The sequence below is a fragment of the Mesorhizobium sp. Pch-S genome (assembly GCF_004136315.1).
Taxonomy (GTDB): Bacteria; Pseudomonadota; Alphaproteobacteria; order Rhizobiales; family Rhizobiaceae; genus Mesorhizobium.
On the sequence record NZ_CP029562.1, the window covers coordinates 3,161,702 to 3,216,109 of the forward strand.

Sequence of the window (54,408 nt, forward strand, 5' to 3'; positions counted from 1 at the left end):
TCGATACGTCGTCGACGCGGCGGCACGAGGGAACCGGTCTTGGACTGGCGATCACGTCCCGGCTCGTGGAGCTGATGGACGGCGAAATCGGGGTTGAAAGCGCTGAAGGCAAAGGCTCGACCTTCTGGTTCACGGTAACATTGGCGAGCGCCGAGCAGGCCGAGAAACAACGCGTGTTGCCGATTGACGTGACTGGGGCGCGGGTGCTCGTTGTCGACGACAATGCGGTGAACCGTTCGATCCTGAGCGAGCAGATGGCATCGTGGTCGTTCGATTCCTGCGCGGCGGCGAGCGGACCGGAGGGGCTGAAGGTTCTGGCGGCTGCCGCAGCCTACGGCGTGCCGGTCGATTGCGTGGTGCTCGACTATCAGATGCCCGAGATGACCGGCGCAGAAGTTGCACGCGCGATCCGCAACACCGCGGGCCTTTCCAGCACACCCATTATCATGCTGACTTCGGTCGACCAGACGCTGTCCAACGCCAGCTATCGCGACCTCGGCATCGCCGCGCATCTCATCAAGCCGGCTCGCTCATCGATATTGCTGGAGGCATTGGTTTCGACGATCCAGAAACACAAGGGCGGATTGACCCCGCACCCGATGACGACCGATGTTCTCAAAACACAGGCCTCGGTCCCGCATTCGGGCACTGCCGAGACCTTGGCACAGGCCGCGCCGGTTGTGCCGCTGGTCGCGGCCGGCGCCGGCGCGCTCGACATTCTCGTTGCCGAAGACAATGAGGTGAACCAACTGGTCTTCACCCAGATCCTGGCCGATACCGGCTACAGTTTCGAGATCGTCGGCAATGGCCGGCTGGCGCTGGAGGCATCGGGCCGGCTGAAGCCACGGATGATCCTGATGGATGTCTCCATGCCGCAGATGAACGGCCTCGAGGCGACAGGCGAAATCCGCAAACGCGAAGCGCAGGACGGAACACATATCCCGATCGTTGGCGTGACCGCCCACGCGCTGAAGGGTGACCGGGAGCGTTGCCTCGAAGCCGGCATGGATGATTACCTGCCCAAACCGATCAGCCCGAAAGCCTTGCTTGAGAAGCTCGATCGCTGGCTTGGTGGCAAAAGCGCGGCCTATCGCAACGCCGGATAGAAAGCCGGCGTCACGATCACATCCAGTTTTGGAAATTTGCCAGAAAAGTTGTTTGCCGGCTCTCGTGAGTGCTCGAGCCCCGCAACCCGCTGATTAACAGCCAGAATCCAAGCTTTGCCCAAAGGCGACTCGGCGGCGCTTTGCCAGCCTGCGCAAGGCGCGTTACCGGGGTGACACGAAACTGTCATGTGACTGTAATAAACGGGCGCTATGGCCTCATCCGGCGCCGCAGGAAAGGCGTCTAGAGACCACCTTCCTAACAGGAGCAGGCCCAATGAAAAAAGCCATTCTTACCGCGTCGGCTGCTGCCTTCGCGCTCGCTGCATCGGCTGGCTATGCCGCCGCGCGCGACCAGATTCAGGTTGCCGGTTCGTCGACCGTGCTTCCTTACGCCAAGATTGTTGCCGAGCAGTTCGGCGAAACCTTCTCGAAGTTCAAGACCCCGGTGGTCGAGTCCGGCGGCTCGGGCGCTGGCATCAAGGAATTCTGCAAGGGCGTCGGCGAAAACACCATCGACATCGCCAACTCCTCGCGTCCGATCAAGAAGGACGAAGTGAAGTCCTGCCAGGACGCCGGCGTGAAGGACATCCAGGAAGTCAAGATCGGCTATGACGGCATCGTGTTCGCGACCGACGTCAAGGGTCCCGATTGGGCGCTGACCCCGGAAGACGTCTACAAGGCGCTCGCCGCCAAGGTCGTGGTCGACGGCAAGCTGGTCGAAAATCCGAACACCAAGTGGAACCAGGTCAATCCGAAGCTCCCGGACTGGGACATCGCTGCCTACATCCCGGGCGAAAAGCACGGCACCCGTGAAGTCTTCGAAGAGAAGCTGCTGATCGCCGGCTGCAAGAAGCTCGGCGGCGTCGAAGCCGGCAAGGCCGGTGGCCTCGACGACAAGGCCGCGGAAGCCGCCTGCAAGGCCGTGCGCAAGGATGGCAAGGCTGTCGACATCGACGGCGACTACACCGAGACGCTCGCTCGCATCGACAGCAACAAGACCGGCGTTGGCGTGTTCGGCCTCGCTTTCTACGAAAACAACGCCGACAAGCTGAAGGTTGCCACCGTTTCGGGCATCACCCCGTCGACCGAGACCATCGCCAAGGGCGAGTATCCGGTGTCGCGTCCGCTGTTCTTCTACGTGAAGAAGGCGCATCTCGGCGTCGTTCCGGGTCTGAAGGAATATGTCGACTTCTTCCTCGCCGACCAGATGGTTGGTCCGGAAGGCCCGCTCGCCGAATACGGCCTGGTTGCTGCTCCTGAGGCAGAACGCAAGGCCCAGCGCGAAGCCTTCGACGCCGGCAAGTCGCTGTAATCCTCCCAGGTGTCCGGGGTGCAGGTCTTGCCTGCGCCCCGGTCGCCGCTGCCGGTCGCTGACCGGTGGCCCATGTGACCTTTCAGAGGCCGCTCCATGTCATCCATGCTCGTGCTGGCAATCGTCCTTGTCATCGGCATCGTTGCCTTCGTCGTCGCAAGACAACGGGCTCTTTCGCAGGACAACGGCAAGGTCAAACCGCATTCCAGGGCTCAATACCACGGCTGGTGGGCGTTTTTGCTGGGTGTTCTGCCGGCGATCCTTTTCCTTGCCGTCTGGAGCATCGGCTCCTCCGTTTATCTCAACAGCCGCCTGCATGCGCAGATGCCGGCTGAGACCGGTGTCGCCAGCGAGCCGCTGGCGGTCAGCCTTACGAAGAGCCTTGCAAACGGCCTGCGCAAGCTCGATGGGCAGCAGGTGGCGGCGTTGCCGACGACGTTCGCCGAATTGCAGCCGCTTCTCGCTGCAAAGGGCGTTGCGCTCGCGACCGACACGCAAGACTACATGATCCCGATCGCGGCGGAGGCGAACCGGACCACCGACTGGCTCGGCCTGCTCGGCGCCATTGCTACGATCGGCCTGGCGCTGGCAGGTGTCTTCTACGGAATTTCGCAGGTGCAGCTCCGCGCCCGTGCCCGCAACAACGTCGAAAGACTGATGCTGTGGGGTCTGCTCGGCGCCTCGACCATCGCCATCCTGACGACGATCGGCATCGTCTTGTCGATGCTGTTCCAGACGCTGAATTTCTTCAATCGCGTGCCGCCGCTGCAATTCTTCTTCGGCACTGTCTGGGATCCGCGTTTTGCCGCGGCAGGCGCTGGCGCTTCCGAAGGCCAGTTCGGCCTGATCCCGCTCTTGGCCGGCACGCTCTACATCGCCCTCGTCGCACTGCTCGTCGCGGTGCCGGTCGGTCTGATGTCGGCGGTCTACATGTCAGAATATGCGGCGCCGAAAGTGCGCGCCGCGGTCAAGCCCGCACTTGAACTGCTCGCAGGCATCCCGACCATCGTCTACGGCATCTTTGCGCTCGTCACGCTTGGGCCCTTCCTGCGCGACCTCAGCGCGGCTCTTGCCGGCGGCGCCTCCTTCATCCAGGCACAGTCGATCCTGACCGCCGGCCTGGTCATGGGTGTGATGCTGATCCCGGTGGTGTCCTCGCTGTCGGACGACATCATCACGGCGGTGCCGCGTGCCATGCGTGACGGTTCGCTCGGCCTCGGCGCGACCCGTTCGGAGACGATCAAGCGCGTGATCCTGCCGGCAGCCTTGCCCGGCATTGTCGGTGCCATCCTGCTCACCGCCTCGCGTGCCATCGGCGAAACCATGATCGTGGTGCTGGCTGCGGGCGTGGCCGCCAACCTCACCCTCAACCCGTTCGAGGCGATGACCACCATCACCGTCAAGATCGTCAACCAGCTGACAGGCGACCTTGAATTCAACTCACCGCAGACGCTGGTCGCGTTTGCACTCGGCATCACGCTTTTCGCGCTGACGCTGGTGATGAACATTGTTGCACTGTACATCGTGCGCAAATACCGGGAGCAGTACGAATGACCGACGTCACCCTGGATACGGTCGCCACCGCCACGCCTCCCGCGCGTCGCGACATCGGTCTCAAGCGCCGCTATGCCGCCGAACGCCGTTTCCGCCTCTACGGCGTGCTGGCGATCTGCATCGGCCTGGCCTTCCTCGTCGTCATGCTTCTGTCGATCCTGACCAAGGGCTATACGTCCTTCTGGCAGACGACGGTGTCGCTGCCGATCACCTTCGACGAGAAAGTGATCGACCCGGACAACAAGCGGGCAACGGACCCGGACGTCCTGCTGACGGCCAATTATCCGGTGCTGGCACAGAAGGCACTCGCCGAAAAACTCGGCATCGACGCGAAAAACAAGCCGATGATGACGAAGCTGAAGGGCTTTCTCTCCGAAGGTTCTCGCGTGCAGCTGCGTGACGTGGTCGTTTCCGATCCCAAGGTGATCGGTACGACACGGACCGTCGATATCCTGGCGGCCGCCAATCTCGATTCCGCCTTCAAGGGCCAGATCGACCTAACCGTGCCGGAAGAGCGCCGCAAGGTGTCCGACCAGCAGGTCGAGTGGATGAACAAACTCAAGGCCGAAGGCGCGATGGCCGAGCATTTCAACACCGGCCTGTTCACCTTCGGTGCCTCGAGCCGTCCCGAGACTTCGGGCCTCGGTGTCGCCATCATCGGTTCGTTCTACATGATGGTGATCGTGCTCCTGCTCGCATTGCCGATCGGCGTGGCCGCCTCGATCTATCTCGAGGAGTTCGCCAAGAAAGGCCGGTTCACCGACCTGATCGAGGTGAACATCAACAATCTTGCAGCGGTGCCCTCGATCGTGTTCGGTCTGCTTGGCCTGGCCGTGTTCGTCAATTTCCTCGGCATGCCGCGCTCAGCTGCTTTCGTCGGTGGCCTTGTGCTGACGTTGATGACGTTGCCCACGATCATCATCGCAACGCGTGCAGCGCTCGCGGCCGTACCGCCTTCGATCCGCTCGGCCGCTCTCGGTCTTGGCGCTTCGAAGATGCAGATGGTGTTCCAGCACATCCTGCCGCTGGCAGCTCCCGGCATCCTGACCGGGACGATCATCGGCCTGGCGCGCGCACTTGGTGAAACGGCGCCGCTGCTCCTGATCGGCATGGTGGCATTTGTCGCGAACTATCCCACAACCCCATTCGATCCCGCGACGGCGCTGCCGGTGCAGATCTACATGTGGGCCAACGAAGCTGAACGCGCGTTCGTGGAACGCATGTCCGGCGCAATCATCATCCTCCTGGTCTTCCTGATGGCCATGAACATCACAGCGATCGTGCTCAGGCGCCGCTTCGAACGGCGCTGGTAGAAAGGGAGCCTGATATGAATATCATGACGGAAAAGACCCTCGAACAGGCAGTGAGCAGCCAGATGAGCGCCCAGACGAACGAAATCATCAAGATGCGCGGCGACAAGGTGACCGTGCACTACGGTGAGAAACAGGCACTCTTCGACGTCAATCTCGACATCCGCCAGAACCAGGTGACGGCGCTGATCGGCCCCTCGGGCTGCGGCAAGTCGACCTTCCTGCGCTGCCTCAACCGCATGAACGACACGATCGATGCGGCCAAGGTCGGCGGCAAGATCACCCTCGACAGCGAAGACATATACGATCCGAAAATCGACGTGGTGGAACTGCGTGCCCGTGTCGGCATGGTGTTCCAGAAACCCAATCCCTTCCCGAAGTCGATCTACGAGAACGTCGCCTACGGACCGCGCATCCATGGCCTTGCCAAGAACAAGGCGGAGATGGACCGCATCGTGGAATCCAGCCTGCAGAAGGCGGCGATCTGGAACGAAGTGAAGGATCGCCTCGGCGAGCCAGGCACCGGCCTCTCCGGCGGCCAGCAGCAGCGCCTGTGCATCGCACGCGCCATCGCGGTGTCGCCTGAAGTCATCCTGATGGACGAACCGTGCTCTGCGCTCGATCCGATCGCGACCGCCAAGGTCGAGGAGCTGATCGACGAACTGCGCCAGAACTACACCATCGTCATCGTCACCCATTCGATGCAGCAGGCGGCCCGCGTCTCGCAGCGTACGGCGATGTTCCACCTCGGCTATCTGGTCGAGGAGGGAGCTACCGACAAGATGTTCACCAACCCCGACGACAAGCGCACGCAGGACTACATCACCGGCCGCTTCGGCTGAGTGAGCGATTGCTGCCGAGGAAAAAGAGGACATATACATGGGCGAACATACCGTCGCATCGTTCGACGAAGAGCTCGGACAGATCAGCAGGCTCATCAGCGACATGGGTGAACTGGCGAGCTCAATGGTCGAAAGCTCCACCAAGGCGCTGCTGAAGTCAGACAATGGACTTGCCCAACGGGTCGTCTCGGATGACGCGATCATGGACGCGCGCCAGCGCGAGCTGGACAGCAAGGCGATCACGCTGATCGCCAAGCGACAGCCGATGGCGCAGGACCTGCGCGCCGTGGTCGGCGCCATTCGCATGGCCGGAGACCTGGAGCGCATCGGTGACCTGGCCAAGAACATCGCCAAACGTGTTGGCGCGGTCGGGCAGGGCGCCACGCCGCGCGACCTTTCGCATTCGATCGACGCCATGGCCCATCTGGTCCTCAACCAGGTTGATGGCGTGGTGGAGAAATACGCGGACAAGGATGCAGAAGGGCTTGCCCAACTGAGGGCTGACGACGAGCGGATCGATGTCAAATACACGTCCGTCTTCCGCGAGCTCCTCACCTACATGATGGAAGATCCACGCAACATCACGGCCTGCACGCATCTGCTGTTCTGCGCCAAGAACCTCGAGCGTATCGGCGACCATGTCACCAACATCGCTGAAAACGCTTTCTACGTGCTGACTGGCGAACAGTTGCCGCCCAACCGTCCAAAGCTCGACGAGACGGCTGCTGCCGTTCCGGCGGCCTGATCACAGGGCGGACGGCAAGATGATCGCGCCGCGCGTCATGGTGGTAGAAGACGAGGAGCCGTTGGGCGTCCTCCTTCGCTACAATCTCGAATCCGAGGGCTATCAGGTCGAAGTGGTCGCCAGGGGTGACGAAGCCGAAATCCGGCTTCAGGAAAACGTACCGGATCTCCTCGTGCTCGACTGGATGGTGCCGGCGGTATCCGGCATCGAACTGTGCCGGCGGCTCCGGATGCGACCGGAGACCGAGCGCCTGCCTGTCATCATGCTGACGGCGCGCGGCGAGGAAAGCGACCGTGTGCGCGGCCTTTCCACCGGTGCCGACGACTATCTGGTCAAGCCGTTCTCGATGCCTGAGTTCATGGCGCGCGTGAAGGCGCTGCTGCGCCGGGCGAAGCCGGAAGTGCTGTCTTCCGTGCTCAAGGTCGGCGACATCGTGCTCGATCGCGAGTCGCATCGCGTGTACCGCAAGAAGAGCGAGATCCGGCTCGGGCCGACGGAGTTCCGGCTACTGGAATTCATGATGCGGCACCCCGGACGGGTCTTCTCGCGCAGCCAGCTGCTCGACAATGTCTGGGGCGAGACGATCTATATCGACGAGCGTACGGTCGATGTGCATGTCGGTCGCTTGCGCAAGGCGGTCAACAACGGCCGCATGCCGGATGTCATCCGCACGATACGTGGCTCGGGCTACGCCATCCGCGAGGATTGATCAGGGGGCGCCGTTCATCGGCACTCCGCCCTGGCTGCCGGATCAGGCTTCCAGAAGCTGAGGGGCGGGAGCCATCGGACCGCCAAGCGCGAAAATCTCCTGATCGATGAAGGTCAGCGCGCGCATGGCGCAGCCCTCGCGGATCAGCATCTGTTCCTTCGGTTCCGTATCGAAGACAATCGAATTCGAATGCTGTCCGCCGGCGGTTTGGGCAATGGCGTGCCGCAGCGCCGGCTCGATCAGGTCGAAGGCCGTTGCGCCAATGCCGACAAACGTCACCGGGGCAGGGTCGATGACGGCGAACAGCGACCCGAGGCTGTAGCCGAGGGCTGTGCCGGCACGTTCATAGGCCTCGCGCTCGGGGCCGGCGCCGGCACGTGCTTTTTCAGCCAGTCTCCGCATTTCGTCGTCGGGAATGTCAGCGGCCGGTTCGGTGTTTTCGTCCAGCCCGTGGGCACTGCGCCAGATCGCGTAATTGCCGGCATAGGCCTCGACGCAGCCATGGCGGCCACAGCGGCATCGTGCACCATTCGGCCGATGGATCATGTGTCCGAATTCGCCGCCCGACGACTGGGTGCCGATGAACAATTCGCCATTGAGCACGATGCCCATGCCGATGCCGTGTGAAAGCAGAACGGCGATGAAATCGTCACGGTAGCGGTCCGTGCCACGCCAACGCAGCGCGACCGCCATCATGTTGCAGTCGTTTTCGACGATGACGGGAATGCCGAAGGCCTTCTCCAGGATATCGGCGAAGGGAATGTCGCCATGCGGGGTGATCGGCGTCCACAGCATGGTGCGGGCGTGTGAATCCGCCGTTCCCTGCACGGCGAAGGCGATGCGCAGGACCCGATGTCTCGCCAGGCTCTGGTCGTGAAGCCTTCGCCGGACCATCTCGATGCATTCGTCGACCAGCGCTTCCCGTGGCAGGGACAGCGTATCCAGACGGCGTGTTTCCTCGGCCAGGACCTTGCCCGAATAGTCGATGGCTGCGGCCGTCAAAAGGTTGAGCGACAGAACGACCGTCAATACCGCTGCTGCGCCGGGGTCGAGCTGCAACCCCACCTGCGGACGCCCGCGTTTCGATGCCGTCGGTTCACTGCGGCCCTCGCGCAGAATACCCTCCGCGATGAGATCGGACGAAATCGCCGAAATGGTCGAATGGCTGAGGCCGGTGATGGTGGTGATTTCCGTGCGGGAGGGCTCGCCGGAGCGGCGCACGGCAGCAATCACCATTGCGCGGTTCCTGCGGCGCAAATCATCGTGACGGATCCCGACAGTCATGTCCTTGCCGTTCCTCCCCCGCCGGCCTCGTGGACACCGAGACCGTTGCGCCTGGGCCGCCAATGGCGTTCCAGAAGCGCTGTTCGTGCATAGGTCGATGCATGAGCGAATGCAAAACCCGTTTCGCTCCTGCCGTCGCGACAGCGCGCTCCTCCACAGATAGTGGCAGAACATGCCCTCGTCGTCACTATTATTTCGTGATCCGAAAAAAATATCGCGAATGACTCGAATCCCGTTGACAGAAAGCTGCGCCTGCGCGATTATTTTTTCGAAGCTCGAAAAAAAGCTTCTCCAACGGCCAACGCACACAAGCGCGCCCTTGGGCGCGGGGAGGAAAAAATGAGGAAATTTACGGCCGCCATTCTGGCGGGTGCCGCCATGACGCTTGCGCTTTCGGCTGTCGCCGAAGCGAAGGACAAGGTAATCGGCGTGTCCTGGTCCAACTTCCAGGAAGAGCGCTGGAAAACCGACGAAGCCGCCATGAAGAAGGCGATCGAAGCGGCAGGCGACAAATACATTTCCGCTGACGCGCAGTCGAACCCCGGCAAACAGCTCACCGACGTCGAAAGCCTGATTTCACAGGGCGCCAACGCGCTCGTCATCCTGGCGCAGGACACTTCCGCCATCGGCCCGGCTGTGCAGAAGGCCGTGGACGAAGGCATTCCGGTCATCGCTTATGACCGTCTCATCGAAAACAAGGACGTCTTCTACCTGACCTTCGACAACAAGGAAGTCGGGCGGTTGCAGGCGAAGGGCGTCTTCGACGTCAAGCCGGAAGGCAACTACGTCTTCATCAAGGGCTCCAGCACCGACCCGAACGCCGATTTCCTGTTCTCCGGTTCGATGGAAGTGCTGAAGGCGGCAATCGACGCAGGCAAGATCAAGAATGTCGGTGAGGCCTATACGGATGGCTGGCTGCCGGCCAATGCCCAGAAGAACATGGAGCAGTTCCTGACCGCCAACGACAACAAGGTCGATGCCGTCGTGGCCGCCAATGACGGCACCGCCGGCGGTGCGATTGCCGCTTTGGCAGCACAGGGCCTGGCGGGCTCCGTTCCGGTGTCCGGCCAGGACGGTGACCATGCCGCGCTGAACCGCATCGCGCTCGGCACGCAGACTGTTTCGGTGTTCAAGGACGCCCGCGACCTCGGCAAGAATGCCGCCGAAATCGCGGCGCAACTCGCCGATGGCAAAAAGACGAGCGACATCGCCAATGTCACCGATTTCACCACCCCAGGCGGCAACAGCGTCAAGTCGGTGTTCCTGACCCCGGTCGCGATCACCAAGGACAATCTCAACGTCGTCATCGACGCCGGCTGGGTTTCCAAGGATGTCGTCTGCCAGGGCGTGAAGGCCGGTTCCGTCAAGGCTTGCGACTAAGCGCGCGCGCGGCAACGAACGAGACCACGGCTCGAGGGCCGTGGTCTTTTTGCAATGGCTCCCACCCCCGGAGCCCAAAGTCCCTGTAAAGTGGCACGCCATGCCGCCAGAGCGGCGTGTGGTCTGGGAGGAATATCATGACTGATACGACCTCGAATGCGCCGGTCGATCGCGCCCGCGCAGCCGAACTGACAGCGATCGGGCGCTTTCTCAAGGCGACCGAGCTCGATACCCGCATGCTTGGAATGGTTGCGGCCCTGCTGATCATCTGGGCGGGATTGCATCTGCTTTCCGGCGGCCTCTTCCTGACGCCGCGCAATCTGTGGAACCTGTCGGTACAGACCTCGTCCGTCGCCATCATGGCGACCGGCATGGTGCTGGTCATCGTCATGCGAAACATCGATCTGTCGGTCGGCTCGGTCGAGGGGGTGATTGGCATGGTCATGGGCGTGGCCCAGGCCGAATTCCTGATCCGGGTTATGGGCATGCAACTCGGCAATCCATGGCTTTGGATCATCGCGCTGGTCACCGGCATCGTGGTCGGCCTCGCGATCGGCGCATTGCAAGGCTTCATCATAGCCTATCTGGAGGTGCCTGCCTTCATCGTCACGCTCGGTGGCCTGTTGATCTGGCGCGGAGTCGCCTGGTGGATCACCAGCGGCCGCACCGTGGCGCCGATGGATGCCACTTTCCAGCTCATGGGCGGTGGTCCGGCAGGATCGATCGGATCGACCTGGAGCTGGGTGCTCGGCCTTGTAGCGTGCGCCGGCGTGGTCGCCATGCTGTTCAATGGCCGGGTGCAGCGAAAGCGGTTCAAGTTCCCCTTGCGCCCGGTCTGGGCTGAAGCCTTCCTGGGTGTCATTTCCTGCGCGGTCATCCTCGGCGCGGTGAAGATCGCGAATTCCTATCCCTGGCCGGTCGGTGTGGTGAACAAATACGCGGCGGCCAACAACATCACGGTCCCAGAAGGCGGTCTGTTCATCGCCCATGGCATCGCCATCCCGGTACTGATGGCGGTCGCAGTCGGGCTCGTCATGACCTTCGTCACCAACCGCACGCGTTTTGGCCGCTATGTTTTCGCCATCGGCGGCAATCCCGAGGCAGCCAACCTCGCCGGCATCAATACGCGCTGGGTGACCATGAAGGTGTTCATGATCATGGGCGTGCTGGCGGCGATCGCCGCCGCCATCTCATCGGCTCGTCTCAACGCATCGACCAATTCGCTTGGCACGCTGGACGAATTGCTGGTGATCGCGGCGGCCGTCATCGGCGGCACCTCGCTTGCCGGCGGTTCCGGTACGATCATTGGCGCGATGCTGGGTGCCCTGCTGATGCAATCGTTGCAGTCGGGCATGGTGCTGCTCGGCCTTGATACTCCGCTCCAGAACATCGTCGTCGGACTGGTGCTGGTCGTCGCCGTATGGCTCGACACCATGTACCGCAAGCGCGTCTAGACGCTCTAGAAAGGGCAGGACCATGGAACAGAACCAAACTCCGCTCGTCGAAATGAAGGACATATCGATCGCGTTCGGCGGCATTCGTGCCGTGGATGGCGCCAGTTGCGACCTCTATCCCGGTGAAGTCGTTGCCCTGCTCGGTCACAACGGCGCCGGCAAGTCGACCTTCATCAAGATCCTCTCCGGCGCCTACAAGCGCGATTCCGGTCAGATCTTCATCAATGGCGAAGAAGCGGCGATCGCCAATCCGCGCGACGCCAAGAAGTATGGCATCGAGACCATCTACCAGACGCTTGCCCTGGCCGACAATGTCGACGCCGCCGCCAATCTTTTCCTTGGTCGGGAAGTGATGACCAGATATGGCACGCTTGACGATGCCGCCATGGAAGCCGAGGCACGCAAGGTGATGGGACGCCTCAATCCGCGCTTCCAGCGCTTCAAGGAGCCTGTCGTCAAACTGTCCGGCGGCCAGCGCCAGTCGGTGGCGATTGCCCGCGCCATCCTGTTCAATGCCCGGATCCTGATCATGGACGAGCCGACTGCCGCCCTTGGCCCGCAGGAAACGGCGCAGGTGGGCGAGCTGGTCAAACAGCTGAAGGCGGACGGCCTCGGCATCTTCCTGATCAGCCATGATATCCATGACGTGTTCGACCTGGCAGACCGCGTCTGTGTGATGAAGAACGGTCAGGTTGTCGGTACGGCCCGAACCCAGGACGTCACCAAGGATGAGGTGCTGGGCATGATCATTCTTGGCAAGTGCCCGCCCGGCGCGATTCCAGGGCCAGGTGCACTCAAGGAAGCCGCCTAGAACGTTTTCGGTGGATAGCTCCGGCATCAGTTGTCAGCAATGCCAGCCCGAGGGCTTGTCGCTACCGGGCTAACAAAGCATACCGCTTTCGGTTTGTTTTTCCGTAGTCTAAAAGGACCACGGGGGCTCTTTCGGGCTGGCGGCTGATTTTGAAAAAGTTTTTCCCGACGATTGCGTTTGTTGCCGTCGCCTTGGCCAGCCTTGTCCTGGCCGGCTTCGCTTATTTTGCGTCGCGCGATGCAGCCCGAATCAAGTTCGAGGCGGCCGCCGACGACGCCGTCAGCCGCATGGAAAGCCGGCTCGACCTGCACATGTCGCTGCTGCGGGCAACGGAAGCCTTCTTCAGTGCCCGGTCGGGTGATGTCTCCCGTGCCGAATTCGAAAATTTCTACAAGACGCTCGATGTCGATGGGAATCTCGCCGGCCTGCTCGGCCTGGGCTATCTCAAACTGGTCAAACCGGGAGAGGAAGCTGCCGCCGAGCAAGAGATACAAAACAACTACGGCCTCAGCCGGACGATCGCACCGGCAGCTGGTGTTCCCTGGCACGCTCCGGTGATGTTGCTCGAGCCGGCGGAGGAAGAAAGCAAGCGCTATCTCGGCTTCGACGTCGCTGCCGATCCCGCCTCGCGAACGGCCATGGAGCAGACCATGGCCGACAACAAGTTGCACACAAGCGGCCGGCGCATGCTCGATCCTCTATCCAGCTGGAAGGATCAGGCACCTGCCATGGTCACGGGGTTCGTGATCTTTGCCAGACTTGCCTCGTCGGATGCGGTGCAGAATACGGACCCTGTGGCGGCCACGAAAGGGTTTCTCTACGCGATCTTCCGCGCTCGCGACCTGTTTGACGTCATCCTCGGCAAGCCTCCGCGACTGCCCGTCAACATCGAGGCCTATGATCAGTCGATCGATCCGGACAATCTGCTGTTCCGGTCGGAAGAGCCGCCGGTTCATGGTTTCGGTCTCAAGACGGTGCGCATGATCGAGGTTGCCGGCCGACCCTGGGCTATCGTGTTGCGGCCGACTGCCGAGTTCACGGAACCGTCCTCCCCCTTCGTTCCCGTGGTGCTCGGTCTGTTCGGTCTGCTGCTCGCGGGCACGATCGCCATGATTGCGCGCTACCAGGAGCGAGCCTTCGACGCGGCCTCGCAACTTCATGAAGCCACTGAAAAGAGCCTTTTGGAGAAGGATCTGATGCTGCAGGAGATGCGGCACCGGATCAAGAATTCCATTGCCCGCGTCCTGGCGATTTCGCGTCAGACGGCGGCGCATTCCGCCGACCTCAAGGAATTCTCCAATTCGTTTTCGGCAAGGCTCCAGTCGATGGCTGCTTCGCAGGACATGCTGACGCGCTCGCGCCGCCAGCAGGCCGACCTGGGTGATCTGCTGCGCGTCGAACTCAGTCAGGTCTTCGGCAAGGACCTGCCAGATGACCTGCTGTCCGGGCCGCAGGTCATGCTGGACGAGACCATGACGCAGGCTCTCGGGCTCACCTTTCACGAGCTCGCCACCAATGCCCTGAAATATGGCGAGGCTGGCAATTCAGTCGGTGCACTGAGAGTGTCGTGGAGTATCGAAGGTAAGGGGCGCGAGCGGACCCTGGCATTCAACTGGCTTGAAACCGGCAAGACCAAGCTGGAGGCACCCTCCAAGACCGGTTTTGGCACCCGCCTGATCGACATGAACATCACGCGCGAACTGCGTGGCACGATCGAACGTGAGTTCCGCGATGACGGCTTGCGGGTAAGGATCCGGCTTCCCTATTCCAACTGATGGCCAGGTCTGTTCGGTGAACAAAAAAGAGGCCGGCAAGCCGGCCTCTTTTTGCAGATTTGAGTGCCGGAGCCTCGCTGCGTCCAAGGCGGGCGCAGGGGTGCTCCAATGCCGCGCTGGTCAGTTGCAGCGACGGGTGTAGATACGGCCGGTGTCCGGATCGCGGTACTGGCAGTAGCCGTTGCGCAGGTTGCGGACCAGCAGGCCCGAGCCAGCGCCCACGGCCGCGCCGATGGCGGCGCCCTTCCAGCCACCGACAGCGCCGCCGATCAACGCGCCGGCTGCGGTGCCCACGGAAACGTCCTGTTCGGTGGTGGTGCAAGCGCTGAGGGCAAGTACACCCGCCAGAGCCAAAATAGTCTTACGCATCAATTCACTCCTCTCGCTTGAAGTCCCTCGCATTGCAGCGCGGCGTCCACTTCCAAGCGGTTCTTTAGCATGGGTAGATGGATTTTGTCTGCCCCCTCAATCGCTTGGCTCGCAAGGTGGTCTTTTTCGAGGCGAGCGCAGGCGCGGAGGTGTGCTTCGGCGAAGGGTTATCCCATCAGCAGGATCAGGGCGACGATCAGTGCCATTGCGCCGGCAATGACAAGCAGGACCGGGAGCGGCGTCAGGTTTCGGGATTTTGCTTCCGTGGCCGCGGGCTCTTCGAAATTTCCCAGCGAAAGACGCGCCGCGCGTTCCAAGCCCTGCATGTCGCTGGTCACCGCGATATCTCCCCGCTCCGAGTTCCTCGCGCCGGCCTTATCGGGACGCCGGCAAAGTATCGGAAATCATGGTGAATATCGGGTTAAGGCGGGGGCCTGGTCAGTCCGCGGCGAAGTTGCCGGCCGGCACCACCAGGTGATACTCGACCCGATCGTCCGAGATTTCGAATGTGGCCATGCCGTCGAGCGCGGCGGGAACCACCCGCTCGAGTGCCACGGAACCGAAACGCTTCTGCTCGGGGCCGCTGCAGGACGGGAAACGTTCATTCCAGCGCAACCATAGCGCCGGCGGATTTGCATCGAGATCCGCAAGCCCGGCCGTGACGTCGACGACGGCATCCGATTGCGACAGCGCGCCGTAGCTCATCGAATTGACGACGAGTTCATGCACGGCAAGACCAATATGAAGTGCCGCGTTTGGATTCAGGAACGGGTCGACACCTTCGAAACGCAGGCTGCGCGAAGGATCGGCTCCATAGCGCTCCATCTGGCCTTCGATCAATTCGCGGAGGCGGGCGCCACGCCAGTTGGAAGACGTCACCAGATCCTGCGAGGAGGAAAGCGACTGCAACCGACCTCTGAAACGGGTCAGGAAATCACCGATATCGCTCGAATAACGGCCGGTCTGGCTGGCGATGCCCTGGATGATGGCCAGCAGATTCTTGGAGCGGTGACTGACCTCGCGCAACAATGTCTTGAGCGTCTGCTCACGGCGCTTCTGCTCGGTCACTTCGATCCAGGTCGACACGATACCTTGAATGGCACCATCGTCGTCCAGATCGGCATCGAGCCAGATGTCGAACCAGCGTACGCCATCTTCATGCGGCATGCTGACCTCGATACGGCCGGACTCGCCAGTCTCCAGCACATGGCGCTGGGCAGCTTCGATCCTCTCCAGCTGCGCCGGAGGCAGGCCGCCGCCCTTTTTCTTCGGACCAGTGGGGCAAGGATGTTGCGTGTCCAGACCTTGGTCAGCGACCGATCGTGGTAGGCGACATAGATACCTGTATGCCGCAATGCGATGTTGAAGGCTCGCCGGATCTGTGCGTCGCACCCCGGAGGCAGATCATCCTGGTTGAGTCTCTCGACCTGGTCTACCCGCGCCGCCGCAGCGGCCTCGGCAACTACCGCCTGGATGTTCTCATTGGCCGGCAGGCTCATAGCACGCTCTGCTTTTCCGCAATATTGGTTGCGGAGCCGTTCATGCCCGCTTGAAGATGCCAGCGAGCAGGGAGATCACCAGGAAAGCCAGGAAGATAAAGAACAGAATCTTGGCCAGACCCGCCGATGCTCCAGCTATGCCGCCGAATCCAAGCGCGCCGGCCACGATCGCCACGACCAGAAAAACCAGCGCCCAGTAAAGCATGAACCGACTCCTTCGTTAGATGCGGCAGAACGTGCTGCCGCCCTTGTTTGTTCCGCTCCGGTGCGAAAAACACGATCGGAACCGCCTTCGTCAAGCCGCAGCCTTGGCGTGGCGATCAAAGAAGAGCGCCTGGCTGATCAACGCCTTGACCATGTCGGGGTTGAACGGTTTGGTGACGAGGAAAGTCGGTTCCGGCCTTTCACCCGTCAGCAGGCGCTCGGGGAAGGCGGTGATGAAGATGACCGGCACGGAAGCCGTTCTCAGGATATCGTTCACGGCATCGATGCCCGAGCTGCCATCGGCGAGCTGGATATCGGCCAGCACCATCTTCGGCCGCGCCTTGGCGAAGAGTGCCACGGCCTCGGTCTGCGTGCGGGCGATGCCGACGACACGATGGCCGAGGCTCTCGACCATCTCCTCGATATCCATGGCGATCAGCGGTTCGTCTTCGATGATGAGGATATCGGTAGCGACCTGACGGGAAATCTCATTGCTCGCCTCGACGAGAAGTTCGGTGAAGCGATCTTCTCCGATGCCCAGGACCTCGGCGGCTTCTGTCTCGCTGAAGCCTTCGACTGCAACCAGCAGGAAAGCCTGGCGCGGCAGCGGCGCAAGCGCGTCAAGATTGGCGGCCGCGCGTTCCTCCCAACCGGTCGGCTCGTCGCCCTTCGGAACGCGGATTGCGACGGATGTGAAGAGTTTCGCGAAGATCTTGTAGAGCGCGATGCGATCGGAGGAACTTTCGGGGAAGATCGACGTGTCTGCGATGATCGCCTCGAGCATCGTCGCCACCATGGCATCGCCGCTGTGCTGGGAACCGGAGACAGCGCGGGCAAACCTGCGCAGATAAGGAAGATGCGGCGCGATAGTGGCGGACAAACCCATGACAAACGGCTCCCTCGGATGGCGTCTCTAGACTGTAACAGATAGAAGTATACATATACCCGGGACAACGAACGTTTCCGTCATGAAAAAGTTCCACCATGGCGGAACCATTGTCCAGGGGATACGTTACGAGCCAACCAAGCGAATGGATGAACGGTAGCTTGTTGGATCAAGCCGAAAACAGCTCGGGGGACTGGACAAAAGGCGAATGAAGGACACCACCAAGACTGGCGCCGGCGTGCGCCAGGCCGGTTCTGCCGACGCGCTCGGCACCAACTCTGAAATCGGCCGCAAACTCAAGCAATATTACGATGAACTCGTCTCGGACGAAGTTCCGGATCGCTTTGCCCAGTTGCTGGCGCAACTGGAGCAGGTCGAGCCAGGGCGCAAGAAGGACTGACGCATGTCCGCATCCGAGGGCTTTCGGACCGACCTGCTCGGCGCCATTCCAAGTCTGCGTGCCTTTGCCGTATCGCTGACCCAGAATGCCGACCGCGCCGACGACCTTGTCCAGGAGACCCTGGTCAAGGCCTGGGACAAGCAGGACAGTTTTCAACTGGGCACCAACCTCAAGGCATGGCTTTTCACCATCCTGCGCAACGAATTCTATTCGCAGATGCGCAAGCGCGGCCGCGAGGTCCAGGACAGTGATGGCATCATGACCGCGCGTCTTGCCATCCACCCATCCCAGCACGGGCAGCTGGATCTCAAGGATTTCCGGGCAGCGCTGGAACAGTTGCCGGAGGATCAGCGCGAAGCGATCATCCTGATCGGCGCGTCCGGGTTCTCCTATGAGGAAGCGGCGGAGATCTGCGGCTGCGCCGTCGGTACCATCAAGAGCCGCGTCAGCAGGGCCCGTACCCGGTTGCAGGAAATCCTTCAGATCTCCGGAGATGAAGATTTCGGCCCTGATGCGATTTCTGCCCAGGTGACGGGATCGTCCGTCCTTTGAAGGCCGCGGCCTTTGCGGCTGGACGGGAGTGTCAAAACCATTTTCAATGGAACCGGCCGTTTGTGAACGGGTTGAGATGATGTCGGGCGTGTTGGCTCGGCAAAATGCAAGGAGTTCAGTATGGCCAAAACCACGGACAAGATCAGCGCAACCGCCAAGTCCACCGAGGATCTGGAGGCCGATATCCGCCAATTGCAGGCCGATATCGCAAAACTGACCCAACAACTGGCCCAGACCGGTGAGCATGGGCTTGGCGCTGCGCGCCGCGCTGCGGCACAGGGTGCGGAGCATCTGCGTGAACGGGGTGAGGCGGCAATGGAAAAGCTGCGCGGCAACGCGCACGACATCGAGGACCAGGTCGCTGCCACGGTGCGTGAGAAACCGATGACGTCCCTCGCGGTGGCCGCAGGCGTCGGCTTCCTTTTCGCTCTTCTGTCCCGGCGTTGAGTTTCGGGCGGCACGTGGGACCGCTGGCCTCCCTTCTGATAAGCCTCGTGACCGGTGAGGCAGGCACCGTCGCCCGGAATATCCGTGGCGCGGCGATCGCCTATGGGATCGCTCTGCTTGCCGCGTTGGCGGGCGTGAGTTTCCTGTTGCTGGCAGCCTATCTCTGGGCTGCGGCACGATTTGGCGCGATCAATGCGGCACTCGGCTTTGGAGTGGGGTTCCTCGTGTTGGCCGGTATCGTCGTCCTGATCTACCGCCTGACTGCGAAAAAACGTGCGCGTCGTCGCGCCGAGCGCCGCAAGAGCGATTTCACGGCACTTGCGATCGCCGCGAGCATCGCCGCGCTGCCGGAGTTGCTGCGCAGCAAGGAGGGTCTGGGAGCTCTCCTCGGCCCGCTTGCAGCATTCCTTGCCTATGCTGTCTATCGGGAAAATTCGCCCAAGCCGGATGCAGGAGGGGCGGGGGAGGAAACGCCTAATCCCGACGTTTCAACCTGACTTGTAATGGTGAACGATGGCTGCTCCATTGTTCACAATCAGAGCACAGTCCATTCTGTCTTCGCTGTCTTTGCCTGTGCCGGTCGCACGCTCATATTGGCGTCGAGAGCGGCCAAGGGGCCGCGCCGGAGAGAAAGGGCAAATCATGCTTACCCAGATCAAAGGCCTGCATCACGTCACTTCCATGGCTGCGGATGCACGCCAGAACAATGATTTCTTCACGCAGAAGCTTGGCCTGCGCAGGGTCAAGAAGACGGTCAATTTCGACGCACCGGACGTCTATCATCTCTACTACGCGGATGAGTTCGGCACGCCGGGCTCGGTGATGACCTATTTCCCGTTCCCCAATATTGGCAAGGGTCGCCAGGGCGTTGGCGAGGTGGGAACCACGGTGTTCTCTGTGCCCGAAGGTACGCTGCCTTACTGGCAACGGCATTTTGCGGATCAGGGCGTCGCCGGGGTCATGGCCGAGGAGACTTTCGGCCAGAAACGGTTGAAGTTCTCGGGACCTGATGGCGATGGCTTCGCGCTGGTCGAAGACAAGGCGGATGGCCGTGCTCCCTGGCTCAAGGGCGGGGTGCCCGGAGACGAGGCGATTCGCGGATTTCATTCCGTATCGATGCGGCTGAAGGACGGCGCCGCTACCGAAGAACTGCTCACGTTCATGGGCTATGAAGAGCTCGACCGCGCCGGCAACGTAACCAGGATGGCGCTGAAGAACGGCAATGGTGCCGATGTCATCGATATCGAAACGCTGCCGGCGGCTTCATTCGCCGGGCTGGGCGCCGGTTCGGTACATCACGTGGCCTTCGCCGTCGAGGACCGTGCCGCGCAACTCGAAGTCCGCAAAGCGCTGATGGATACGGGCTACCAGGTGACACCGGTGATCGACCGTGACTATTTCTGGGCGATCTATTTCCGTACTCCGGGCGGCGTGCTGTTCGAAGTGGCGACCAACGAACCCGGTTTCGACAGGGATGAAGATACCGCGCATCTCGGCGAGGCGCTGAAGCTGCCTGCGCAGCACCAGCACCTGCGGCCCTATCTCGAGAAGCACCTGCAGCCTCTGGAGAGCTGAAGGAACGATCCCCGCCGCTGTCGCGGCGGGGGGCGCCGAAATGTGGACAAGGAGGTCGGAATGTCGAGTAGTTCTTATATCCATGAGATTTTGCCGGGCGCTCCGCGCGGCCCGATGCTGTTCGTCTTCCATGGAACAGGCGGAGATGAGCGCCAGTTCTTGGCTTTCGGGCGAGAGCTGTTGCCAACCGCGACGATCGTATCACCCCGCGGCGATGTGTCGGAGTTCGGCGCGGCGCGGTTTTTTCGCCGCACCGGCGAAGGTGTCTACGATATGGACGATCTGGCCCGGGCGACCGCCAAGATGGCCGATTTCGTTCAGTCGCATATCTCGGCGGTGCAGCCATCGGCGGTGTTCGGGCTGGGTTATTCCAATGGAGCCAACATCCTGGCGTCGCTGGTCTTCGAGCAGCCGAATCTGTTCGATGCCGCGGTGTTGATGCACCCGCTGATCCCGTTCGAGCCGCAGGTGAACGGTAGTCTCGCAGAGAGCCACATCCTCATCACCGCCGGCCGGCGCGATCCCATCTGTCCACCTAACCTCACCAGCCGGCTCGACGCCTATTTGCGCGCGGCAGGTGCAGATGTCACAGTGGAATGGCACGAGGGCGGCCACGAGGTGCGGCCGAACGAGATCGAAGCGGCGAGGCGGCTTTTCGCCGCCGAGCCTGTGAAAGGAGCATAGCCATGGTCGAAGCGTTGCCCGAGATCGAACTCGAAGATCATGGCTCCAAGGGACGCTACGTGCTGCGTGGCGCTGGCGGCGCCGAAGCCGAGATGACGTTCACCAAGGTCGGTGAACACAGGATCATCATCGACCACACCGAGGTTCCGGATGCATTTCGTGGGCAGGGTGCAGGTCTCAGGCTGGTGACACGGGCCGTTGAGGATGCGCGCGCTTCGCAAAAGAAGATCATTCCGCTTTGTCCGTTTGCGGCAGCGCAGTTTCGTCGCCATGCGGAATGGGCTGATGTTCTTGCCACATAGGACCCCATATCGTTCGCCTCAACGAATTTTGACGTGGATTTGAGATCTCTGTCGCGTAACAAATCGCCATGTCGACGCGAACACTCCAGGAGCGGTGCCTGTGGCGGGCATGAATGAAGCCGAGCTTGCCCGCCTGATGCGGGCGGCCACCGCAGGCGATGAGAAAGCCTATGCCGAGTTCCTGCGCGGAACCGCAGCGATCGTTCGCGGCTTTGCGCGGCGCAAGATCGTGCAGGGCGGTGTCGATCCCGAGGATGTCGTGCAGGAGACTTTGCTGGCCATTCATCTCAAGCGGCATACCTGGCGTCAGGATGCGCCGATCCTGCCGTGGATCTACGCCATCGCCCGCTTCAAGCTGATCGATGCTTTTCGCCGTCGTGGTCGACACATCGAAGTGGCTGTGGATGATTTTGCCGAAACGCTGGCCGAACCGGAGCAGGAAACGGTCAGCGAACGCGACATGGGTCGCGCGCTCGACAGTCTGCCTCCAGGGCAGCGTTCGGTGGTGTCATCGATTTCCGTCGATGGCCATTCGATCGGCGAGACGGCGAAAAAGCTCGGCATGAATGAGACGGCGGTACGGGTGGCGTTGCATCGTGGGCTGGCGGCCATCGCCAAGCGGTTCGCGCGAGGCTGAGATGAACACGGACGAATTGATCAAGACGCTGGGCGCTGATGTCAAAACGACGGCCATGCCGCTTGGCAGGATGTGGCTTGTCGTGCTGGCATTTGCGGCGGTCGCCGCAGCCGCCGTGTTCTTCATGACGATCGGCATGCGGCCCGATTTCATGCAGGCGATGCAGACGATCCGCTTCCTCTTCAAGTTCGTCTTCACGATCACCCTGGCAATCACCGCTTTCCTGGCGCTGCGGATGCTGGCAATGCCGGGGGCACCGGCAGGCAGATATGGCCGCTGGCTGCTGGTCGCGCCATTCCTCATGGCTGCCGCCGTCGTTCTTGAATTGTTTGCGATGCCGTCGAGCGACTGGGGTAAACGTCTCGTGGGCAACAATATGATGATCTGCCTGTCGTTCATCCCGTTGATCGGTCTTGTTCCTCTTGCAGCTCTCCTGGTTGCCTTGAAACAGGCTGCGCCCACGAGGCCGGCCCTGTCAGGCGCGGTCGCGGGATTGCTGGCCGGTGCCCTGGCGGCCACGTTTTATGCGGCACACTGCACGGACGACTCTCCGCTGTTCGTGGCGACCTGGTACAGTCTGGCCATTGCTGCCCTGGGCGGGATCGGAGCGCTGGCCGGCCGCTTTTTCCTGCGTTGGTAAAGCGGAAGATAAAACAGTGAAATCTTATAGATGCAGACTGTTGCGCGGTTGCTTCACGACACCTTTAAATGGTGGACGCGCCCTCTATGCAATCATTGCTTAAATGAGATACTCCATAGTGGAGGTGAAGGGATGCGCCTAGGTAGATAACGTTGTGACGTTTCACCAGTACGAGGGACGTGCTCCGGGCAGGTATCTTTCAGCGATTGTGCTGGGCTTGGGGTTCTGGTTAGCGGCGGTGGTTTCGATCCTGCTGTCGCGGGTTGGCGACGGTGTCGCCACGATCTGGCTGGCTTCAGCCTTCGCTTTCGTGATGCTGGCCAGACGCAGATATGTCACCAGCTGGATCGACTACGCAGCCATCGCGCTCGCCACACTGGCTTCCAATGTCGCTTTCGGATCGTCCTGGAAGATGGGCGTATTGTTCGCCGTGATCAACGGCGGCCATACCGCACTATCGCTCTGGCTGGTCGACCGTTTTGCAGGTGGCTTGCCGGTGAAAACCGACGCGCCGGCCCGAACGTTCTCGCTCATTCTTTTTCTGACTGCGGTGCTGACTGATGCGATTACCGGCCTGGCTTTTGCCGGGGTCACGTATTTTCTGCATGGCTGGCCGATTATCCCTACCGCCTGGACGTTTCTCGCCAGCAACGCGCTGGGGTTCGCACTGCTCTTGCCGCTGCTGATGTATGCGTCACGCTCCGAAGTCGCGGCGGTACTCAAGCCGCAAGCCGTGCTGCGCGTCGTGCTGGTGGCGGCAATCTGTGCCGGCCTTGCTTATCTGGCACTCAGCCAGAGCCGCTTCCCGTTCGCGCTGGCAATGCTTCCCTTGATGATCATCGCGCCAAGACTGGCTCATCTCGAGTTGGCGCTCGTTTGCGGTGTGACAGGAATTACATGCGTTGCCGTGGCGATGAGCGGCTTCATGCCGGGCATCAATGGCGGCGTCGAGATGTTGAGCGACGGCTTTCAGGTCTCGGTGGCCATCATCGTTTCGACACCGTTCATGGTCGGCTTGTTCATCAAGCAGATCAGCGAAGATCATGCACGCCTGGCCGAGACGGAAACACGCTGGAATTTTGCTCTTGCCAGTGCCGGGCAAGGCGTCTGGGACGCCGACATGCGCAACAACACCGTTCATTACTCGGCGACGTGGAAGCACATGCTCGGCTATGAGGAGCACGAACTGGGCAACGATCCGGACCTGTGGCTTGAACTTGCGCATCCGGACGATGTTGCGCGCATGGCTGCAGCCGATCGAGACCACATGGAAGGACGCACGCTCGAATACAAACTTGAATACCGCATGCGTCATAAAAGCGGACGCTGGATCTGGGTGGAGGATCACGGCAAGGCGATCGAACGAGAACCTGACGGAGCCGTCGCGCGGGCGATCGGATCGATGACCGATATCACCGAGCGCAAGGAGGCCGAAGAGCGGTTGATGGTTTCGGCAGCCCTTCTTGCCGACGAGAAGGAGCGGCTGCGTGTCATGCTGCAGTCGATCGGAGATGCCGTCATCGGCACCGACGCCGAAAACCGCATCACCTTCATGAACCCTGTTGCGGAAAAGCTGACGGGGACCACCAGCCTGGCTTCACTCGGTAAACCACTTGGCTTCGTCTACCGTGCCGTGGATGAGGAGACCGGACGTCGGCTCGACGAGCCGCATCTGGCAGACAACAGGCTGGAACGAACCGAGCAGAACAGCCGGGCACTTCTCACGCGAAACGACGGCACACGCTTCAGCATCCGCCAGATGGTATCGCCGATCCTGAATGAACTGAACGAGTTCAGCGGTTCCGTCATCGTCTTCCAGGATTTCACCGATGCACGCACCTTGCAGCGGCAGCTCGCTTATGCCGCCACCCACGATGCGCTGACCGGCCTGGCCAACCGCCCCAGCTTCATACGGACGGTGGAGGACCTGCTCGACAGGGCCAGAAAGGACGCATCACACTACCAGTTGATGTTCATCGATCTCGACCACTTCAAGCCAGTCAATGATACCAGCGGCCACGCTGCCGGCGATGCGCTGTTGCAGAAAGTGGCTGCAACGATCAAGGCGGCGCTGGCACCGACGGATATCGTGGCCAGGTTTGGTGGCGACGAATTCTCGGCCGTGCTGATGTCGCCTTCCCCTGTCGAGGGCGAGCGTGCAGCCCTGGCGGTTCTCGATGCCGTTAGCGCGCTGGAATTCAGCTGGGAAGGCCAGACGCATCGCGTGTCTTCCAGCATCGGTCTCACGTCGATTGCAGCGGATTCCGGTGAAGCCAACGAAATCATCGCGAGGGCTGATGCGGCCTGCTACGCGGCCAAAGCGGCGGGCCGCAATTGCGCGTTCGTCGCGCTGGCTGGTTCCGAAGCAGGCGTTGCGATTCCGATGACGCGGGTGGCGACGGGAACCTGAACAACGGAAATGCGCGCTAGAGCAATTCAGCGGTTCTGCGCCAGGAATTGCGTAAAAACAAAGAGTTAGAGCGTTTCCGCGAAAAGCGGGAACGCTTGGATCAGCGCGTCGGCACCGGATGTTCGCCGCGATAATCGTAGAAGCCGCGGCCGGACTTGCGGCCAAGCCAACCGGCCTCGACATATTTCACCAGCAGCGGACAAGGACGATATTTGGAATCCGACAGGCCTTCGTGCAGCACCTGCATGATCGACAGACAGGTATCGAGGCCTATGAAGTCGGCAAGCTGCAGCGGCCCCATTGGATGGTTGGCGCCAAGCTTCATGGCGGTGTCGATGGCTTCGACCGTGCCGACGCCTTCGTAAAGCGTGTAGATCGCCTCGTTGATCATCGGCAACAGGATGCGATTGACGATGAAGGCCGGGAAATCCTCGGAGACGGTGATCGTCTTGTCGAGCTGCTTCACATAGGCCTTGGCCAGCTCGAAGGTCTGATCCTCGGTCGCGATGCCGCGCACCAGTTCGACCAGTTTCATGACCGGCACGGGATTCATGAAGTGGATGCCGATGAACCGCTCCGGCCGATCGGTCTGGGCGGCAAGGCGCGTGATCGAGATCGAAGACGTGTTGGTGGCAAGCACGGCCGTCGGATTGAGCTGCGGGCAGAGCTGCGCGTAGATCTTGCGCTTCACCGTCTCATCTTCGGTGGCCGCCTCGATGACCAGGTCTGCAGCGGCGAGATCGGCCATGGCCGCGGCGGAACCGATGCGCGAAACAGCGTCCTTGCGTTCCTTTTCGTCGAGCTTGCCGGAAGCGACCTGACGGGCCAGATTGCCGCTGATCGTGGCGATACCCTTCTCGATGCGATCGACGGAGACATCATACAGCAGGACGTTGTAGCCGGCCAATGCCGAGACGTGGGCGATGCCGCCCCCCATCTGGCCCGCACCGATAATGCCGATCGTTTCGATCTTGCCGGTCATTCTTTTATCCCGCCAATGCTTCTTCTTGGTTTTGTGCAATGCAAACTAAATGGCCGGGGTAGGTTTCGTCTACCCCGGCCACCACATTTAATACCGATCCAGAAAGAGCGTCAAAGCGCCTTCTGAAGTTCCGGCAGCACCTGGAAGAGATCGCCGACGATACCGTAGTCGGCAACCTGGAAGATCGGCGCTTCCTCGTCCTTGTTGATGGCGACGATGACCTTGGAATCCTTCATGCCGGCGAGATGCTGGATGGCACCGGAGATGCCGCAGGCGATGTAGAGGTCTGGCGCCACCACCTTGCCGGTCTGGCCGACCTGCCAGTCATTGGGGGCATAGCCGGCATCGACCGCCGCGCGGCTGGCGCCGACGGCGGCACCCAGCTTGTCGGCCACGGGAAGGATGACTTCCTGGAATTTTTCGGCTGAACCAAGTGCGCGGCCGCCCGAGATGATGATCTTCGCCGACGTCAGTTCCGGTCGGTCGCTTTCCGACAGCTTGTTCTCGACAAAGGTCGAGAGGCCGGGGTTTGCGGCAGCCGAGACAGTGTCAACCGAAGCAGAGCCACCTTCCGGCGCGGCCTGGAAAGAGGCGGTGCGCACGGTGATCACCTTCTTGCCGTCGGTTGCCTGCACCGTCTGGATGGCGTTGCCGGCATAGATCGGGCGCTTGAAAGTATCGGCCGAAATGACCTCGATGATTTCCGAGATCTGAGCGACGTCGAGCAACGCAGCGACGCGTGGCGAGACGTTCTTGCCGGTGGAAGTGGCCGCGGCGACGATGGTGTCGTAGTTGCCGGCCAATGAGACGACGAGAGCGGCGGTCGGCTCGGCGAGGCGCTCAGCCAGTTCATCGGCCTCCGCCAGAAGTACCTTGCGTACGCCCTTCAGCTTGGCGGCAGCGTCGGCTGCTGCCTTCGCACCCTTGCCGGCGACCAGGACATCGACGTCCGAGCCGATCTTGAGAGCTGCCGACAGCGCCTTGGCGGTCTGGTCCGAGAGCGAAGCATTGTCGTGCTCGGCGATGAGGAGGATTGCCATGTTGTTGATCCCTTTCCGCTTCGCTTAAAGCACGCCGGCTTCGTTCTTGAGCTTGTCGACAAGCTCGGCCACCGTCTTGACCTTGACGCCCGCCTTGCGGCCGCCCGGTTCCTCGGTCTTGATCACCTTGAGGCGCGGCTTGATATCAGCGCCGAAGTCGGCCGCGGTCTTTTCGTCGAGCGGCTTCTTCTTGGCCTTCATGATGTTGGGCAGCGAAGCGTAACGCGGCTGGTTCAGGCGCAGGTCCACCGTCACGATGGTCGGCATCTTGAGTTCGACCGTCTGCAGGCCGCCGTCGACTTCGCGGGTGATCCTGGCCTTGTCGCCGGCCAGTTCCACCTTCGAGGCGAAGGTGCCTTGCGACCAGCCGAGAAGGGCTGCCAGCATCTGGCCGGTCTGGTTGGAATCGTCGTCGATCGCCTGCTTGCCAAGAATGACGAGGCCAGGCTGCTCGGCATCGACGACGCCCTTCAGCACCTTGGCGACGCCAAGCGGCTCGACGGCTTCGTCGGCCTTGACCAGGATCGCGCGATCGGCGCCCATGGCGAGAGCGGTCCGCAGTGTTTCCTGCGCCTGCGCCGGGCCGATCGAGACCACGACGATCTCTTCGACCTTGCCCGCTTCCTTCAGGCGGATCGCTTCTTCGACCGCGATCTCGTCAAACGGGTTCATCGCCATCTTCACATTGGCGAGTTCCACGCCCGAGCCGTCCGCTTTCACACGAACCTTCACATTCGCATCGACGACCCGCTTCACGGGCACCAGGACTTTCATCTGTCTCTCACCTCTCAAAGATGCATTCGGGGCGCTATAACAGTACCCGCCCGCTCAGGGTTGTCGAATGCCGACATTTCGGGCGCAATTTCTGTAGTTTGCCCGCCAGCTTCGGCCGCCTGGACGGTGGCTGACAGGGCTGCCGCAGGCGCGCGGACCGTAGTTGCGGGCGCTACCCGCGTCAATATCGGCAAAAGGTCCAAATCGGTTGAAAACCGCACTGGCGCAACCGGAAACGCGGCGATCTACTGCCTGCCCCAGCGTGATGCCGGCTTCGCTTCCGTCGTGGCAGGGAGGGGAGCCGGCGCGGTTTCGGCAGGGGGTGCCACCGGAGCGGTCTCCTCCTCGTTTTCCAACAACGGGACGCCACGGCTGCGCAGCACCAGCACGAGGATGGCACCTGTCACGATGCCGCCGATATGGCAGGCCCAGGAGATCTGCTGGTCGCCGCCCATCGCAAACATCACGAACTGCAGGAGAACCCACAGGATCAGGACAATGTAGGCCGGCAGCCTGAGCGGAATGCGCGCGAAGGCCAGCACCCATACTTTCACGCGCGGGTAGAGGATGAGGTAAGCCGCCACCACGCCAGCTATGGCTCCCGATGCGCCGATCAGCGGCTGCTCGGACCCTGGAGCCACCCAGCCATGGAAAAAGGCGCCGCCAGCCGCGCAGGCAAGGTAGAAGATCAGATAGCGGACGTGACCGAGCGCATCCTCGACATTGTCGCCGAACACCCACAGGAACAGCATGTTGCCGCCGAGATGGAAGATATCGGCATGGAGGAAAGAGTAGGTGAGATAGCTCAGCTGTTCCGGGATGACGATGAACTGCGGCGACAGTTCCGCGATGTCGTGGACGACCGAAGGGATGAAACCATAGCTGAGCGTGGCGCCCGCCGCATAGTCATCGCCGCCGACGCGCGTGAGCAGGTAGATCGCGACATTGAACAGGATCAGCGCGATATTGACATAGGCATAGCGTATGCGGCGCAGGTGATTGCTGTCGTAAAGCGGAATGAACATGCGGCCGGTTTCCGCCCCTTGTCCGCCGACGCCAAATCAGCGGTTCTTGCCCGGCACCCATAGCACGTCGGACTTTCCATTGTCATTGACCGTGCGCGCGGCCACGAACAGGAAGTCGGACAGGCGGTTGATGTATTTGAGTGCCTCCGCGCCAATCTGCTCGTCCGGGTTCTGGGCCAAAGCCACCATGACGCGTTCGGCGCGACGCGTGACCGTTCGGGCGAGATGAAGAGCGGCCGCGGCCGGCGTGCCGCCGTTGAGGATAAAGGATTTCAGCGGCTGCAGGTCCTTGTTTAGCTGGTCGATGTCCTTCTCGACACGTTCGACCTGCGAGGCGACGATGCGCAGCGGCTCGTATTCCAGCGGCTTGCCATCGTCCGGCACGGAGAGATCGGCGCCGAGATCAAACAGATCGTTCTGGACCCGGCCAAGCATCAAATCGATCGCAGGATGCACGACAGCCGTGTGCAGGCGTGCCAGGCCGATGCAGGCGTTAGCCTCGTCGACCGTACCGCAGGCTTCGATGCGCAGGTCGGACTTCAGCCGTCTTGCGCCGGTACCGAGCCCGGTGGTGCCGGCATCACCGGTGCGGGTGTAGATCTTGTTGAGTTTGACCATGCGTGTCCTCCCGCCTGACCGGAGGTTTATTTGCGCGTGAAGTAGACCGCGAGCATGATCAGGACCAGCGCCAGGAACTGCAGCAACACGCGCGCCTGCATGAGTTTGTTCGAGGTGACGCCCGAGCCGCCGCGCATCATGTTGACGAGGCCGCGGATCAATACCGCGACCACGGCCACCATCACGACGATGGCGAGGATGTTGAAAACAGTGCCCATGGCGTATTCCGTTCCGTTCAAGCGCGCTTGGCGAGGATGCGGTAGAGCATTGAAGCCGGCAACAGGCGTTTCAGCACTACCCCGATTCTGGCCGGCATCGTTACCACATAGTGGGGCCGGGGGCGTTGCGACAGAAGCGCATGGGTCAGCACTTTGTAGACGGCTTCCGGTCCGAGTTTGTAGGGCGAACGGATACCGCCCTGCCTGAGCCGCAGCAATTGCGCCTGATAGGCCGCGTGGTGCACCGAATTCTCATGATCGATATGCTTCAGGAACCAGGGCAGGCCGTTGCTGGCAAACTTCGACGCAATTGGCCCGGGTTCAATCAACGAGACGTGGACACCGCTGCCGTCCAGCTCCTGGCGCAGGCACAGCATCAATCCCTCCAGCGCGTGTTTGGACGCGGCATAGGCTCCGCGAAACGGCACCGGCGTAAGGCCGAGGATAGAAGAGCAGTGAACGATGCGGCCATGACCCTGAGTACGCATCACGGGCACGACCCTGCGGGTGAGATCATGCCAGCCGAACAGATTGGCTTCGAACTGTTCACGCAGCGCTTCTACGGGCAGGTCCTCGACCGCGCCGGGCTGGGCGTAAGCGCCATTGTTGTAGAGTGCGTCGAGCCGGCCACTGCTGCGTTCGAGCACGGCCTCGAACAGAACCCTGATCGACTCCGGTTCGCGATAGTCGAGATAGAACGCCTCGATGCCGTCCGCTTCCAGCGCTGCGATGTCTTCCGATTTGCGGGCCGTGGCGAAGACCCGCCAGCCGTCAGCCTTCAAGGCCCGTACGCAATAGGCGCCAATGCCTGACGATGCGCCGGTGACGATGATCGTGCGCGGCGCTTGCGATGACGTGCTGGAAGATGCGGCGAGGCTTGCCATTTGCCGCAATCACTTCCCATATTCGCGGCCTGGAAACAACTGGAGGAACAGTATCGTTGCTGCGCACCATCGTCGCCTTCCGCCGCGTACTTTACGATGCGGCCGGCCATTTCAACAATGACGACGGCTGGGCGATGGCCAGTCATCTGGCGATCACCTCGCTGATGGCACTGTTTCCATTCCTGATCTTTGCCACCTCGCTGGCGAGTTTCCTTGGCGCGCAGGCTTTCGTCGAGACGATCGTGCCGCTGCTGTTCGACACCTGGCCGGAGCAGATCGCCAAGCCGATCGCGCGGGAGGTCATCAACGTGCTGACGGTCCGGCGAACGGACCTTCTCACCTACGGTGTGCTGCTTGCCGGTTTCTTCGCCTCCAATGGTATCGAGGCGGTGCGCACGTCCTTGAACCGGGCCTATCGCATGACGGAGACACGTTCGATCTTCTTTCGTCGCACGCAGAGCATCATCTTCGTGCTGATCGCCGCGGTGGGCTTCCTGGCGATCAGTCTTCTGCTGGTTTTCGCACCGCTGATCGCCCGTCTGGCGGAGGCGCACTTCCATTGGATCGGCCCCTATATGGGCACCATCACGCTGTGGCGCTTCGTGATAGCTTCCACAGTCATCGTGTTCGCGCTTTTCGCCGTTCACATCTGGCTGCCGATGGGGAGACGCAGCATTCTCTCGATCCTGCCGGGGATCGGCTTTACGCTGGTCGGCTGGGTGGTCGGATCAACCATCTTCGCTTCTTATCTCGACCATTTCTCGTCCTATGTGACGACCTATGCCGGCCTCGCATCGATCATGATCGCCGTCGTCTTCCTCTATATCGTCTCGGTGATCTTCATTCTCGGCGGCGAACTCAACGCCGCCATCAGCCGCTATGCCGAAGCACGTGCCCGTGTCGGCTGAGCCGTGGCCAGCCCGACCCCGAAGGTGGTGATGGCCATTCCGACGATCTGGACCAGGTTCAGATGTTCACCGAACAGGACCCAGGCCATTACCGCTGTGACCGCAGGAACCAGGTAGAACAGCGAAGCAACCTTCGACATCGCTCCCTCGCGGATCATCACCATCAACAGGAAGATGGCGCCGACCGAAAGCACCAGCACGAGCCAGGCCATGGCGAAGATGAAATCGCCATTGACGGTGAAGACGCGGGTCTCGAAGGCGAAGCTCGCGATCACCATCACCACGGTGCCGCCGACATACTGCCAGAAGGTCGATGCGACGAGGTTGCCCGATGATCCGAAACGCTTCTGCCAGACGGTGCCGGCGCTCATGGCAATGACCGAGATGATGGAAGCCGTCAGCGTGGCCGCCGTGATGCCGCCGCCCAGCGCACCGAGCTTGGGCCACAAGACGGTGACGACGCCGACGAAACCGATTGCCAGGCCGGCCCAGTGTCGGGGTTGGATCTCTTCACCGAGAAGCTTGCCGGCCATGACCGCGGTGATCAGCGGCTGCAGGCCGACGATCAGTGCCGAGATGCCGGCAGGAAGGCCACGGTGGATCGCCCAGAAGACTGCTCCGAGATAGATACCGTGCATGAGAATGCCGGCGATGATGGCGTGCTGTGCCTGCGTACGGTTCGGCCAGGGCGCCTTGAGGGCCACGATCAGGACGGCGAACAGCACCGCGGCGATGGCAAAACGGATGGCAAGGAACGTGAATGGTTCGGCCCACGGCATCGCGTAGCGCGCACCGATGAAACCGGTTGCCCACAGCACGACGAAGGTGGCGGGAATGAACCGCTTGAACTCGTGCATGGAAGGACAACCGCTTTCTGATGAAGAATGTGCCGCTCTAGCCCGGTAACCGGGCAGGGCAAAGCCAAAACCGCTTACTTTTAAAGTAACGCGAATTGAAGCTTCTGCCGGAACGGTCCTATAGGCCAACCATGTGGCGGATGTCCTCGGGGGCCGCGCCGGCGGCTCGCAGCGTGGCCAATCCCGTGTCCTTGAGGCTCTTCGAGAGCTTGCGTCCGTCCGGACCGAGGATCAGCCGGTGGTGGAAATATACAGGCTGCGGCAGGCCAAGCAATTCCTGCAACAGTCTCTGTACGGCCGTTGCCTGGAACAGATCCATGCCGCGCACGACGTGGGTGATGCCTTGCAGGGCATCGTCGAGCACGACGGACAGATGGTAGCTGGTCGGGATGTCCCGGCGCGCCAGCACGATGTCGCCCCAGTCCTGCGGCTGTGCCTGGACATGACCTGTTTTCGACAGGCTCGTGTTTTCGAATTCCGCCCAGGAGAGATCGGTACCGACCCGCGACAGTGCGGCTGCAACGTCGAGGCGCCAGGCGAAAGGCATCCCTTCCGCAATGCGCGCGCTGCGCTCCTTTCGCGACAGAGCCTTGTCGACTGCCGGATAGAGCGGCGCGCCATCCGGGTCGCGTGGCCAGTCGCGCCCGCGCCGTTCGCGGTCGCTGATGAAGGCGCGGATGTCGCCACGGCTCATGAAGGCAGGATAGACGAGGTCTTCGGCAATCAGCCTTTCAAGGGCTGCCCGGTATTCGCCGAAATGCTCCGACTGCCGCCGCACCGGTTCTTGCCAGCTCAAGCCAAGCCATTCGAGATCGCGGTAGATAGCCGCCTCGAACTCCGGCGTGCAGCGCGTGGTGTCTATGTCCTCGATGCGCAGCAAGAGGCGTGCCTGATTGCCGTTTGCCAGTTGCTGGTTGAGCAGCGCCGAATAGGCGTGACCAAGATGCAGGTCGCCATTCGGGCTGGGGGCGAAACGAAATGTCAGGAGTGTCATCGATCGGCGGCAATCGGGTTTTGCAAGCGTTAGCCGGATTGCTACCTTGCCGGCCTTTCCCGGACAAGGAACATGCAGCGGATCACCTCTCTCAATGACATCACTGCGGGGCTGGATGCCCTGTGCGGTATCGATCCCCGCCTGGAAACGGTGCGTGCCTTTGCCGGCGACGTGCCGCTGCGCCTTTCGGAGCCGGGCTTTGCCAGCCTCGCTTCGATCATCGTTTCGCAACAGGTATCGCGCGCCAGCGCCGACGCCATTTTCGGCCGACTGACCAAACTGCTGGATCCGCTGACGGCCGACGCCATCCTTGGTGCAGGCGAAGATGTCTTCCGTGAAGCCGGATTGTCACGGCCCAAGCAGCGTGGGCTGCTCGCTGTTGCCGGCGCGGTCGCGGACGGACTCGATCTGCATCACCTCTGTTCGCTGGAAGCCAGCGAAGCAATCACCACGCTGACGGCCGTTCCAGGCATCGGTCCCTGGACGGCGGAATGCTATCTGCTCTTCGCTGCGGGACACCCGGATGTGTTTCCTGCACGTGATGTCGCGCTGCAGAGCGCCGTCGGCCATGCGCTGTCGATCGACCCACGCCCGGCCGAGAAAAAGCTCATCCTCCTGGCCGAATCATGGGCGCCCTGGAGGGGCGTCGCGGCGCGACTTTTCTGGTCCTACTACAGAGAATTGAAGGGCAGGGATGCGGCCCCGCCGGTCTGAGCCGCAAAAAAGCTTAAAAATCATGCTCTTTTGAGGGGTGTTCGGCACGGCTTCCCGCTTCACATCCCTGTCATGTCGGGCTTACAGTATCCGCGTCGTTCGGTTCGGGAACGAAGGAGGCAAACAACGTGACGGTTGCCGTATCTCCGGATGGGCTTCCAGCACTGGTGCTGAATGCGGATTATCGCCCGCTCAGCTATTACCCGCTTTCGCTCTGGTCCTGGCAGGATGCGATCAAGGCGGTGTTCCTCGATCGCGTCAATATCGTTGCCGAATACGAGCACGCGGTCTCCTCGCCGAATTTCTCGATGAAGCTGCCGTCCGTCGTCAGCCTCAAGGCCTATGTGAAGCCATCACGCTACCCGGCTTTCACACGCTTCAACGTTTTCCTGCGTGACCGCTTCCAGTGCCAGTATTGCGGGACGCCGGAGGATCTCACCTTCGACCACGTTGTCCCGCGTCATCGCGGCGGTGCGACGACGTGGGAAAATGTGGTCGCCGCCTGTTCCCCCTGCAATCTGCGCAAAGGCGGCATGATGCCTTCCCAGGCCAAGATGTGGCCGCTGCAGAAGCCTTACCAGCCGACCGTGCACGATCTGCACAACAACGGCCGCCTCTTCCCACCCAACCATCTGCACGAGAGCTGGATGGATTATCTCTACTGGGATGTGGAACTGGAGCCGTAAGGCCCGCTCCCTGTTCAAGCGCGCTTGAAAGCTCCGCGGAAGGCAACCGCTGCCAGGATCACGCTGGCAATGGCATTCCAGCCGGCCAGAGACAGTCCGAGGATACGCAAGGCGGCCTTGTCGCAGGAAGGCGGCACGAACTTGTCGAGTGCGTCAAGCACGCCGTTGCCGCCGGTGTCGACCGGACCAGCGACGTTGGTGCAGTCGGTCGGGCCTGGCCACCAGCCCCATTCGACGCCGGAATGGAACACGCCGAGATAGAGGCCGTAGACCATGAGCAGGCCACCGACGATCAACAAGGCACGAGTGATCCAGACGGGCAGCTTGAAGACAGCTGCCAGCACCGCAAGCAGCATAAGCGGCGCACCGACATAGTAGGGGATGCGCTGTTCGTAGCAGAGTTTGCACGGGATATAGCCGCCGATGTACTGAAAGGCGAGCGCCGATCCAACAGTGGCGGCCATGGCCACGGTCAGGAAAGCGGCGGTAAGCATCGGAGCGCGTTGAGCGGGCGTCGTCGCTTGGGACATCTGGTTTGCTCCTGGCACCGGCGGTTTCCGGACCGTTGTTACTACGCAATTTCGGACGGAAAACCGCTACACGCTTTTCCTGAAATTGCTCTAGAGGGCGTACTTGGCCGCGAAATACAGCAGAATAAGGATGACAGCGGCGGCCCCGGCCAACAGGCCGAGCCGCTTCTCGATGAAGTCACGGATCGGTTCGCCGTAGCGGCGCAGCAACCAGGCGAGCAGCAGGAAACGGCCGCCGCGCGCCACGATGGCGAGCACGATGAACAGCAGCAGGTTGACGCCGATGACGCCGGAGAGAATGGTCACCACCTTGATCGGCGGCAGATGCGCGGCCCCGGACGTGATCAGCATCAGGATGATGAAGCCGATCCCGGACGAGGTGCGCAGCGCTTCGAACTCGTCGTATTTGCCGTAGAATTCGAGCACGGGCTTGGCCACGGCTTCATAGGCATAGTGCCCGATGAACCAGCCGGCAACGCCGCCGAGAACGGAGGCAATGGTGGCGACGAGTGCGTAGCGGTAGGCGCGATCGGGACGGGAAAGCGCCATGGGCAGGTAGAGCACGTCCGCCGGTACAAGAAAGACCGAGCTCTCGACGAAAGCGATGAAGGCCAGCCACCACTCGGCCGATTTCCTGGCCGCAAGCGACAGGGTCCAGTCGTAAAGTCCGCGAAGCATGCAGCCCCCTTCTTGGTCAGCGTCATGCTCTAGAAAGAATTTCTTGGCCACACAATGGCCGGAGGCTTCACGAAACCGAAAGGTCGCACCTGCCAGGCGGGAAGTTTGTGGCGATTTCAGTTCCCGGATGCATTGCGCCAGTTGACGAACCAGTGCGCGACCGTATAGTCCGCGCCCATCTGGACCGCCCGGTCCAGGGCCCCTATGGCGGAATTGGTAGACGCGCTCGACTCAAAATCGAGTTCCGCAAGGAGTGCTGGTTCGATCCCGGCTAGGGGCACCATTTTCTTATCTCACGCCAGTTCGCTTTCGCTCACGGCTCCGATGGGGCGGCCTGACGGCCGACGGGCGGTCGCCCGTGCGAACCCTTGGGGTTCGATGGTGCTCTGGAGAGATGTGGCGTTTCCATATCACGCCAGTTCGCTTCGCTCACGGCTCCGATGGGGCGGCCTGACGGCCGACGGACGGTGTCCTTGCGAACCCTTGGGGTTCGATGCTGCTCAGCCATGATGCGCTGGTTACCGGCGCGCCCGATCCGAGCCATCGTTCTGGTGACTTCACAACCCCAGCGAGCCCGCTTGCCTGGGTGGGGTTGGGGGGTGTGGCAAGCGGGCTACGGTAACACGACGTGCCTTCGTCCTACCGTAGAACCTATGTATCCCATTCGGGTGACGTTAGAAATGAAAACTTTGAAAAACTTATATATATCAATAGTTTAGATGAAACTAAAGTATGAATGTCAAAAAGTTTCGGCCGGACGCTCGAAGGTTGTCGGGGTTCGTTGTGCCGGGGCGATCGGATCAGCAGGCCTGTCTCCCGCTCAGTTGCGACTGAACAGGCTCCTCACCCTGTTGCGCAGCAACCGGGCGAAGTTGCGGGTCTCGCGATAGAGGTGCAGATGGGACGCGGCCTGCCTGGTCGCCTTGTCGGCATCCGGCGCCAGGCCGATCACGAAGGTCCCAACCGGCCTGCGCTCCATCCACAGGCGGCTCATGACGGGATGATCGGGCACTGCGCATGAATCGGTCATGATGATGTTGGGATCGTCGAGGTGCTGCTTGGTCACCTCGATCATCAGCAGCGTGCCCGGTGAGTAAGAAGCCAGCTTCTCATCATAGGCCGTCTTCCACGTGTAGGCGTGCCCGGCTTCCACAAAGACGATGAGGCTTGCAATGGTGCGGCCATCCAGTGTCAGTGAATGGATGCGGCACATGTCCTGCTCGGCCAGGCGGTGCACCGCCTCGCGTGCGAAGGCGGCACGAAAGCGATCGATGGCCATGGCGGTGCGTTCGCGCCCTTTCCAACCGGATGCCTCCAGCGTCAGGAAATTCTCGATCGCCTGCCGGATCTCTTCCGGCACGCGCGCCACTTCGTGTTGCAATTTTCCGGTCTCGCCGAGCCGTCGTTTCAGGCGACGGAACTCACGATAATGGTGCGAGCGCAGGGACTGCTTGAGGTAGGCTTCGCCATCAAGCTTGCTGTGCAGGAACGGTCGCTGCGTTTCGCCGGTAATCACCAATGGCAGGTTGCGTGCCTCGGCAAGTGCCCGCAGCAGGCTGGCCATCGGGCCATCGAGCCGCATGTCAGGCAGGGCAAAGACCTTGGGGAGCTTCAGATGCGGTCGCGACAGCATCGCGAAGAAATCTTCGATCACGCCGATAGGATCGTCCCGGTCGACCAACGGGGTGCCGACAGGGCCGAATGGGCTCGCCCAGGTCCGCATGATAGGGGCCGCAAGCGGAATGCCGGGCCGCTCGACCGAGAAAGGCACCAGGAGCCGCAGCCGGCTGCGATGTTCGTTGCCGTCGCGGATCACGGCCAGACGCACTTCCCGGTCCTCGAGGCGTGGCATTGCAGGTGCCAGGAAGCGCGGATTGAAGAAGACGTTGGGCTCGACGGTCCGGTTGCACAGATAGTCGAGTTCTTCGACCAGATCGAAGCCTGCCGAAGCCGGATAGACAGCGAGCGTCCGTTCCGGCCGGCTGGAGGCCAGCAATTCGATCTCGGCGAGGTGGGCGGCATCGGGAACGACACCCGCCAGACCGGTCATCAGGGTCCCGGCGGGACCACCGCTTGTTTCCTCGATCAGTGGGACGGCGGCCATCAGGCGGCTCCTCTGGCGGGAATGAAGATAGCCATTGTGATGCCGAGCTTGCGCCAGACCGTAAACGACAGGGCGGCGGCTTCGAACACCATGGCAAGAGCCGTGGCCAGCGCGGCCCCCCAGAGATGGAAGGTCGGGATCAGCACGACATTGAGTGCGATGTTGAGGGCCAAGGTCACTGCGAAAACAGCGGCGCAGATGTTCTGATGGCCGCTCATGGTGAGCAGGCTCTCGCAGGGGCCGACAGCCGCGCGGGCAACGACGCCGCAGACGAGCAGGAACAGCAACGGGTAGCCGCTGGTGAATTCCGGTCCGAACAGGATCAGCATCGGCTTGCCGAGAAGAAGAACCACAAGCGCCATCAGCAGCGACGGCCAGAAGGTCCACGAAACCGTTTCACGGGCAAAGGTGGCGAGTTTTTCCCTATCGCCATGGGTGTAGTGGGCATAGCGCTGCGCGACGCCGGCCTTGACGGCGAAATACACGAAATGCACCAGCGCCAGCGTCTTTACGGTCGCGAAATAGACCGCGACGTCGTCCGGTTGCAGATAGAAGCCGACCATCAGCACGTCGGCATTGGTCAGCAGAAAAAAGAAGCTTTCCACCAGGAAGATCGGCAGGGACACGGCGATCCAGTCGCGCATGTGGATGGCTCTGGGGCCGGAAGGTACGCGGGCATCGGTGCGCGCGGTGATCTCGACCAGCTGGAAGATGGTGGTGGCATAGGTGGCGACGATCGAGGCAATCAAAGCGGTCCTGGCGTCCGCCGGCATGCCAATCAGCAGCGCAAGCCCCATGCAGGCAAGGATCGCGATCGGGCGGACGATGTAGACGAGCGAAAGGGCTGAAAGCGTCCAGGAATGGGCGCGGGCGATACCCTGGAGCAAGTCGGACATCGCGATCATCGGCAGGCAGAAGATGCCGAGGATGAACGGCACGACATAGTAGTTTTCGAGCCAGCCGGAAAACAGCCAGACACCTGCGATGCCGATCAGTGCAATGAGGGTCGACGCTACCAGTACGAAAATCCGGCTGGCCAGCAGGATGCCGCGCAGTTCGGCCAGCTTGCCATGCTCGCGGAACTCAGGAATGAAGCGGATGACGGAGGTGTGGAAACCGAGGCAGGAGAGATTGCCGACGATGACCATCGTCGTCCAGACCAGCACGAGAATGCCGTATTCGAAGGAGCCCATCCAGCGGGCCATCAGCACCTGGCTGACAAAGGCGATGACGGCACTGATGACGCGGATGGCAAAGGCGATCAGCGAGATGCGTCCGGCCTGGCCGCGCTCATCGGAAGAAAAAAGGACCGCATCGAGCTTCCCCAGCAAAGGCCGCGCGCGCAGCGCCAGGCGCTGCGGCAGAAGCCGCTCGGCTGTCGTGGCTGCAGAAAAGCGCACGTGATACTCCAGGTCCTCGCCCTGGACCTTAACAGGCCCCGGCATGGCAGACTATGTATGACGGACAGCTTAAGAAACGGTTCGGCGGCAACCCGTACCGAGTTGGCAGTCTTAGTCAGGAGAAAGTCGCCACCACTGCCCGGAACTTCCTCATGGGTTCCAATGGCAACGTTTCCGCACTAATTTGCCGCGCGGGTGGCAGGCGCAAGATTCGGAAGGCTTCATGTTCGGCAGCGCCCGTTCAAAGCTCAAAGCCTGGATTGTTGGCGGTATCGGCACCTTCGCGGCACTCGCGGTGGGCGGCGCCCTCGGCATGTTCGACGCAGTTCAGAAACCGGTCATCGTGCTCGAGCCAGGCCAGCCAGTCGAGACCGGTCCGTGGGAAGTCAAACCCTTGCGCGCCTACACGGTCGACAAGGGTGTCTACGGCCTGCCGCTGAAAGCCGGTGAGAAGGCCCTGGTCTTCGAAGCCGAAATGAAGAACCGAACGGCGCTGTCGAGCAAGGACTACTTCACGACCTTCAAAGCGACCGGCGGCACGGACGACAGGCCCTACATCGTGCTCGTTCGTGATTCTTCGATGTCGCCGGCTCTGCAGCCCGGGCTGCCGGAGCGCATGGCCTATGTCTGGGGGTTGCCGGCAGGCGCAACGCCACCCGAACGTCTCGTGCTCGCCGTGAATGGCGAGATATACAAAAAGCGCGACAATCTTTACGGTGTGCCCGGCTGGTACAATGAACATGTCATAGGCACAGTGGCGATGCCCGTCGGAGCCGGGCCTGATACTCCGGATATCCGGCCATGATGCGGCGGGTCGCCAATGTTGCGGTTCTGCTGATTGCCGCACTGCTTTGCTTCGGCATGCAGACAAGCAAGCCGCACTATGCCGATCTGACGGCCCCAATTCCAGTCTACGGCAAGATCGGTGAGACGATCCAAACACGGACATTCGATATTGCGGTCGACAAGGTCGTCTTTGCCCGTACGCTGAAATTCGACCGGTTCGGCCAGAAGAAACTGCTCACGACGGGCGGCATCTGGGCCATCGTGACTGCCAGGCTGGACGCGAGAAACCGTTCGGCAATGGTTGCAGCCGCGACCTGGCAAGGGCCCGATGGTCTCAACTATCGGGCTACCGAGCGCACCTCGCTTGCGGCCGGTGCGTTGCCTGTCGCGCTGGACCCGGGCGTGACCGGCAGGACGAGGCTGGTGTTCGAGATACTGCCCTCGCAGGCTGTCGGTGCCATGCTGCTTGTATCCGGCAAGCTGGCTGGGCCGCTCGATTCGGAAGCGCGGATTGCGCTTGGAGCAGTCCCCGCGCAGGCCGATGGCCTACCGGATAGCACGATCGAAACCTATGAACTCAGCGACGCATTCTGAGGACCTGTCTTGAGCAGCGCGGCACGGCCAATCGATGAAACAGGGAGTGAGCGTACGCCGTCAGAAAGACGCTGGTGGCTGCGCAGCCTGCTGGCACTGATCGTGCTGGTCCCGGCAGCGCTGGCAGTAATGTCGTATGACGACGTCAAGGAGCTGCTCGGCAACCAGGATTTTTTTGCCAAGGACGTTGCCTGGGGCAAGAAAGTCCGTTTCGGCGGCAGCGATTGGCAATTGACCGACCTGCGCGCCGCGCTCGGGCGTGCCGACATCCCGCCGGAGGTGGTTCCGGTGCTGGTCGACCTCACGGTGACCGTCGGCGAGACCGACCTGCAGTCCCTGTGGTTGAGTTGCAAGATCATGCTCATCGACGCAGCCGGCCGCCGCTGGTTGCCGACCGCCGCAGTGTCTTTCAGGCAGACCGACGACGTCATGACCTGCAATTCGGCAATCTTCTCCGGTGCCAAAAGCGGCGATGCGCTGAAGATCCGCGAGACCTTCCTGGTGCCGAAGGACGCCACCGCAACCATCCGGCCGGCGGTGGGCGTAGCCAGTGAGCGGCCGGGTTTCCTGCTGTTCCAGCGACCGCAGAACTGAGCCGGCTAGACAGGCTCGCTGACACCTGCCGCCGGCGCGCGCTTCGGCAAGGCAAAAGCACATTCCAGAACGGCGGCCAGCAGGCATATCCGCAGGGGCTCGACCAGAATGCCGGTTGAGCTGTCCTGGAACGGGCTGCCGAACAAGAACGTCACGCCATTTGCCAGCACCTGCCAGCTATCGAGCTCATGCGGGCCGATCAGCCGTGTTGCGCCCAGCCAGGCCCAGGCCGCCGCCCAGTCGATCAGCCGATAGCCGACGATCAGGACGACCATCAGCAGCACGCCGGAACTCAGGGTCAGGCGTACGCCGTTGGCGATCGGCAGATAGCGCGAGCGATAACCGCTGATGAAGTGTTCGACGAAGTCGCGCAGGAATTTCGGGATCGCCCTGTAGCGCTCGCCAAGGCGCTCGACACGCTGGTGGACGCGCATCAGTTCCTTGTCGTCGCGCACGTCATAGCCATAGATCAGTGCGGCAAGCACCAGCCAGATGACCGGCACGAGCATATAGAAGAACAAATTGATCAATGTGGTTGAGGCGCCGGCAGGCGTCATTTCCACCGATACTATCGGCGCTGCCGCAATGGCGCTGCCGACCGGCGTAGCGATGCCCTCCATTGCTGCCTGAAAAAGAGAACCGATGTTGCGGCTCATCACCCAGGAGAGGACGTCATCCTTCCAGCGGCTGATGACGTAGATACCGATGAAGATCCAGTTGGTCTCACAGATGACGACGATGATCTGCCAGGCAGAGGAAGCGCCGCCGCGTTTCTGCATTTCCTTGGCGCCACGCCGGATCAGCCAGGAAATGGCGACGGAAAACAGCAGCCAGCGCGAGTCCAGCACGTCGAGTACATTTCCAGACTCGCCGAATGGGGCCAGGGCAAGAGCTGCACGCGAATATTGCCGCACCGTATCGCTGAGGAAGCCCCAGGCGGCATAGTAGGCGAAGAACGGCAGCAGGGCGACGGTGACCATTCTGGCGAGCCGAGCGCTGCCGCTGCCGCCAGGCTCCTCAACGCTGTTGCCGCTGGCGGCCGCCTGGGCGGCGCGTACGGCAGGCAAAGCTGGCCGCAATGTCTGGAACATGGCAACCGTGACGACGAGCTGGGAGAGAGCCACCAGTGTCAGCAGCGCAAGGCCCGCCATGTGGTTGGCGATTGCAACATGCGTTGCCAGCCGCATGAACAGGCCGTTGGCGACCAGTCCAAGCAGCACCAATGCGATGAGTTGCGGCCAGAAACGCCAGAGCAGGCGCAGCGTCAGTCCGATCGGCCTTGCGATCTCAGCAAGCATATCAACCTCGCGACGCCCCCGCCGCCTTTTAGCAAAGTTTCAGGGAATGTCTTCCCTCGGCGACTGCCGCAGCAGTCGCCTGCTGACAGTCTGTGGAGAAAGGCTGTCGCGAAAGTCGGTGCCCATTCTCGAAAAGCTGATTGGACCAGGAGGAACAAAAGCCGGCCGGTCGCCATTGAAAAACAGTCGGGAGCGATGGGAGCCGGCACGGAGGAAAGCACGATGAAAATCGCATTCAGTATCACGCTGGCGGCCCTGATCGTGGGGCAATCGGCCGGAACGCTGTCAGCCGAACCTCTGAACACCATGGGAGAGGTTGGATCTGCTCTGCAGAGCTGCTGGGATCCGCCCATCGGTGCGGCGAAAGGTTCGATCACGCTGCAATTCAGCTTCAAGCGCGATGGAACATTGATCGGCCAACCCAAGGCGACCAGCATCCGTGTCGACGGTGACGCCGACCAGCGCAAGAAGCTGGTTCAGGCGGCGACTGAAGCCGTTCAGAAATGCGTCCCGCTCACCTTTGCGCCGAAACTGGCGGACGGCATGGCAGGGACCGTCTTCACCCTGCAACTTGCATCACCAAAGCCGCAATAGCGGCGCCTGACCAGCGCCATGACGCCTGGCGATCAGCCGAAGGCGCCGTGGCAGTGCTTGAATTTCTTGCCCGAACCACAAGGGCAGGGTTCGTTGCGGCCGACCTTGCCCCAGCTTGCCGGGTTCTGCGGGTCGCGCTGCTCGGCAGGGACAACGCGTGCGTCTTCAAGGACAGCGACGTCCGTGCCCTCGCCGAAATCGTTCTCGCCGGTGCTGGCGTCGATGTGCTGGCCGAACATCTCCGGAGCGTCCGGCAGCGGTGCGTCGGCGGCCTCGCGCACCAGTTCCACACGCATCAGCTGCGCGGTCACTGCCTGGCGGAGATTACCGAGCATGGCCTGGAACAGTTCGAAGGCCTCGCCCTTGTACTCGTTGAGCGGGTCGCGCTGGGCATAGCCGCGGAAGCCGACCACCGAGCGCAGATGGTCAAGATTGACGATGTGCTCGCGCCACAAATGATCCAGTGTCTGCAGGACGACCGAGCGCTCGACATAGTTCATCACGTCCGGGCCGAAGCGGCCAGCACGTTCGTTGGCAGCTTCATCGGCGGCCTTGGTGATGCGCTCGCGGATGTCGTCTTCGGCAATGCCCTCTTCCTTGACCCATTCCTCGATCGGCAGGTCGAGATTGAGATATTGCTGGGCCTCGGCCTTGAGGCCGGCGATATCCCACTGCTCGGCATAGGCGTTTTCAGGAATGGCCTTGGCGACGATCTCGTCGATGACGTCGTTGCGCATCTCGGCAACCGTCTCGGAGAGGCTTTCGCCGTCCATCAGCGCGATGCGCTGCTCGAACACCACCTTGCGCTGGTCGTTGGAGACGTCGTCATATTTGAGCAGATTCTTGCGGATGTCGAAGTTGCGCGCCTCGACCTTCTTCTGCGCCTTCTCAAGAGCCTTGTTGATCCAGGGATGGATGATGGCCTCGTCTTCCTTGAGGCCGAGCTTCTGCAGCATGCCGTCCATGCGCTCGGAACCGAAGATGCGCATGAGGTCATCCTGCAGCGACAGGAAGAACTTCGAGCGGCCGGGGTCGCCCTGACGGCCGGAACGACCGCGCAGCTGGTTGTCGATGCGCCGGCTTTCGTGGCGTTCGGTGGCAAGAACGTAGAGGCCGCCCGCAGCGAGCGCCTTTTCCTTGAGCTGCTTCACGTCCTCGCGAATGGCGTTTTCCCGCGCCTCGCGCTCGGGACCTGCGGGCATGTCGGCGAGTTCCTCGGCAATGCGCATCTCAGCGTTGCCGCCGAGCTGGATGTCGGTGCCGCGGCCGGCCATGTTGGTGGCGATGGTGATGGCGCCGGGCTTGCCGGCCTGGGCGACGATCGCCGCCTCGCGCTCATGGTGGCGGGCGTTGAGGACTTCGAAATCCTTGAAGCCGTCCTGACGCAGGCGTTCGGCCAACTGCTCGGACTTCTCGATCGATGTCGTGCCGACAAGCGTCGGCTGCCCCTTGGCGTTGGCTTCGCGGATCTCCCTGACGATCGCCTTGTACTTCTCCTCGACCGTCCGATAGACCTCGTCATCCTCGTCGATGCGGCTGACCGGCAGGTTGGTCGGAATCTCGGTGACCTCGAGATTGTAGATGTTGCCGAATTCTTCCGCTTCGGTCAGTGCCGTACCGGTCATGCCGGCAAGCTTCTCGTACATGCGGAAGTAGTTCTGGAACGTGACGGAGGCCAGTGTCTGGTTTTCCGGCTGGATCTGCACATGCTCCTTGGCTTCGAGCGCCTGGTGCAGGCCTTCCGAATAGCGGCGGCCGGGCATCATGCGGCCGGTGAACTCGTCGATGATGACGATTTCGCCGTTGCGGACGATATAGTCCTTGTCACGCTGGAACAGGCGATGTGCCTTCAGTGCATTGTTGACGTGGTGGACCATGGCGACGTTCTCGACGTCGTACAGCGACTCGCCCTTCAACAGGCCGGCACCGCGCAGCATGTTCTCCACCTTCTCGGTGCCTTCTTCGGTGAAGATCGCCGTCTTCTGCTTCTCGTCGACTTCGTAGTCGACCGGCTGCAACTGCACGATGAATGCATCGACGGTGTTGTACATATCCGAGCGGTCTTCGAGCGGACCGGAGATGATGAGCGGGGTGCGTGCCTCGTCGACGAGGATCGAGTCCACTTCGTCGACGATCGCGTAGTTATGACCGCGCTGCACCATCTGAGCACGCTCATACTTCATGTTGTCGCGCAGGTAGTCGAAGCCGAGTTCGTTGTTGGTGGCGTAAGTCACGTCGCAGGCATAGGCGGCGCGACGCTCCTCGTCGGACAGGCCGTGCACGATGATGCCGACGCTGAGACCGAGGAATTTATAGACGCGGCCCATCCATTCGGCATCGCGGGTGGCGAGATAGTCGTTGACGGTGACGACATGGACGCCATTGCCAGAAAGAGCGTTGAGGTAGACGGGCAGGGTGGCGACCAGCGTCTTGCCTTCGCCCGTGCGCATCTCGGCGATGCCGCCATTGTGCAGGACCATGCCACCGATCAGCTGGACATCGAAGGGCCGCATGCCCAGCACGCGCCGGGCCGCCTCGCGGGCCGTTGCAAAGGCCGGGATCAGCAGATCGTCCAGCGATGCGCCATTGGCGATATCCTGCCGGAATTTTTCGGTGCGGGCGGTCAGCTCCGCATCGGAGAGCGCGCGCATCTCGTTTTCCATGGCATTGATCGCTTCGACCCTGGGGCGGGTCGATTTGACTCGGCGGTCATTGGAAGAGCCGAAAATCTTACGGGCGAGACCGCCGAGACTGACCATTCAATGGTCCTTTCGCTTGCAATCCAGGGCGCGGATGCGGATGCGGAGGCATCCTGCAGACCCGCTTGAACGGAAAAACACCAAAAAGCGCCCGGAAAACGGTTCTGGACGCCAAGTGGTTGGACAGATAAGAGGGGGCACAATCGATGTCAACGCTGCGTTACTGACCCGCGGAACGCCTAATTCTGCCACATTCCGGCTGATCAAAAGACCCAATCATCCTCATCGGAGCTCTTTCGCATGACCTTGTTGTTTCGCCGCGCGTCGCTTGCCAGCCTCGGTCTGGCTATCGGCCTGTCGGCTCTGGCCGTTTCGCCGCTCGCTGCCCAGGAAACCAAACCGGCAGATGCTGCCGCGGCTCCGGCTCCTGCGCCGGTCGACCCCAACGCGGTCATCGCCACCGTGGACGGCAAGCCGATTACCGAAGCGGATCTGACGCTTGCCGAGGGTGAACTGTCGCGCCAGTTCGCGCAGCTTCCTGCCGAGCAGCGCCGCGCGGCCGCATTGTCGGCTGCCATCGAGATCAAGGTTCTTTCGGCCAAGGCCATCGCCGACGGGCTCGACAAGGATCCCGAATTCCAGCGTCGCGTGGCCTTCCTGCAGCAGCGGGCGCTGCACGGCGAACTGGTCGAGAAGGAAGTGGTCGGCAAGATCACCGACGCCGAAATCCGGGCTCGCTACGACAAGGAAATCGCGGCACAGCCGCCGGTCAATGAAGTGCACGCCCGTCACATTCTCGTGAAGACCAAGGAAGAAGCGGACGCCATCGTCAAGAAGCTCGACGCCGGCGAGGACTTCCAGAAGCTCGCCAACGAGAACACGAAGGATCCGAGCGGCAAGACCAATGGCGGCGATCTCGGCTTCTTCGGCCCGGGCCAGATGGTGCCGGAGTTCGAGAAGGCGGCAATGGCGCTGGAAGTCGGCAAGTACACCAAGGAGCCGGTGCAGACGCAGTTCGGCTGGCACATCATCAAGCTCGAGGACAAGCGCCAGCAGCAGCCGCCGGCCTTCGACCAGGTCAAGGACCAGGCCAAGTCGGCGGTCATCCGCGACAAGTATTTCGAGGCCGTCAAGGAAGCCCGCAAGGCCGCCAAGGTCGAGATTCCCGATGAGAATCTGCGCAAGGCCGTCGAAGCGGCTGAAGGCAGCGCCGGCAAATAGGCTGCGACTTTCGCCTGCCTGGCGACTGGATTTTCAAGGAGCGGTGCCCGCAGGGGCGCCGCTTCTTTTCTTTTGGATGACGGGATCAGCTCAGGTCTTGATGCCGTGGACGATGATCCGGACCGCGGCCCGGATCCTGCCCTCATCTTCGTCCAGGCGTCCCGTCAGAAGACGGACCCACGCATAGGACGACACCATGTCCGCCACCTGCAGCGGGTCGACGTCGTCACCGACTTCGCCACGCGCCTTGGCGCGTTCGGTTATCTTGCCCTGTTCGACGCGGCGGCTGGCCGCATAGGCGGTGAGTGCCTTCGCGGCGGCTTCGTCCGACTGCGCTTCGGCGATGATCGAGCGGAAGATCGATCCCGAAGGGGTGTCGCGCCAATGCGCGAGCAAGCCCGACAGGAATCCGACGAGGTCACCCTCCAGATCCCCTGTGTCTGGATAGTCGAGATGCTTCTGGCGTTGATACACGTCGATCAACAGTGCAGCCTTGCTCGGCCACCAGCGATAGATGGTGGGTTTGCCGGCGCGGGCACGCCGCGCCACCGCCTCGATGGAAAAGCCGGAATAGCCGTCTTCCCGGAGTACGGCTTCGGCCGCCTCCAGGATGGCCTCGGCGCTGGCAGGGTTGCGCCGGGCGCCGATTGAACGGCGGGCCTTTCCTTCGCTTGCGGTCAACGCGTCCACGCTCCTCGAAATTTCGCCGGCAACCATACATCAACTCTTGACGAAACGAAACGGAGCGTTCTATATATGTAACGAAACGTATCGTTCTTATGGAGACTGTCATGTCCAGCGCGAACTCGTCGCCGGCCGTCACTCAACCCCGGTTTTCCCGGCATCGCTTCGCACTGCTCGTGCTGGCCGGCGTTTATCCGCTCATCACCACGATCCTCTATGTGCTGGCACCGCTGACGGAAGAGTGGGAAATCTGGCAGCGCACGCTGGTCATCGCGCCGACCATGGTGTCGGCGATGATCTGGGGCCTGATACCGACTGTCCACCGCGTGTTTGGCCGGTTCATCAATCCGGTAGCGGGTTAGAGCGGGCGCGGCGGCGGTTGTCAGAAAACGCCTTGCGAAGGCTCGCGCTATCGGGCAAACGGAGCGTACCTTCCCGTTTACCGGACCGCCGAGGTTCCTTATGTCCGCTACGATTTCCCCGCTCGCTCCCAAGAAATATCCCAAGATGCCGGCGATCGAGGGGGTACGCATCGCGACAGCCGAAGCAGGTATCAAATACAAGAACCGTACTGATCTCCTGACGATGGTGTTCGATCCCGGCACCGCCGTTGCCGGCGTGTTCACCCGCTCGAAATGCCCGTCGGCTCCAGTCGACTTGTGCCGGGAGAATCTCGGCCAGGGCAAGGCCCGTGTGCTGGTGGTCAATTCCGGCAACGCCAACGCCTTCACCGGGAAAAAAGGTCGCGAGACGACGTCGATGACCGCCGCCGCCGCCGCCAAGGCTGTCGGCTGCGGCGCGGATGAGGTTTTCCTGGCTTCGACCGGCGTGATCGGCGAACCACTTGATCCAGGCAAATACAGCCATCTCCTGGCCGGAATGGCCAAGGAGGCGCGCCCGGACCAGTGGGCCAGGCAGCCAAAGCGATCATGACCACGGATACCTATCCGAAACTGGTCACGGCCACGGTCAGGCTGGGTGATGTCGATGTGACGCTCAATGGTATCGCCAAAGGTGCCGGCATGATCGCACCGGACATGGCGACGATGCTGTCTTTTGTCGCGACCGATGCTCCGATCGCCGCCCCGGTGCTGCAGGATCTGCTCTCCAGAGGGACTGCCAAGACATTCAATGCGGTGACGGTGGATAGCGATACCTCGACCAGCGACACGCTGCTTTTGTTCGCGACCGGCGCGGCCGCCAAACGTGGCGCTCCCGAGATCACGGATGCCAAGGATGCACGCCTCGGCGTCTTTCGCCGCGCCCTGAACAAGATGCTGAAGACGCTCGCCATCCAGGTGGTGCGTGACGGCGAAGGGGCCCGCAAGCAGATCGAAGTCACTGTGACCGGGGCGAAGTCGGCGCGTTCGGCCAAGCGTATTGCGCTGTCCATCGCCAACTCGCCGCTTGTGAAGACCGCGGTTGCCGGCGAGGATGCCAACTGGGGCCGGGTCGTCATGGCGGTCGGCAAGGCTGGCGAACCCGCCGATCGCGACAGGCTGGCGATCTGGTTCGGCGACAATCGCCTTGCCGTCGATGGCGAGCGCGACTCGGCCTATTCGGAAGCAGCCACCTCGGCCTACATGAAACGCGACAGCATCGTCATTCGCGCGGATATCGGCATAGGCAGCGGCAAGGCGACGGTGTGGACCTGCGATCTCACCAAGGAATATGTTGCCATCAATGGCGACTACCGGAGCTGATTTGTCGAACCCGCAGCATCCTGCCACTGTCCTGGCAAAGGTCCGCCGCTACGAGGCGGCAGGCTTTCGCGCGTGGCCGGCGGCAGCTGCGCACTATGACGGTACCTGGGTGGTGCGGTTGACGGCCGGCCATCCAGCCAAACGGCTGAATTCGATCAATCCGCTCGACCCGAACGATGTTCATCACCTGCCCGAACGCATCGCGCGTGCCGGCAGGCGCTTCGAAGCTTACGGGCGGCCGCTGACCTTCCGTGTTTCACCGCTGGCGGGAGCCGCTCTTTCGCGGCATCTCGACGCCGAGGGGTGGTCGCGCTTCGGAGAGTCGCTGGTCATGCGCATGCCGCTCGCAAAGGCGCCTGTCGATGATGTCCTCGATCAGATACCCCTCAAGGACATCAGCCGCTTCGTTTCGGCGACGCTGAAAGTGCATGGCGCCGCCGCTTCGCTGCGGCCGGGCCTTTCGGAAATCATCGGCGCGATCCAGCCCGAGGCTGGATTGTTCGCGCTGGAGCGCGGTGACGAGGCGATGGCGACGCTGATATGCGTGCATGACGGCGATCTGGCCGGCTTGTTCGAGATTGCCACGGACAAGGCCGTGCGGCGGCAGGGATACGGCCGACAGCTGGTGTTGTCGGCCCTGAAATGGGCGCGGCTGCGCGGCGCCCGCGAGGCCTGGCTGCAGGTCGAGGCAGACAATGCCCCGGCGCTTGCGCTCTATCATGGCCTCGGCTTCGAGGAAGTCTATCGTTACCACTACAGGCAACCAGCCGTCGCATGAGCTCCGAATCGTCCAAACCGAAGCGGCTGCTTCTGGTCGTTGCCTGTGCGCTGGTCGACGCCGACGGCCGCGTGCTGATCGCGCAGCGGCCTGAAGGCAAGCAGCTTGCCGGCTTGTGGGAATTCCCGGGTGGCAAGGTTGAACCAGGCGAAACACCGGAAGATTGCCTCGTGCGCGAACTTCGCGAGGAACTCGGCATCGAAACCAAGACGGCCTGCCTTGCGCCGCTGACCTTCGCCAGCCACAGCTACGACGACTTTCATCTCCTGATGCCCCTTTACGTCTGCCGCCGCTTCTGGGGGACTCCGCAGCCGAAGGAAGCGCAGGCGCTGAAATGGGTTCGTCCGAAGCAGATGCGCGACTATCCGATGCCACCGGCGGATGCGCCGCTTATCCCTTTCCTGATCGATCTGCTCTGATCGCCACAATTAGCGTTAACAGAGGTTTAATCCACTCGTGAAAGAGTAATCCCGGGGCTACGGCAAGGTGCCGTCTTGGGGTTGACGCATGGGCATGGATCGGGATTGGGCGGATATCCGTCCACAGCGTTCGCTGGGCATGATCGGCATGGGCATGCTGAGGGTCACGCTGCTGTTTGGGTCGGCGGCGGTGGCGCTATCCATCCTCGGTGCTTCCTACCTCGACAATCAACTCGGGCAGCGGTTTGCCAGCGCTGACCCCGGGCTCGACATGATGAGCACCGGATCGATCGGCAGGATGAGCACCTATACGGTGCGGCGCAGCGTGCTGCAGCCTAGCCCCGATGCCGTCTGCATCATCCGCGACAACGGCACCCGTTCCGGCGCGTGCTGAGTACTGCCTGGCGGATTCACCGAGCCTTAAGCCTGCTCCGTTAACCTTTGTAAATCAGTTATCGCTAAGAGAACTCCAACGGGAAAGGGCGACCATGTCATTGCTGCGGCGATTCCTGGCGGATAACAAAGGCGCGACCGCCATTGAATATGGCTTGATCGGAAGTTTGATTACCCTGGTCATCATCGCCGGCGTTGGTGCCTTCGCCGACAGGCTGGCATGGTTGTGGAACAACAACAGCAGCGAGCTCGTCCAGGCTCTCGGCAAGTAGGCGGATCACTTATTCATCAGTCCCGCTGTCGCCCAGGATCTTAGCCAGCGATACCGTGGCCGATCCGGGTTTCAGGGGTTTCTGCTGCGAAACATCCGGTGCCCAGCCGGACAGCCAGATGATCGAAAAGCTCGCCCTGACGCGGCCATCGGCGTCGGAGAATCTCTCGAAATAGATTTCAGCTGCGCGGGCAAGCAGTGCGCGGCTGGCCGGGCGCCGGCTACGATCGATCAAGGCATTGGTTTCACCCATCGCCTTGAGGTCGTTCATGAGGCCGAATGGCGTGCCATAGCGCACGGTTACCGTCTCGACGTCGGTAACGGGCAGCGCGAACCCGGCCCGTTGCAGCAAGGCGCCGGCATCACGGACATCGGCAAAGGGAATGACGCGGGGGCTTGCGCCACCATGGAGCTCGGTTTCTGCCGCAAGCAGGCTTTCGCGCAATTCGCTGAGCGTGCCGGCGCCGGTCATGGCCCCGAGAAAGAGGCCGTCCGGCCTCAGGGCCCTCCGGATCTGGGCGAACATGCCGGGAATGTCGTTCATCGACTGAAAAGCCAGCAGCGATATGACGAGATCGAGACTGCCCGGTTCGAAAGGAACTGTCTCGGCGGTCGCGGTCATTCCAGAAGCCCCGGCAAGAAAGGCGGGATCGGCTTCGATGCGGATGACTTCGTCGACCTTGCCGCTCGCAGCAAGAACCTCAGCCGCATGCCCGGTCTGGCAGAACAGGGTAGTGGCACGGCCGAAACGGCGCTCGACCGCAGCCAAACGGTCCGCCAAATCATCGGCGGTGCGTTGCATGAGGAAATCAGCGCCATTGGCAGGCCGGGCCAGTGCCCGGCGCTTTCGCGTCAAGAAAAGGGCGGTGTCGAACAAAGGCTGCAAAGACGGGGCCTGCTTCTGCTATGCTTTTGGATCTGGTGACAGGCAATCACGTGGCCGATCCGATGGCGGATATCAAGGGGCTAGCCCAGACGGCACTGCAATGGCCGGCGCGGATGTTGTTTCCGCCGGTCTGCGCCGGTTGCCGCCGCCACGTCTCTCAGCCCGGTGTCTTATGCGGCGATTGCTGGCCGAAGTTGCGGCTTCTCGAGCGGCCCTGGTGCCCGGTGATGGGTACCCCGTTCACACACGACATGGGCGAAGGTTTCCTGTCCGCTGAAGCCATTGCCGATCCTCCTCCCTTCGAGCGGGCGCGTGCAGCGGCCGCATATTCGGGGGTGGCGAGGCAGATGGTGCAGGGGCTGAAATACAACGATCGCACCGACCTGGCGCCGTGGATGGCGGGTTGGATGGCGCGCGCCGGCGCTGACTTGCTTGAAGAGGCCGATGTCATCGTGCCGGTACCGCTGCACTGGCAGAGGTTTTTCCGGCGCAAGTTCAATCAATCCGCCGAACTCGGGCGTGCTCTTGCCGGACGGTCGGGGCGGCATTTCCTGCCGCAGGCGATAAAGCGGGTAAGGCCAACGCGCCAGCAGGTGGGGCTGGAGCGCGCCGCGCGCGAGGAAAATGTGCGGACGGCTTTCCAGGTGCCGCCGGAAGTCGAGATCGAAATCGCAGGTCGACGTGTGCTGGTGGTGGACGATGTCTACACCACTGGCGCGACCGTGAGAGCAGTGGCCAGGACATTGAAAAGAAAAGGTGCTGTCGCTGTCGACGTGCTTACCTTCGCGCGCGTCCTGCCGGGGGACTTTCGGGCCGACGAGTCCGAGACTATATAGGTTTCATGACAAGATAGGTTTCAAGATTGGGCAGGATTGTTGACCCATGGTCGACGTGACGATCTACACACGCATGATGTGCGGCTACTGCGCAGCCGCAAAGCGCCTTCTCGACAGAAAGGGCGTTGCCTACACCGAGCACGACGCGTCCTTCTCGCCGGAACTGCGCAAGGAAATGATCCAGCGCGCCAACGGCCGTGCCACCTTCCCGCAGATTTTCGTCGGGGATGTCCACGTCGGCGGTTGTGACGATCTGCATGCGTTGGAAGACGCCGGGCGGCTCGATGTATTGCTTGCCGGTGCTGTGGCGCGCTGAACGCACGGAACGATCGAAAGCGAGGACGAAACGATGGGTGTTTTCAAGGCGGCCGCCATACAGATGCGGTCCGGCACCAGCCCGGAGCGCAACGCTGCCGAGATGGAGCGCCTCGTGCGCGAGGCGGTGGCACAGGGGGCCACCTATGTGCAGACGCCCGAGATGACCGGAGCGCTGGTTCGCGACAAGGATGCCAAGCAGTCCATATTCACCAGCGAGGACAAGGATGTCGTCGTTGCCAGGGCCAGGCAATTGGCGCGCGAACTCGGCATCTATTTTCACATCGGCTCGACAGCGATCCTGCGGGAGGACGGCAAGCTTGCCAATCGTGCCTTGCTGATTGCGCCGGATGGCACGACGCTCGCGTCCTACGACAAGATCCATATGTTCGACGTCGATCTCGATAATGGCGAAAGCTGGCGGGAGTCCTCGGCGTATGAAGCAGGCACCGAAGCCAGTGTCGTCGATCTTGCCGGTACGAAACTTGGCTTTGCCATCTGTTATGACCTGCGTTTCCCGCAGCTTTTCCGCACCGAAGCGCTGGGTGGGGCGGCGGTGCTGTCGGTGCCTGCCGCCTTCACCCGCCAGACCGGCGAAGCGCATTGGCATGTGCTGCTCAGGGCGCGTGCCATCGAGAACGGTGCCTTCGTCATAGCCGCAGCACAGGGTGGCCTGCACGAGGATGGTCGTGAAACCTACGGTCATTCGCTGATCATCGATCCGTGGGGACGCATCCTGGCCGAGGCAGACCACAACGAGCCGGCGGTGATCGTTGCCGAAATCGATCCGGCGCAATCGGCAGCAGCGCGCGCCAAGATTCCGAATCTGAAGAACGCGCGCGACTTCTCGCTGCGCCGGTTCGAAGCTGAGCCGGCATCGCTCAGAGGAGCCGCATCTTGATCCGCTTTTCTCTGGTCTGTGAGCGGGAGCATGATTTCGAAGGCTGGTTCCGCTCCAACGACGATTTCGACAAGCAGAAGAAGCGCGGTTTCGTCGAGTGCCCGAGCTGTGGTTCGCACAAGGTCGAGAAAGCATTG

At 61.8% G+C, this 54,408-nt stretch carries 61 protein-coding genes, 1 tRNA gene and 1 pseudogene (2 of these 63 only partly in view); 40 read left to right on the top strand and 23 right to left on the bottom strand.

All coding sequences use genetic code 11. The features are described 5' to 3' along the window. From C1M53_RS14745 to phoB, 7 genes are all read left to right on the top strand, one after another. Positions 1–1,106, top strand: the 3' portion of a protein-coding gene (locus C1M53_RS14745; protein WP_129412925.1) for a response regulator. It extends 2,656 nt beyond the left edge of the window; 1,106 of the gene's 3,762 nt are visible here — the last part of the coding sequence; its start codon lies beyond the left edge, outside the window; it ends in the stop codon at positions 1,104–1,106. Positions 1,107–1,380: 274 nt separating this feature from the next. Next, a complete protein-coding gene (locus C1M53_RS14750; protein ID WP_129412926.1) occupies positions 1,381–2,418 on the top strand; it encodes a substrate-binding domain-containing protein in 1,038 nt (345 codons plus the stop codon). Between the two features lie 96 nt (positions 2,419–2,514). Then, on the top strand, positions 2,515–3,972 hold the full coding sequence (gene pstC / locus C1M53_RS14755; RefSeq protein ID WP_129412927.1) for a phosphate ABC transporter permease subunit PstC: 1,458 nt from the start codon (positions 2,515–2,517) through the stop codon (positions 3,970–3,972). After that, positions 3,969–5,285, top strand: coding sequence for a phosphate ABC transporter permease PstA (gene pstA, locus C1M53_RS14760; protein ID WP_129412928.1), 1,317 nt, complete (start codon positions 3,969–3,971; stop codon positions 5,283–5,285). Before pstC ends, pstA begins: the two co-directional genes overlap by 4 nt. Positions 5,286–5,299: 14 nt before the next feature. Then, positions 5,300–6,124, top strand: coding sequence for a phosphate ABC transporter ATP-binding protein PstB (gene pstB, locus C1M53_RS14765; protein ID WP_129412929.1), 825 nt, complete (start codon positions 5,300–5,302; stop codon positions 6,122–6,124). A 37-nt stretch (positions 6,125–6,161) separates the two neighbouring features. Further along, positions 6,162–6,869, top strand: coding sequence for a phosphate signaling complex protein PhoU (gene phoU / locus C1M53_RS14770; protein WP_129412930.1), 708 nt, complete (start codon positions 6,162–6,164; stop codon positions 6,867–6,869). Positions 6,870–6,888: 19 nt separating this feature from the next. After that, the gene (gene phoB / locus C1M53_RS14775) at positions 6,889–7,578 is read left to right on the top strand and encodes a phosphate regulon transcriptional regulator PhoB (protein WP_054313665.1); all 690 of its coding nucleotides are present in this window, start codon (positions 6,889–6,891) and stop codon (positions 7,576–7,578) included. A 42-nt stretch (positions 7,579–7,620) separates the two neighbouring features. Here the strand turns inward: phoB and C1M53_RS14780 are convergent, their stop codons facing one another. Continuing rightward, a complete protein-coding gene (locus C1M53_RS14780) occupies positions 7,621–8,862 on the bottom strand; it encodes an ROK family transcriptional regulator (protein ID WP_129412931.1) in 1,242 nt (413 codons plus the stop codon). A 339-nt stretch (positions 8,863–9,201) separates the two neighbouring features. Between C1M53_RS14780 and xylF the strand changes: the two genes are divergently transcribed. From xylF to C1M53_RS14800, 4 genes are all read left to right on the top strand, one after another. After that, on the top strand, positions 9,202–10,242 hold the full coding sequence (xylF, locus tag C1M53_RS14785; protein WP_129412932.1) for a D-xylose ABC transporter substrate-binding protein: 1,041 nt from the start codon (positions 9,202–9,204) through the stop codon (positions 10,240–10,242). Positions 10,243–10,379: 137 nt separating this feature from the next. Beyond that, complete coding sequence (locus C1M53_RS14790) at positions 10,380–11,696, top strand: sugar ABC transporter permease (RefSeq protein WP_129412933.1); 1,317 nt, start codon at positions 10,380–10,382, stop codon at positions 11,694–11,696. Positions 11,697–11,718: 22 nt separating this feature from the next. Then, positions 11,719–12,507, top strand: coding sequence for an ATP-binding cassette domain-containing protein (locus C1M53_RS14795; protein WP_129412934.1), 789 nt, complete (start codon positions 11,719–11,721; stop codon positions 12,505–12,507). A 149-nt stretch (positions 12,508–12,656) separates the two neighbouring features. Beyond that, complete coding sequence (locus tag C1M53_RS14800) at positions 12,657–14,282, top strand: CHASE domain-containing protein (protein WP_129412935.1); 1,626 nt, start codon at positions 12,657–12,659, stop codon at positions 14,280–14,282. Between the two features lie 120 nt (positions 14,283–14,402). Here the strand turns inward: C1M53_RS14800 and C1M53_RS14805 are convergent, their stop codons facing one another. From C1M53_RS14805 to C1M53_RS14820, 5 genes are all read right to left on the bottom strand, one after another. After that, positions 14,403–14,651 (bottom strand): YMGG-like glycine zipper-containing protein, encoded by a 249-nt coding sequence (locus C1M53_RS14805; protein WP_129412936.1) that lies wholly within the window; start codon positions 14,649–14,651, stop codon positions 14,403–14,405. Positions 14,652–14,818: 167 nt separating this feature from the next. Further along, positions 14,819–14,989 carry a hypothetical protein gene (locus tag C1M53_RS31715; RefSeq protein ID WP_165358144.1) on the bottom strand — a complete coding sequence of 57 codons (171 nt, stop codon included), beginning with the start codon at positions 14,987–14,989 and terminating at the stop codon, positions 14,819–14,821. Positions 14,990–15,089: 100 nt separating this feature from the next. Then, positions 15,090–15,818 carry a sensor histidine kinase gene (locus C1M53_RS14810; protein ID WP_245488552.1) on the bottom strand — a complete coding sequence of 243 codons (729 nt, stop codon included), beginning with the start codon at positions 15,816–15,818 and terminating at the stop codon, positions 15,090–15,092. Positions 15,819–16,190: 372 nt separating this feature from the next. Continuing rightward, positions 16,191–16,355 (bottom strand): DUF1328 domain-containing protein, encoded by a 165-nt coding sequence (locus C1M53_RS14815; protein ID WP_024922700.1) that lies wholly within the window; start codon positions 16,353–16,355, stop codon positions 16,191–16,193. A 90-nt stretch (positions 16,356–16,445) separates the two neighbouring features. Continuing rightward, the gene (locus C1M53_RS14820) at positions 16,446–17,240 is read right to left on the bottom strand and encodes a response regulator (protein WP_129412937.1); all 795 of its coding nucleotides are present in this window, start codon (positions 17,238–17,240) and stop codon (positions 16,446–16,448) included. Positions 17,241–17,448: 208 nt separating this feature from the next. On the opposite strand from C1M53_RS14820, the gene C1M53_RS14825 reads away from it, so the two are divergent. The 10 genes from C1M53_RS14825 (at position 17,449) to C1M53_RS14870 (ending at position 24,887) form a co-directional block, all read left to right on the top strand. Then, entirely contained in the window at positions 17,449–17,640 is a 192-nt protein-coding gene (locus tag C1M53_RS14825) for a NepR family anti-sigma factor (RefSeq protein WP_129412938.1), read from the top strand. 3 nt (positions 17,641–17,643) lie between these two features. Further along, the gene (locus tag C1M53_RS14830) at positions 17,644–18,192 is read left to right on the top strand and encodes an RNA polymerase sigma factor (protein WP_129412939.1); all 549 of its coding nucleotides are present in this window, start codon (positions 17,644–17,646) and stop codon (positions 18,190–18,192) included. Between the two features lie 120 nt (positions 18,193–18,312). Then, entirely contained in the window at positions 18,313–18,639 is a 327-nt protein-coding gene (locus tag C1M53_RS14835; RefSeq protein WP_129412940.1) for a DUF883 family protein, read from the top strand. Between the two features lie 47 nt (positions 18,640–18,686). After that, complete coding sequence (locus C1M53_RS14840; protein WP_245488553.1) at positions 18,687–19,136, top strand: hypothetical protein; 450 nt, start codon at positions 18,687–18,689, stop codon at positions 19,134–19,136. Positions 19,137–19,281: 145 nt separating this feature from the next. After that, the gene (locus tag C1M53_RS14845; protein ID WP_129412942.1) at positions 19,282–20,214 is read left to right on the top strand and encodes a VOC family protein; all 933 of its coding nucleotides are present in this window, start codon (positions 19,282–19,284) and stop codon (positions 20,212–20,214) included. Between the two features lie 60 nt (positions 20,215–20,274). Continuing rightward, positions 20,275–20,898: an alpha/beta hydrolase gene (locus tag C1M53_RS14850; protein ID WP_129416180.1), complete on the top strand. Its 624-nt coding sequence runs from the start codon at positions 20,275–20,277 to the stop codon at positions 20,896–20,898. A gap of 2 nt (positions 20,899–20,900) precedes the next feature. Next, positions 20,901–21,200 carry a GNAT family N-acetyltransferase gene (locus C1M53_RS14855; protein ID WP_129412943.1) on the top strand — a complete coding sequence of 100 codons (300 nt, stop codon included), beginning with the start codon at positions 20,901–20,903 and terminating at the stop codon, positions 21,198–21,200. A gap of 100 nt (positions 21,201–21,300) precedes the next feature. Further along, complete coding sequence (locus C1M53_RS14860) at positions 21,301–21,837, top strand: sigma-70 family RNA polymerase sigma factor (RefSeq protein ID WP_129412944.1); 537 nt, start codon at positions 21,301–21,303, stop codon at positions 21,835–21,837. 1 nt (position 21,838) lies between these two features. After that, the gene (locus tag C1M53_RS14865; RefSeq protein WP_129412945.1) at positions 21,839–22,477 is read left to right on the top strand and encodes an NrsF family protein; all 639 of its coding nucleotides are present in this window, start codon (positions 21,839–21,841) and stop codon (positions 22,475–22,477) included. Positions 22,478–22,694: 217 nt separating this feature from the next. After that, positions 22,695–24,887, top strand: coding sequence for a diguanylate cyclase (locus C1M53_RS14870; protein ID WP_245488554.1), 2,193 nt, complete (start codon positions 22,695–22,697; stop codon positions 24,885–24,887). Positions 24,888–24,987: 100 nt separating this feature from the next. On the opposite strand, the gene C1M53_RS14875 is transcribed toward C1M53_RS14870, so the two are convergent. The 7 genes from C1M53_RS14875 to C1M53_RS14905 form a co-directional block, all read right to left on the bottom strand. Then, on the bottom strand, positions 24,988–25,869 hold the full coding sequence (locus C1M53_RS14875; RefSeq protein WP_054313649.1) for a 3-hydroxybutyryl-CoA dehydrogenase: 882 nt from the start codon (positions 25,867–25,869) through the stop codon (positions 24,988–24,990). Positions 25,870–25,979: 110 nt separating this feature from the next. After that, positions 25,980–26,909, bottom strand: coding sequence for an electron transfer flavoprotein subunit alpha/FixB family protein (locus C1M53_RS14880; RefSeq protein ID WP_129412946.1), 930 nt, complete (start codon positions 26,907–26,909; stop codon positions 25,980–25,982). Positions 26,910–26,933: 24 nt separating this feature from the next. After that, the gene (locus C1M53_RS14885; protein WP_129412947.1) at positions 26,934–27,683 is read right to left on the bottom strand and encodes an electron transfer flavoprotein subunit beta/FixA family protein; all 750 of its coding nucleotides are present in this window, start codon (positions 27,681–27,683) and stop codon (positions 26,934–26,936) included. 245 nt (positions 27,684–27,928) lie between these two features. After that, positions 27,929–28,708: a rhomboid family intramembrane serine protease gene (locus tag C1M53_RS14890; protein ID WP_129412948.1), complete on the bottom strand. Its 780-nt coding sequence runs from the start codon at positions 28,706–28,708 to the stop codon at positions 27,929–27,931. 36 nt (positions 28,709–28,744) lie between these two features. After that, positions 28,745–29,326 carry a cob(I)yrinic acid a,c-diamide adenosyltransferase gene (locus C1M53_RS14895; RefSeq protein WP_129412949.1) on the bottom strand — a complete coding sequence of 194 codons (582 nt, stop codon included), beginning with the start codon at positions 29,324–29,326 and terminating at the stop codon, positions 28,745–28,747. 26 nt (positions 29,327–29,352) lie between these two features. Then, positions 29,353–29,544, bottom strand: a complete 192-nt coding sequence (locus C1M53_RS14900; RefSeq protein WP_129412950.1) for a twin transmembrane helix small protein — start codon at positions 29,542–29,544, stop codon at positions 29,353–29,355. 17 nt (positions 29,545–29,561) lie between these two features. Then, complete coding sequence (locus C1M53_RS14905; RefSeq protein WP_129412951.1) at positions 29,562–30,428, bottom strand: SDR family oxidoreductase; 867 nt, start codon at positions 30,426–30,428, stop codon at positions 29,562–29,564. A 56-nt stretch (positions 30,429–30,484) separates the two neighbouring features. On the opposite strand from C1M53_RS14905, the gene C1M53_RS14910 reads away from it, so the two are divergent. Beyond that, positions 30,485–31,336: a YihY/virulence factor BrkB family protein gene (locus C1M53_RS14910; RefSeq protein ID WP_129412952.1), complete on the top strand. Its 852-nt coding sequence runs from the start codon at positions 30,485–30,487 to the stop codon at positions 31,334–31,336. On the opposite strand, the gene C1M53_RS14915 is transcribed toward C1M53_RS14910, so the two are convergent. Both C1M53_RS14915 and gluQRS read right to left on the bottom strand, forming a co-directional pair. Next, positions 31,306–32,193, bottom strand: coding sequence for an EamA family transporter (locus C1M53_RS14915; RefSeq protein WP_129412953.1), 888 nt, complete (start codon positions 32,191–32,193; stop codon positions 31,306–31,308). The two genes, C1M53_RS14910 and C1M53_RS14915, sit on opposite strands and share 31 nt — an antisense overlap. 118 nt (positions 32,194–32,311) lie before the next feature. After that, the gene (gluQRS, locus tag C1M53_RS14920; RefSeq protein WP_129412954.1) at positions 32,312–33,187 is read right to left on the bottom strand and encodes a tRNA glutamyl-Q(34) synthetase GluQRS; all 876 of its coding nucleotides are present in this window, start codon (positions 33,185–33,187) and stop codon (positions 32,312–32,314) included. Positions 33,188–33,259: 72 nt separating this feature from the next. Here gluQRS and C1M53_RS14925 point away from each other — a divergent pair, with 72 nt between their 5' ends. Both C1M53_RS14925 and C1M53_RS14930 read left to right on the top strand, forming a co-directional pair. Beyond that, on the top strand, positions 33,260–33,901 hold the full coding sequence (locus C1M53_RS14925; protein ID WP_129412955.1) for a DNA-3-methyladenine glycosylase: 642 nt from the start codon (positions 33,260–33,262) through the stop codon (positions 33,899–33,901). A gap of 128 nt (positions 33,902–34,029) precedes the next feature. Continuing rightward, positions 34,030–34,587, top strand: coding sequence for an HNH endonuclease (locus tag C1M53_RS14930; protein ID WP_129412956.1), 558 nt, complete (start codon positions 34,030–34,032; stop codon positions 34,585–34,587). Between the two features lie 14 nt (positions 34,588–34,601). Here C1M53_RS14930 and C1M53_RS14935 read toward each other — a convergent pair whose 3' ends face one another. Together C1M53_RS14935 and C1M53_RS14940 are read right to left on the bottom strand one after the other, a co-directional pair. Further along, complete coding sequence (locus tag C1M53_RS14935; protein WP_129412957.1) at positions 34,602–35,117, bottom strand: disulfide bond formation protein B; 516 nt, start codon at positions 35,115–35,117, stop codon at positions 34,602–34,604. Between the two features lie 90 nt (positions 35,118–35,207). Further along, positions 35,208–35,795, bottom strand: coding sequence for a YqaA family protein (locus C1M53_RS14940; protein WP_129412958.1), 588 nt, complete (start codon positions 35,793–35,795; stop codon positions 35,208–35,210). 198 nt (positions 35,796–35,993) lie between these two features. On the opposite strand from C1M53_RS14940, the gene C1M53_RS14945 reads away from it, so the two are divergent. Beyond that, positions 35,994–36,078: transfer RNA gene (locus C1M53_RS14945), tRNA-Leu, on the top strand. A 537-nt stretch (positions 36,079–36,615) separates the two neighbouring features. Here the strand turns inward: C1M53_RS14945 and C1M53_RS14950 are convergent. Continuing rightward, a complete protein-coding gene (locus tag C1M53_RS14950; RefSeq protein WP_129412959.1) occupies positions 36,616–37,899 on the bottom strand; it encodes a GNAT family N-acetyltransferase in 1,284 nt (427 codons plus the stop codon). Next, positions 37,899–39,299 carry a lipopolysaccharide biosynthesis protein gene (locus C1M53_RS14955; protein ID WP_129412960.1) on the bottom strand — a complete coding sequence of 467 codons (1,401 nt, stop codon included), beginning with the start codon at positions 39,297–39,299 and terminating at the stop codon, positions 37,899–37,901. The genes C1M53_RS14950 and C1M53_RS14955 overlap by 1 nt, the downstream gene beginning before the upstream one ends. Before the next feature lie 223 nt (positions 39,300–39,522). On the opposite strand from C1M53_RS14955, the gene C1M53_RS14960 reads away from it, so the two are divergent. The 3 genes from C1M53_RS14960 to C1M53_RS14970 are packed head-to-tail and all read left to right on the top strand — an operon-like array spanning position 39,523 to position 41,273. Further along, a complete protein-coding gene (locus C1M53_RS14960; RefSeq protein WP_129412961.1) occupies positions 39,523–40,104 on the top strand; it encodes a hypothetical protein in 582 nt (193 codons plus the stop codon). Next, a complete protein-coding gene (locus C1M53_RS14965; protein ID WP_129412962.1) occupies positions 40,101–40,679 on the top strand; it encodes a hypothetical protein in 579 nt (192 codons plus the stop codon). Before C1M53_RS14960 ends, C1M53_RS14965 begins: the two co-directional genes overlap by 4 nt. Positions 40,680–40,688: 9 nt before the next feature. Beyond that, positions 40,689–41,273 carry a hypothetical protein gene (locus tag C1M53_RS14970; RefSeq protein ID WP_245488555.1) on the top strand — a complete coding sequence of 195 codons (585 nt, stop codon included), beginning with the start codon at positions 40,689–40,691 and terminating at the stop codon, positions 41,271–41,273. 5 nt (positions 41,274–41,278) lie between these two features. Here the strand turns inward: C1M53_RS14970 and C1M53_RS14975 are convergent, their stop codons facing one another. Beyond that, positions 41,279–42,571: a hypothetical protein gene (locus C1M53_RS14975; protein ID WP_129412963.1), complete on the bottom strand. Its 1,293-nt coding sequence runs from the start codon at positions 42,569–42,571 to the stop codon at positions 41,279–41,281. A 222-nt stretch (positions 42,572–42,793) separates the two neighbouring features. Here C1M53_RS14975 and C1M53_RS14980 point away from each other — a divergent pair, with 222 nt between their 5' ends. Continuing rightward, complete coding sequence (locus C1M53_RS14980) at positions 42,794–43,165, top strand: hypothetical protein (protein ID WP_129412964.1); 372 nt, start codon at positions 42,794–42,796, stop codon at positions 43,163–43,165. 32 nt (positions 43,166–43,197) lie between these two features. Here the strand turns inward: C1M53_RS14980 and secA are convergent, their stop codons facing one another. Then, on the bottom strand, positions 43,198–45,924 hold the full coding sequence (gene secA, locus C1M53_RS14985) for a preprotein translocase subunit SecA (RefSeq protein WP_129412965.1): 2,727 nt from the start codon (positions 45,922–45,924) through the stop codon (positions 43,198–43,200). 240 nt (positions 45,925–46,164) lie between these two features. Between secA and C1M53_RS14990 the strand changes: the two genes are divergently transcribed. Continuing rightward, positions 46,165–47,085 carry a peptidylprolyl isomerase gene (locus tag C1M53_RS14990; RefSeq protein WP_129412966.1) on the top strand — a complete coding sequence of 307 codons (921 nt, stop codon included), beginning with the start codon at positions 46,165–46,167 and terminating at the stop codon, positions 47,083–47,085. Positions 47,086–47,175: 90 nt separating this feature from the next. Here the strand turns inward: C1M53_RS14990 and C1M53_RS14995 are convergent, their stop codons facing one another. Next, positions 47,176–47,766 carry a TetR/AcrR family transcriptional regulator gene (locus C1M53_RS14995; RefSeq protein WP_281040929.1) on the bottom strand — a complete coding sequence of 197 codons (591 nt, stop codon included), beginning with the start codon at positions 47,764–47,766 and terminating at the stop codon, positions 47,176–47,178. Positions 47,767–47,876: 110 nt separating this feature from the next. Between C1M53_RS14995 and C1M53_RS15000 the strand changes: the two genes are divergently transcribed. From C1M53_RS15000 to C1M53_RS15025, 6 genes and pseudogenes are all read left to right on the top strand, one after another. Beyond that, the gene (locus tag C1M53_RS15000; RefSeq protein ID WP_245488556.1) at positions 47,877–48,131 is read left to right on the top strand and encodes a hypothetical protein; all 255 of its coding nucleotides are present in this window, start codon (positions 47,877–47,879) and stop codon (positions 48,129–48,131) included. Positions 48,132–48,231: 100 nt separating this feature from the next. Next, a pseudogene (gene argJ / locus C1M53_RS15005) lies at positions 48,232–49,472 on the top strand (bifunctional glutamate N-acetyltransferase/amino-acid acetyltransferase ArgJ). Beyond that, a complete protein-coding gene (locus C1M53_RS15010; RefSeq protein ID WP_129412969.1) occupies positions 49,453–50,250 on the top strand; it encodes a GNAT family N-acetyltransferase in 798 nt (265 codons plus the stop codon). Before argJ ends, C1M53_RS15010 begins: the two are co-directional and overlap by 20 nt. Then, on the top strand, positions 50,247–50,669 hold the full coding sequence (mutT, locus tag C1M53_RS15015) for an 8-oxo-dGTP diphosphatase MutT (RefSeq protein WP_129412970.1): 423 nt from the start codon (positions 50,247–50,249) through the stop codon (positions 50,667–50,669). The genes C1M53_RS15010 and mutT overlap by 4 nt, the downstream gene beginning before the upstream one ends. 88 nt (positions 50,670–50,757) lie before the next feature. Then, entirely contained in the window at positions 50,758–51,063 is a 306-nt protein-coding gene (locus tag C1M53_RS15020) for a hypothetical protein (RefSeq protein ID WP_129412971.1), read from the top strand. Positions 51,064–51,157: 94 nt separating this feature from the next. Then, a complete protein-coding gene (locus C1M53_RS15025; protein ID WP_129412972.1) occupies positions 51,158–51,334 on the top strand; it encodes a Flp family type IVb pilin in 177 nt (58 codons plus the stop codon). A gap of 9 nt (positions 51,335–51,343) precedes the next feature. On the opposite strand, the gene C1M53_RS15030 is transcribed toward C1M53_RS15025, so the two are convergent. Next, the gene (locus tag C1M53_RS15030; RefSeq protein WP_129412973.1) at positions 51,344–52,219 is read right to left on the bottom strand and encodes a methyltransferase domain-containing protein; all 876 of its coding nucleotides are present in this window, start codon (positions 52,217–52,219) and stop codon (positions 51,344–51,346) included. A 62-nt stretch (positions 52,220–52,281) separates the two neighbouring features. Here C1M53_RS15030 and C1M53_RS15035 point away from each other — a divergent pair, with 62 nt between their 5' ends. The 4 genes in view from C1M53_RS15035 to C1M53_RS15050 are tightly spaced (at most 46 nt apart) and all read left to right on the top strand, a layout consistent with a single transcriptional unit that may run on beyond the window. Then, the gene (locus tag C1M53_RS15035) at positions 52,282–53,055 is read left to right on the top strand and encodes a ComF family protein (protein WP_129416183.1); all 774 of its coding nucleotides are present in this window, start codon (positions 52,282–52,284) and stop codon (positions 53,053–53,055) included. A gap of 46 nt (positions 53,056–53,101) precedes the next feature. Next, complete coding sequence (gene grxC, locus C1M53_RS15040) at positions 53,102–53,371, top strand: glutaredoxin 3 (protein ID WP_129412974.1); 270 nt, start codon at positions 53,102–53,104, stop codon at positions 53,369–53,371. A gap of 33 nt (positions 53,372–53,404) precedes the next feature. Next, entirely contained in the window at positions 53,405–54,271 is an 867-nt protein-coding gene (locus C1M53_RS15045) for a carbon-nitrogen hydrolase family protein (RefSeq protein ID WP_129412975.1), read from the top strand. Then, positions 54,268–54,408, top strand: partial view of a DUF1178 family protein gene (locus tag C1M53_RS15050; protein ID WP_129412976.1) — the 5' portion only. The gene runs 285 nt beyond the window's last position; only the first 141 of its 426 coding nucleotides appear in the window; the start codon lies at positions 54,268–54,270; its stop codon lies beyond the right edge, outside the window. Before C1M53_RS15045 ends, C1M53_RS15050 begins: the two co-directional genes overlap by 4 nt.

Excerpts from the sequence above, each read along its gene's own strand:
- C1M53_RS14980 (WP_129412964.1), top strand. The coding sequence starts at position 42,794 with ATGAAAATCGCATTCAGTATCACGCTGGCGGCCCTGATCGTGGGGCAA.
- C1M53_RS14975 (WP_129412963.1), bottom strand. The coding sequence starts at position 42,571 with ATGCTTGCTGAGATCGCAAGGCCGATCGGACTGACGCTGCGCCTGCTC.
- C1M53_RS15035 (WP_129416183.1), top strand. The coding sequence starts at position 52,282 with ATGGCGGATATCAAGGGGCTAGCCCAGACGGCACTGCAATGGCCGGCG.
- C1M53_RS14935 (WP_129412957.1), bottom strand. The coding sequence starts at position 35,117 with ATGTCCCAAGCGACGACGCCCGCTCAACGCGCTCCGATGCTTACCGCC.
- C1M53_RS14795 (WP_129412934.1), top strand. The coding sequence starts at position 11,719 with ATGGAACAGAACCAAACTCCGCTCGTCGAAATGAAGGACATATCGATC.
- C1M53_RS14915 (WP_129412953.1), bottom strand. The coding sequence starts at position 32,193 with ATGCACGAGTTCAAGCGGTTCATTCCCGCCACCTTCGTCGTGCTGTGG.
- C1M53_RS14900 (WP_129412950.1), bottom strand. The coding sequence starts at position 29,544 with ATGGGCACTGTTTTCAACATCCTCGCCATCGTCGTGATGGTGGCCGTG.
- C1M53_RS14750 (WP_129412926.1), top strand. The coding sequence starts at position 1,381 with ATGAAAAAAGCCATTCTTACCGCGTCGGCTGCTGCCTTCGCGCTCGCT.
- C1M53_RS15025 (WP_129412972.1), top strand. The coding sequence starts at position 51,158 with ATGTCATTGCTGCGGCGATTCCTGGCGGATAACAAAGGCGCGACCGCC.
- grxC (WP_129412974.1), top strand. The coding sequence starts at position 53,102 with ATGGTCGACGTGACGATCTACACACGCATGATGTGCGGCTACTGCGCA.
- C1M53_RS14780 (WP_129412931.1), bottom strand. The coding sequence starts at position 8,862 with ATGACTGTCGGGATCCGTCACGATGATTTGCGCCGCAGGAACCGCGCA.
- C1M53_RS14790 (WP_129412933.1), top strand. The coding sequence starts at position 10,380 with ATGACTGATACGACCTCGAATGCGCCGGTCGATCGCGCCCGCGCAGCC.
- C1M53_RS14960 (WP_129412961.1), top strand. The coding sequence starts at position 39,523 with ATGTTCGGCAGCGCCCGTTCAAAGCTCAAAGCCTGGATTGTTGGCGGT.
- phoU (WP_129412930.1), top strand. The coding sequence starts at position 6,162 with ATGGGCGAACATACCGTCGCATCGTTCGACGAAGAGCTCGGACAGATC.
- C1M53_RS14865 (WP_129412945.1), top strand. The coding sequence starts at position 21,839 with ATGAACACGGACGAATTGATCAAGACGCTGGGCGCTGATGTCAAAACG.
- C1M53_RS14810 (WP_245488552.1), bottom strand. The coding sequence starts at position 15,818 with ATGCCGCATGAAGATGGCGTACGCTGGTTCGACATCTGGCTCGATGCC.
- gluQRS (WP_129412954.1), bottom strand. The coding sequence starts at position 33,187 with ATGACACTCCTGACATTTCGTTTCGCCCCCAGCCCGAATGGCGACCTG.
- C1M53_RS14845 (WP_129412942.1), top strand. The coding sequence starts at position 19,282 with ATGCTTACCCAGATCAAAGGCCTGCATCACGTCACTTCCATGGCTGCG.
- C1M53_RS14880 (WP_129412946.1), bottom strand. The coding sequence starts at position 26,909 with ATGGCAATCCTCCTCATCGCCGAGCACGACAATGCTTCGCTCTCGGAC.
- C1M53_RS15010 (WP_129412969.1), top strand. The coding sequence starts at position 49,453 with ATGGCGACTACCGGAGCTGATTTGTCGAACCCGCAGCATCCTGCCACT.
- secA (WP_129412965.1), bottom strand. The coding sequence starts at position 45,924 with ATGGTCAGTCTCGGCGGTCTCGCCCGTAAGATTTTCGGCTCTTCCAAT.
- pstB (WP_129412929.1), top strand. The coding sequence starts at position 5,300 with ATGAATATCATGACGGAAAAGACCCTCGAACAGGCAGTGAGCAGCCAG.
- pstA (WP_129412928.1), top strand. The coding sequence starts at position 3,969 with ATGACCGACGTCACCCTGGATACGGTCGCCACCGCCACGCCTCCCGCG.
- C1M53_RS14815 (WP_024922700.1), bottom strand. The coding sequence starts at position 16,355 with ATGCTTTACTGGGCGCTGGTTTTTCTGGTCGTGGCGATCGTGGCCGGC.
- C1M53_RS14825 (WP_129412938.1), top strand. The coding sequence starts at position 17,449 with ATGAAGGACACCACCAAGACTGGCGCCGGCGTGCGCCAGGCCGGTTCT.
- C1M53_RS14805 (WP_129412936.1), bottom strand. The coding sequence starts at position 14,651 with ATGCGTAAGACTATTTTGGCTCTGGCGGGTGTACTTGCCCTCAGCGCT.
- C1M53_RS14925 (WP_129412955.1), top strand. The coding sequence starts at position 33,260 with ATGCAGCGGATCACCTCTCTCAATGACATCACTGCGGGGCTGGATGCC.
- C1M53_RS14885 (WP_129412947.1), bottom strand. The coding sequence starts at position 27,683 with ATGAAAGTCCTGGTGCCCGTGAAGCGGGTCGTCGATGCGAATGTGAAG.
- C1M53_RS15020 (WP_129412971.1), top strand. The coding sequence starts at position 50,758 with ATGGGCATGGATCGGGATTGGGCGGATATCCGTCCACAGCGTTCGCTG.
- C1M53_RS14905 (WP_129412951.1), bottom strand. The coding sequence starts at position 30,428 with ATGGCAAGCCTCGCCGCATCTTCCAGCACGTCATCGCAAGCGCCGCGC.
- C1M53_RS14895 (WP_129412949.1), bottom strand. The coding sequence starts at position 29,326 with ATGGTCAAACTCAACAAGATCTACACCCGCACCGGTGATGCCGGCACC.
- C1M53_RS15045 (WP_129412975.1), top strand. The coding sequence starts at position 53,405 with ATGGGTGTTTTCAAGGCGGCCGCCATACAGATGCGGTCCGGCACCAGC.
- C1M53_RS14990 (WP_129412966.1), top strand. The coding sequence starts at position 46,165 with ATGACCTTGTTGTTTCGCCGCGCGTCGCTTGCCAGCCTCGGTCTGGCT.
- C1M53_RS14875 (WP_054313649.1), bottom strand. The coding sequence starts at position 25,869 with ATGACCGGCAAGATCGAAACGATCGGCATTATCGGTGCGGGCCAGATG.
- C1M53_RS14950 (WP_129412959.1), bottom strand. The coding sequence starts at position 37,899 with ATGGCCGCCGTCCCACTGATCGAGGAAACAAGCGGTGGTCCCGCCGGG.
- pstC (WP_129412927.1), top strand. The coding sequence starts at position 2,515 with ATGTCATCCATGCTCGTGCTGGCAATCGTCCTTGTCATCGGCATCGTT.
- C1M53_RS14890 (WP_129412948.1), bottom strand. The coding sequence starts at position 28,708 with ATGTTCATTCCGCTTTACGACAGCAATCACCTGCGCCGCATACGCTAT.
- phoB (WP_054313665.1), top strand. The coding sequence starts at position 6,889 with ATGATCGCGCCGCGCGTCATGGTGGTAGAAGACGAGGAGCCGTTGGGC.
- C1M53_RS14940 (WP_129412958.1), bottom strand. The coding sequence starts at position 35,795 with ATGCTTCGCGGACTTTACGACTGGACCCTGTCGCTTGCGGCCAGGAAA.
- C1M53_RS15000 (WP_245488556.1), top strand. The coding sequence starts at position 47,877 with ATGTCCAGCGCGAACTCGTCGCCGGCCGTCACTCAACCCCGGTTTTCC.
- C1M53_RS14965 (WP_129412962.1), top strand. The coding sequence starts at position 40,101 with ATGATGCGGCGGGTCGCCAATGTTGCGGTTCTGCTGATTGCCGCACTG.
- C1M53_RS14835 (WP_129412940.1), top strand. The coding sequence starts at position 18,313 with ATGGCCAAAACCACGGACAAGATCAGCGCAACCGCCAAGTCCACCGAG.
- C1M53_RS14830 (WP_129412939.1), top strand. The coding sequence starts at position 17,644 with ATGTCCGCATCCGAGGGCTTTCGGACCGACCTGCTCGGCGCCATTCCA.
- xylF (WP_129412932.1), top strand. The coding sequence starts at position 9,202 with ATGAGGAAATTTACGGCCGCCATTCTGGCGGGTGCCGCCATGACGCTT.
- C1M53_RS14820 (WP_129412937.1), bottom strand. The coding sequence starts at position 17,240 with ATGGGTTTGTCCGCCACTATCGCGCCGCATCTTCCTTATCTGCGCAGG.
- C1M53_RS14850 (WP_129416180.1), top strand. The coding sequence starts at position 20,275 with ATGTCGAGTAGTTCTTATATCCATGAGATTTTGCCGGGCGCTCCGCGC.
- mutT (WP_129412970.1), top strand. The coding sequence starts at position 50,247 with ATGAGCTCCGAATCGTCCAAACCGAAGCGGCTGCTTCTGGTCGTTGCC.
- C1M53_RS14855 (WP_129412943.1), top strand. The coding sequence starts at position 20,901 with ATGGTCGAAGCGTTGCCCGAGATCGAACTCGAAGATCATGGCTCCAAG.